Raw genomic sequence first — 57,671 nt, 5'->3', positions numbered from 1 at the left:
GTCTATTTTCTTTTCCAGCTGGCAGGATAACAACTCCCAAGTTATCTTCATTAAGGCTACTTGTAGCACTTATGATTTTCGTATGTATGGCCGTGTCCTCTGAACCTATTGTCGCAACCCTTGCTGCCTCTCTTCCCGCATGATCAAGGGTTAAATAGGCGTGAAAGATTCTGCCAAAGTCGGTAATGCCAAATACAAGCATTAATAGAATAGGTAAGATTAATGCTGTCTCAACGAGAGCTTGCCCTCTTTGCGATCTCATAAGTTTCCTCCTACTAAATATGCTGCAAGCGCACCGAGTGCTATTGGAACGGCATAGGGGATAGAAACTGGATTATGTGTATCTGCCGGAAGTTGCAGTGATCCCTTATTCCCTTTTAAAAATACAAATGAAAACACCATGTTCTTTAGAGTAGAACCAAGCTGCTTTCTTTTTAATAAAATCAGCAAGGCAATGATTCCTCCAATAACCCCAGCAAAAACACCTGTATAGAGAACGAACATCGTTCCCTTCCATGCCCCAACCGCGGCTAACAGTTTCACATCACCCGCTCCTATTCCACCCAGTATGAATGGAATGAATAACAGTCCAAGTCCGACTAAGAAACCTAGACTACTGAATGCGAAACCTTCAAATCCAGTTATAACAGTGTGATAGATGAGGGCAATTAAGATTGCCGGGAGCGTCACAATATTTAATACCTTTCGATTTCGCAGGTCTGTGATGATGGAGATTAGTAGAATGAGGATAATTGCTAGATTTGTCATTTGGTTTGCTCCTTTCTTTAGTAGGAAAGCCCTGCCGGAGCAGGGCTAATAAATCTGGATTTTTTTAAGGATTAATTTACATTAGTTAATTCATCTTTTACTGTAGTAAATATTTTTACTAACTCTGGTCCAATAAGAGCTAACACAGCTATTACTGCAATTGAAATCAACCCCACCAACAACCCATACTCCGTCATTGCTTGACCTTCTTCTTCTCGTACTAACCTTGATAAATGATTCATCATTTTGTTTCCTCCTAATATTTATTTGTTCGTTATAATGAACTAATTCGTATTATATATAGTTAATCGCCTATTGAAAACCCTTAAATTAGCTCGTTTGGTCTATATTAAGAACAGTTTGCTTGTGTTATCTTCTCTTTTCTGCCTCTTTCGCACTATTTTGTATTTTATAAAGAACTATTTATGCTTTATAATGAACAATATTGACAAATAAAAGGGAGTGACAGATATGGATGGTAAAACGATTCATTTGCCGCTGCAGATTAAGCATGCGAATACCTATTGGAAACGATTAAAGGGCCTGCTTTTTTATAAGTATCCTATAATAGAAGAAGGACTTTTAATTACACCTTGTAATTCGGTCCATATGTTTTTTATGAGATTTCCAATAGACGTCGTATTTCTTGATAAGGAAAACCATGTTGTAAAGACCGTACCTAATTTAACGCCCTGGAGAATGGTTACACCGGTAAAAACTGCATACAGTGCACTGGAATTGCCAGTCGGCACCATTCCAAGCAACTGTATTTATGAGGGTGATAAGGTTCAATTCTGACACCCAATCGTTTAATTTTATCCTACCTTTCCAACTATTCTTCACAACATCTGGTGACAGAAGCTCATAACTTCGCTAGAATGGACGTATTAGATATATTAATTCTCAGAGGTGGGGTATTGTGAAGAGATTGGTTATATTAGGTGGGGGCTATGGGGGCCTTAAAATTGCTTTAGGGCTTCTTGATAATCAGCTGCCGGAGGATATCCAGATAACGCTCGTTGATAGAAATCCATATCACTCTGTAAAAACAGAGTTTTATACGATCGTAGCAGGTACCTCCGCGGAAATTGATATCCGTATGGATTTCCCGGATGATAAAAGGGTGCAGTACGTATATGGAGAAATAAATAAAATTGATACTGAAAATGAACAAATCACATTTAAAGACTCCAGTAATATCGTTCCTTATGACTATTTAGTTATCGGACTTGGTTGCGAAGATAATTACCATGGAGTAGAGGGAGCAGAGAAGTACACACACAGTGTTCAAACCTTTGCAAACGCAAGAAAGGCTGGACTGGCTGTATGTAACCTGAAAGCATATGGTAAAGTTACCATTGTAGGTGCTGGACTTAGTGGAATTGAGGTTGCTTCTGAAATTCGGGAAAGCAGATCAGACTTAAACATCAGACTGCTTGATCGTGGCGCCTCCGTACTAAAAGCCTTTGATTCAAAAATTCAAGAGCATGTAGCCGATTGGTTTGTTAAACATGACGTGGATATCCTGCACCATTCCAGTGTAGAATATGTGGAAAAAGATGGTGTTTGTAATAATGGAATATGCTATGTGAATGACGTGACCATTTGGACAGCTGGAGTTCGACCCAATTATTTAGTACGGGAATTACCTTTCAAAAAAGATGATCAGGAAAAAGTAGTAGTAAATGATTACTATCAAATTCCAGAACAGCAAAACATTTATGTAGTAGGAGATTGTGCGTCCTCTGAACATTCTCCAAGTGCACAGCTCGCTGGTCAGCAGGGGGAACAAATTGCCGAAGTTCTGCTGGCTGTCCTAACAGATAAAGAACCGAAGAAGCCTAAAGAGATTAAACTGAAGGGGACACTCGGATCTCTTGGTAAATCTGACGGTTTCGGAAATATGATGCAAAAGCCACTCACAGGTTATTTACCTCGCTTGGCTAAATCTGGCGTACTGTGGTTAAATAAACGCCATTAAACTATCAAATAATAAAGTCACGTGTGCTTTTAATGCACACGTGACTATTTTTGAAGGTAAGAAAGCATAAGATTTGGCTGTAATTAACTAATTCTATACACTTAAACAGCAACGTCCAGCTTCAGCACCTCTTTTCTTTCTATATCGTTTTCAAGGCATCGTTAATAGATTTTTCTCCTGAAATAAGGTCAAATGAGCGTTTATACGTGTTTTTCATATTTAATGCTGCAAAAACCGTCCGTGCAACATCTTCCCTTGAAATGGAACCTCTTTCCAGATTCTCAGCCGCTGAGATTTTCCCGTTTCCGGCCTCGTTCAGCAGACCACCAGGACGAACGATTGTATAGTCGAGATCGCTGGCTTCAAGCATCCTATCTGCATAGTGTTTCGCAGCATAATAGTATTTAATTTGTTCGCTCCAGTTCTCACGGTTATGCGCTTGGTGTGCACTTACTATAATAAAACGCTTGGCCCCTGCTTGTTGAGCTGCTTCCATTGATTTTACTGCGCCGTCTAAATCAACCAATATAGTTTTGTCTGCTCCAGTGCTTCCACCAGAACCAGCAGTGAAAATGACAGCGTCACTATCTTTTGCAGCTTCTGCGATCCCATCAACGCTACCTTCAAGATCAGCGACTACTGATTCTACCCCTGATTTCTTAAGAGCTTCCGCCTGTTCATTTTTTCTTACCATTGCTCTGACTGTATGTTCATTGCTTTCTTGAAATAACTCAATAAGATGTTTACCTATTTGCCCATTGGCCCCTATTAATAAAACGTTCACAAAGCATCTCTCCTTCTTAAATTGGATGTAGACTTCGTTCCTAATTATTATTTCATTACAAAAAGCAGGAAGCAACTAAACTGTTTCATGTATCAGAGGAAGGGACATACAATTAGATCCTAAATTGTTTTATCATTCAACTTCATTCTACCTGGAATGATTTAAAACTTTATTCCCATTAAACAACTGTGTATAATATGATATATAAAGGAGGGATAAATTTGAGTATTCCTAAACCACTTGTACAGGTCAATCAGTCTTTTATTGTCATATCTGTTCTCCTAGCCTTGCTTATCCACCCAGCAATCTTATTGATTCCATTTGCGATCGGCGTATACACATTACTAACGAAGAAGAATCCAGTTATTCACTTTTCCAAAAGATTTCTAAAGAAGCCTTTCGATAGCTATAAACAGGAAGACAAAGATCAACAGCTGTTCAATCAGTGGATTGCAACTATATGTATAGGGCTTTCTCTACTATTCTTTTCGATTAATCTAAGTATTCTAGGGTATGTTTTTAGTGGAATGGTTGTAGTAGCCTCTGGTGTTGCACTAATGGGTTACTGCATTGGATGTACCATACGCTACCGCTATATGATGTGGAGATACAAACGTACAAAAATAACCTAAACAAGCAAGCGGCCATCCTAAATCAGGTTGGTCGCTTGCTTAGTAACAGGACAGTAAATCATTCAACAAAATGCAGATGTCCACCTATCCCATCAATGCTGTCATTAACGCTTTTTGGGCATGCAGTCTGTTTTCTGCCTGTTGAAAGACGACAGACTGTTTTCCATCGATTACTTCAGCTGTAATTTCTTCTTCTCTATGCGCAGGCAGACAATGCATAATTATGGCATCTGCCTTGGCTAGGGAAACTAGTTTCCTGTTAACCTGGAAACCGGAAAATGCTTCTTCTCTCAAAGTCTTCTCTTTTTCCTGTCCCATACTGGTCCACACATCTGTATAAATTACATCCGCTTGGTCAACAGCAAGTTCTGGATCCGTTGTTATCTGCACGTTGCCTCCATGAAGGTCAGCCAGCATTTGCGCTTTATTTGTAACAACCGGATCTGGTTCAAACCCTTTAGGTACTGCAATACACATATCCATTCCCATAATAGCAGAGCCTAACATAAGGGAATGCGCAACATTATTTCCATCACCAATATAAGCAAGCTTAACTCCCCGCAGACCGCCTTTATTTTCCTGAATGGTTTGAAAGTCTGCCAATATCTGACAGGGGTGGTACATGTCTGTTAATCCATTTATCACCGGGATACTCGCTTGCTCAGCCAATTCTTCTACTACTGATTGCGAAAAGGTACGGATCATAATTCCGTCTAAATAACCGGATAACACTTTTGCTGTATCTGAAACAGACTCCCCGCGACCTACTTGAAGATCAGATGAACTGAGAAATAGTCCCATGCCACCGAGCTGATAAATACCAACTTCAAAGGAAACGCGCGTGCGTGTAGAAGCCTTTTCAAAAATCATGCCTAGCGTTTTTCCCTTTAACGGCTGCTCCTGTTCATTTGCTTTCAATCCTTTTTTCAAGTCTTCTGCAAGCTTTAATAAATAACTAAGCTCTTCCTGTTTGTAATCAGCAAGGGTTAAAAAGTCCCGTCCTTTAAGCTGCTTTTCAATACTGACTTCTTCCATCTGAATTCCCACTTTCTACACACGCCTCCCTCATTTAGGATTAGTTAGGATATTAAAATCACTTAGTTGATTTGTTTCATGTTTTTTAAGCCAAGTCGCACTTGAATCAAACAACTGTTCAGCTAATTCCATTTGATGGACTACTCGATTTCTTGCTGTTCCACCTTCAACATCACGGGCATTAACAACCGCCTCCGGAACAAGTACATCAAAGATATCACTTTCAATCAGATCGGAGAATGATTGGAATTCTTCAATTGTTAAATCAAGCAAGTACTTGTTCTTGTTAATACAATGTAGGACGACTTGCCCGACTACGGCGTGTGATTCTCTAAATGGCATGCCTTTTCCAACGAGATAATCTGCTAAGTCTGTTGCATTAGAGAAATCCTTGCTTACAGCTTCATACATATTTTCTTTTTTTACGTCCATCGTTTCTATCATCGGAGCAAACAGACCCAAAGCACCTCGTAATGTTTCCACCGTATCGAACATCCCTTCCTTGTCTTCCTGCATATCTTTGTTATAAGCAAGGGGCAGTCCTTTAAGTGTTGTAAGCATACCGATTAAGTGTCCATAAACACGTCCTGTTTTCCCACGGACAAGCTCCGCTACATCCGGGTTTTTCTTCTGTGGCATCATACTGCTTCCTGTACAAAATGCATCGTCCAACTCAATAAAGTTAAATTCTGCGCTCGACCATTGCACAAACTCCTCACATAGTCTGGAAAGATGAACGGAAATCAAGGATGCATTCGATAGAAATTCCACAACAAAGTCACGATCACTAACTGCGTCCAGACTATTTTCACATACTCCATCAAAGCCGAGCTGTTCTGCAACTAAGTTCCGATCAATTGGAAAAGTTGTACCTGCTAGTGCCCCTGCGCCAAGCGGGGATTTGTTCACCCGCTTCCAGCTATCCGAGATGCGTTCTACATCCCGTTGGAACATAAATACATAGGCCATCATATGATGAGCAAACAATACAGGCTGAGCTCTTTGTAAATGTGTATAACCAGGTAACACGGTATCCAGATTTTCACCAGCTTGCTTATACAATGCCTTTTGTACATCAACTAGTAACTGGCTTATCTCTACTAATGCATCCCGTAAATATAAGCGCATATCAAGTGCCACCTGATCATTTCTGCTTCTGCCTGTATGAAGTTTTCCACCTACAGGACCCACTTCCTCGATTAGTAGTTTCTCTACATTCATGTGGATATCTTCATGCTCTTCGCTTAGTTCTGCTTCTCCATTTTCAATCTTCACAGCCACTGCCTTTAATCCAGCTGCAATGGAGTCTGCATCACTTTGAGAAATGATATTACAAACTTTCAGCATTTCAACATGTGCCAAGCTTCCTTGAATATCATATTTCGCCAGCTTTTTATCAAAGTGAATAGATGCAGTATACTCATCCACTAGTTGATTTGTTGGCTTTGTAAACCGTCCGCCCCATAACTTCATTTTTTAACAGCTTCCTTTACATCCACCTCTGCTTTGTCAATCGACACATCTTTTTTTGCATGTGTTTTATTTACTGTAGCATGAACTTTGGTTGGCAGTCCCCATAGCTTTATAAATCCTAAAGCAGCATCGTGATCAAAGGAGTCTTCTGCATTGTAAGTTGCCAAGTCAAGGTCATATAGTGATTTTTCCGACTGGCGACCAATAACTTGTGCGCTTCCTTTGTAGAGCTTCACTTTTACAATCCCGGTTACATTCTCTTGTGTTTGTTCGATAAATGCTTTTAATGCATCTGTTAACGGAGAATACCAAAGTCCATCATAGACGGTTTGTGCAAACTTCTGCTCCACAATCGGCTTAAATTGTGCAACTTCACGAGGTAATGTCAATGCCTCCAGTTCCTGATGCGCTGCAATCAAGGTTACAGCTGCTGGGGCTTCATATATTTCACGTGATTTAATACCAACTAAACGATTTTCAACATGATCGATACGCCCTACTCCATGCTCTCCTGCGATCGTATTTAGTTTTAAAATAAGTTCTTCTAAAGGAAGGGATTCCCCATCCAATGCAACTGGTTTGCCTTTTTCAAAAGCAATTTGAATTACTTGCGGCTTATCAGGAGCATTAACCGGGTCTGTCGTTAACTCATATGCTTCTTTCGGAGCTTCTTCCCAAGGATCCTCCAACACGCCACACTCGTTACTGCGTCCCCACAAATTCTGGTCAATACTGAACGGATTATTAACATCCACTGGAACAGGAATGCCATGCTCCTCTGCGTAAGCAATCTCCTCATCACGGGACATTGCCCACTCTCTTACTGGTGCAACAATTTTCAAGTCTGGATTTAATGCTGTAAATGCAACATCAAATCTTACCTGATCGTTCCCTTTTCCTGTACAACCATGTGAAACAGCCGTTGCACCTTCCTTTTCAGCAATATCAACTAGTACCTTTGCAATTAAAGGACGTGACAAAGCAGAAATCAGTGGGTATTTCCCTTCGTATAATAAGTTGGATTGTAATGCGGGCAATACATATTCATTGGAATACAAAGCTTTTGCATCAATTACATAGGATTTTATTGCACCGACATCCAGTGCTTTATTTTTTACAAACTCAAGGTCTTTTCCTTCCCCTACATCAAGTGCTACTGCAATCACATCATAATCGTATTTATCCTGCAACCACTTAACAGCGACCGAAGTATCCAAACCACCAGAATAAGCTAAAACAATTTTTTCTTTTACCATAATATATCTCTCCTTATATTTATATCGTTATTGAATTATTATGCATTATATTGTATAAGTATTCAAGTGAAAACTGCAAATTTAATAAAAAAAATCAAATAAACCCTATTAATAATTGAAATCTGGCTTTTTATTCGTTTTACAACAGCTGTGTCCTCTCAAAATATCTCTTTGAATAGCAAGGTATTTTTCCTGGAACATTGATTAATTGACTGCCAAAATACAATGCTGCATTACATAACTTTTTCTCTTTAATTGCTTCTAAATTAACTACGCATGTATCGTTACAAACTTTTTTCTCTCTTGTACACTAAACACGTAAATAATCTTTCCTTATTTCAGAATTATCAATAATAATGTTATAATTAAATGTGCAGACTACTTAGATCAAACCTCATCTTTACTTTTTGAGGTATTAAAAAAATGATCGCTTTATTTAGCACTTCTTACTTAATGGTACGAGGGGGTTTTTGATGCATAGTATAAAAGATACCATTTGGGAGGTAGTATTCTCGATTCTCCCAATTACAATCGTTATAACTATATTGCAATTTACGTTAATTTGGCTCCCACTGGAAACATTTCTGCAATTCCTGATAGGCGTGGGGTTTGTCGGGATCGGCCTTGTACTTTTTTTACTCGGAGTAAACGTGGGTCTGCTCCCTGTTGGAGAAATGATTGGTTCCGCCCTGTCAAAAACTAAGAAATTATGGCTCATTGTGTTTTTTGGATTTCTGGTTGGGACAGTTGTTACCGTGGCAGAACCCGATGTGCGAGTACTCTCTTCCCAAGTTGATCAAGTTTCGGGTGGTGCTATACCGCAGAACATTTTGATTCTTGCTGTAGCCTTAGGCGTAGGGGTCTTTGTTGGGTTAGCCATGCTGCGCATTGTTTTTAATATTAAATTAGTCTACCTGCTGGCTGGTGGCTATGGATTAATTTTTTTGCTGGCTGCATTTACACCTTCAACTTATGTACCAATATCCTTTGATTCAGGTGGCGTTACGACAGGTCCCTTAACAGTTCCCTTTATACTTGCTCTTGGAGTCGGAGTAACTTCTGTTATGGGAGGAAAGTCTGCTTCAGGTGACGGGTTTGGTATTGTAGCTCTAGCTTCAATTGGTCCTATACTATCAGTACTTGTTTTAGGGGTGATCTACGGATGAATTTACAGATATTCCATGGATTTGGCGGCGTATTACTTGAAGTTGCCAATGCCCTTTTGCCACTGGTAATTTTGTTTGTTTTCTTTCAATTCATCTTTTTAAAATTACCGATTAGAAAAATGATTGATATCTGTATTGGGTTTATCTTGGCTTTTCTTGGTCTTTCATTTTTTTTACAAGGTGTACATATTGGATTTATGCCCTTTGGCGAATTAATGGGCGAAAAGCTAGGTTCCATTGATTACATATGGCTTCTTCTCCCAATTGGTTTTATACTTGGTTTTTTCGCTGTATATGCGGAACCAGCAGTAAGTGTATTAATTCAACAGGTTGAAAAAGCATCTGCAGGGTATATTCCACAAAAACTATTACTGTACACACTTTCAATTGGGGTAGGCTTATCCATTGCGTTATCCATGATCCGAATTATATTTGGCTTTTCCTTATGGTATTTTATCTTACCAGGTTATATACTGGCTTTAATCATGGTAAAATATTCATCAAAGACATTTACTGCTATTGCTTTTGATTCAGGTGGTGTAGCCACAGGGCCAATGACTGCTACGTTTTTGTTAGCACTTTTTGTTGGGATTGCTTCTGTAACTGAAGGAAGTGACCCGTTGCTTGATGGGTTCGGTATGGTTGCACTCGTAGCATTAGCTCCTATATTATCTGTACTCACGCTGGGTATTTTATACAGTAGAAAGGAGAGGGTGCAGGATGACAACGAAAAAACCAAAACAAAAGTTAATAGTCACGATCGTTAAAAAGGAAAAGGCTAAAAAGGTCGTACGAGCCTCCAAGGAAGCAGGCGCACGGGGTGGTACTACCTTCTACGGAAAAGGGTTTAGGCTGAATGAAAAGAAAAGGTTTCTTGGCATCCCCATTGAACGTGAAAGGGAAATTATATTAACACTTGTAACGGATGAGTTATACCCTGTCGTTATGAGTGCTATTATTGATTCAGTAAATTTAAACCAGCCCAGACAAGGGATTGGTTTTGTAATAAATGCGAAAAAGGTTACCGGAATTACTCAATTATTAGGTTTGGATGATGAAGATAGTGACGAAACCGGTGAAGAGGATGTGGATCTCGAAATGGAAGAAAAAACAATGTATGACTTAATTATTACGATTGTAAATAAGGGAGATTCCGAAAAGGTGATCGACTCCTCCAGAGATGCAGGTGCGGAAGGTGGCACAATTTTAACTGGACGCGGAACCGGTGTTCATGAAAAAGCCAAGCTGTTCAATATTCTCATTGAGCCAGAAAAAGAGGTTGTCTTAACATTAATCAGCAAGGATAAAACCAAGGATGTATTAAGAAGCATTGAAGAAGGTGCTAACTTGAAAAAGGCTGGTAAAGGCATTGCATTTGTTATTGATGTTGACCAGACCGTTGGAATCAACCATGTATTAAACAATAGATTAAGTGATGAGTTTAATTTATAAACTTTAAAAGCAGTCCGGACTAAGCTATAGTTCGAACTGCTTTTTTTGTAAATAACATATTATCCAAGCAGTTGATTACAATGTTCAACAGCGGACAACCCTCACATATCGGAGTTGCCTTGCAATGAACCTTGGCATGCTCTACTAAAAGAAAATGGTATTCAGTATATAACGACAAACTTTCCGGCAAGACTTTTCTGTTTTTTTAAAACATATCATTGGAAGCCGGCAATCTTATCTCTTTTATAGCTTTAATAGCTCCTGAATGTCCTCATCGGTGAGCGTAGAATTCTCTTTCCTGCCTGGGTCAATAATTTCTTCAACCAGGTGTCTTTTCTTTTCCTGTAATTGGTTCATTTTCTCTTCAATTGTACCGCGGGATACGAGCTTTATAACCTGTACAACCTTCTTCTGCCCCATTCGGTGGGCACGATCAGCTGCTTGGTCCTCCACAGCAGGATTCCACCAAATGTCATATAAAATTACTGTATCGGCTCCAGTTAAATTAAGGCCTGTGCCCCCTGCTTTCAAAGAAATGAGGAATAAATCACGTTCCCCTTCATTGAATCGCGCACATGTTTTTACACGATCTTCAGCTGGTGTTTGTCCATCAAGGTAGAAAAAGGTATGTCCTTGAGCTGCTAAATGATTACCAATCAGCTGAAGCATTTTTGTGAATTGGGAGAAGATCAATACCCTTCTTCCAGAAAGCCTTGATTCCTCTATAATATGCAACAGTTGTTCAAATTTCGCTGAATTTCCTTCGTAGCCGTCTACAAATAAAGCTGGGTGACAGCATATTTGTCGCAACCGAGTTAAACCAGCAAGAATCTTAATTCGGTTCTTTCGAAGTGTATTTTTGTCCAAGTGTTTAAAAGCGTCATATCGCAGTTTTGCCAAGTAAGCAGCATACAGCTTCTTCTGCTCTGGAAGGAGCTCCACTAATTCAATGGACTCTATTTTCTCAGGAAGCTCTGACAGTACCTCTTCCTTCAATCGGCGCAGCAGAAATGGACGGATTCTCCGGGCAATCTTATCCTGAGTAAGGTTACTGTATTCCTTTAAACCCTGGAATAAATCTGGAAAAACAACATGAAAGATAGACCATAGCTCCTCCAATGAATTCTCCACTGGTGTACCAGTGAGTGCAAAGCGACAGCCTGCCTCTATTTTCTTTACTGCCCTTGCTGTTTGTGTCACTGGATTTTTGAACGCCTGTGCTTCATCAAAAATCGCCGTATGAAAGATTTGCTTTTCATACCACTTAACATCTGTTCGCAGCAGAGGATAGGAGGTAATAACAACATCTGCAGTTGTCATACCCTTCTGTAACTTGCTGCGCTCTACCTTAGTTCCGTCGATGACCACCGCGTTTATATTGGGAGAAAACCGATTGATCTCACTAAGCCAGTTATAGGATAACGACGATGGGCATACAATAAGTGCCGGTTGTTTCTGTGTACGAATTTCTGGAAGCACCGACAAGATGAATGCAATGGTCTGCAGCGTTTTTCCGAGCCCCATATCATCAGCGAGTATTCCTCCGAATCCATAATGGGCAAGTGTCTTCATCCATTTATAGCCTTTTTTCTGGTAATCTCTTAATATCGATTCCAGACTCTCTGGCACGTCAAAGCCCAATTGCTCAGGATCATTGCTATTATCTAAAAACTGACGAAATGAATCCTCTATCGTGAATGTAGTGCGGTCATCGACAGAATCAAGAAGCTGAAGCCCTCGAACTATCGGTACGTTCAAACCACTCTCGAGGTCTTCATCTTGAGCAGGTACAGCGCTTAAAAAACGTTGGATTTCTTCAAACTCCCTAGCTTCCAATGACATTAGCGATCCGCTTGGTAATCGATAGTACTTCCTCTTCTCTTCTAAAGCAGAAAGAATTTCCTGGATCTGTTTTTCCGGAATGCCATCCATTTCAAACTTAAATTCAAGCCAATTTGTCCGTTCTTTTTTCATTTTCACTCTAATCTTTGGAGGAGCGTTTCCTTTAGTAATTCGATTCCTCACTGCCGTAGTCGCGTAAATTTGAACCAATTTCTGAAGCTTTGGAATGGTGTGGTATAAAAACGTATATTCCAATTCCTCGTTGTGCAAGAAGTATCCACCTTCCGTTTGCCCGAACGAGCTTTCCTCCATTAGCTGCAGTATTTCATCCTCTTTCTCCACATCTCTTACTACCATAGAGCCCACCTGTAGTTCTGGATCCTCAAATGGATTAATACTTATAGTATCGTAGTGGAATTCCAGTCCGGCAAGCAGACGATTTTTCACCCGGTCCAAATATAATTTAGCCACCAATGGCGTCTTTTCAAAATGATCTGAAACAGTTTCAGAAAGTTGAACATCCCCCATTTTTCGTAAACCAGGCACTACTTTTCCCATAAAAAATGGCATGTTCTCTTGAGGAATCGGGATTCGATTTGTCCCTGAGGTATAAAGCATCTTCTTTAAGTCCGTAAGGCGTTTACTGTCTTCGTTACTCAGTTGAATCACTTTACCATCTGAAAGAGCAGTTCGATAGGAAGTCAGCACGACCATTTCGTTCATTCCCTTGACTGTCAGTTGATAGCCTGTTCCCTCCGATTCCATAAGGTTAAATTTTAATGGAAGCAACTCGTTTGAAATTTGCAGACCGTTAACTGTTTTCCCGTTATATACTATTTTTACTTGTGGTGCTTCTTGAAGTAACGGGAGCAGGTTCTCCCATGCAGATGGTGGGATCAGTAAGAGATGTTTATTGCTTACATGTTCTGTTTCATCCAATAAGGTGTCCATGTAAATTTTCTCATCATTAATTACGTGAATAAGCCGTTGGATCACAGCATCTGTTTCTTTTTGAAAGCAATGAAGGCTTGGATCATATGTAAATGAAAGGGAAAGCAAGCTGGGCAGGCCACCTTTAGTTTTTTCAAGAAAGCTTCGGATATCCTGTACCACAATCGAGCCGACCTTAACTTCCATTGCGAACATGTGGCTTCCGTCCATTATGGTAACTGGTTTACAAATAAACACTACATCCAGTACTTTTCTCTTTTCAAAATGAAGTTGATGTCTGCTTGAACGCACAGGTTTATCATTAAAAAGAGTCATCAGACCCTCTGTTAATTCCTTCTCGCTTAAAGCATCTGACTGTTGATCATGAATAGCCAGCAGCACTGCAGCAATATGCTGACAGTCTTTTTTATAGGAAGCTAGCGTGGGACAGCTGCATTTACTGTGAAAGTCCCCATTTTCATCCCTTTTAACCGTGACATGAAAGTCAGCATTTCCGATAACTCTTGCTTCACAAAGGTCAGAACTATAGTTTTCCAGGATCACCTTATTTTTACGATAAAAGACCTCTCCTCTTTTGAAGGAGACCGTACCGCACTTTTCCAGTATGATTTTATGACTTAATTTTATATTCAAATGCCTTGCTCCTTCTGAGGTGATTTTCGTTTATTTACTTAGAGGCACCCTATTTTAGACAGTTCTTTACCTCTGCTAATGCAGGAAGGGCCGTCATTGCACCTTTTTTAGAGGCTGCCAAAGCACCTGAAACCGCTGCGAACTCAGCCATTTTTGCAGCATCTTCCAACGATAGGCTATTTAAATTGCCTTTATAATTGCTCAGTGAGTACAATATTCCTGAAACAAAAGCATCTCCAGCACCAGTTGTGTCGACTGCGTTAACTTTCATTGCGGCTACATGCTTACTACCTTCCTTTGTGTAAACATAGCAGCCTTTTGCTCCAAGGGTAACAATAATAAGTGATATCAAGTAAAGATCCAGCTTCTTAACACCCTTTTCCACATCTGTCTCTCCCGTAATAAACTCCAGCTCCTCCTCTGAAATTTTCAGCACGTCTGTCTTCTCCATCATAGAAATAATCGTATCCTTCGCATGTTTTTCTGAGTCCCATAGTGCTAGACGTAGATTAGGATCATAGGAAACGATCATACTGTTCTTTTTAGCCAGCTCAACGGCATAGTGTGTCGTTTCTTTTGCAGGATTACTAATTAATGAAATGGAGCCAAAGTGAAGAATCTTATGCTCCACAAACAATGCTTCATTTATCTCCTGTATTTCCAGAAATTGATCAGCTCTTGGGTTGATATAAAAGTCAAAGCTTCTTTCACCGTCATCTGCATTAGTTACAAAGACTATCCCTGTTCTCTCAGTTTTCATAAATTGCATGCAGCTGACCTCTACATCGTAGGCTTTAAGCGTTTCTTCTAAAAATCTGCCTAATATATCATCCCCTACCTTCCCCAGAAATGTAGACTTACCTCCTAGTTTTGCAATCCCTACAGAAACATTGGCAGGTGCCCCACCAGGACTTTTATGGTATATTGTATTTGTTTTATCCGTTGGAATAAAATCTATTAATGCCTCACCCAGTGAAATAACCCCTCGTTGATTCATCTATTATTCCTCCTTAAGATTAGAATTGTTTATTTTAATTATCACCGTTTCTTAACCGATTTACAAACACTTTAGCATAAGCACGCTTCACGTATTTATATTAAGCATAAAATACTGTACTATTGTAGTATACGTCATAGAACTGTGTGAAGATGCTGGTTAATGGAGGGTTCAACTTGTTAACAATCAAAGAAATTGCTGAAATGGCTAATGTATCCAGGTCCACTGTATCCCGTGCATTAAATAATTCCGGTTACGTAAGTGAAGATGCCATGGAGCGCATTAAAAAGGTAATTGCAGAAACCGGGTACGCACCAAGTGAACACGCTAAATCACTGCGAACAAAAAGAACAAAGGTAATTGGGGTGATTCTTCCAACTATACAAACAGAAACTTCCAGTAAAATTGTAGCCGGTATAGACAAAGAATTGTCCACACAGGGATACCAAATTCTATTGGCTAATACTAATCTGGATAAAGCCAAAGAAATCGAGTATGTTGACTTACTTAAGGCACGTCAGGTTGATGGCATAATCCTTGTTGCTACAAATACCGATCCCTTGCTACTAAAAAAAATCAAGGGGCTGACTATACCGATTGTCATTATTGGCCAAGAGATGGAAGGTCTAGTAAACGTACTATACGACGATTACCACGCTTCTAGAGAACTAACTTCCTTTTTAATAGAAAAAGGGCATAGAAAAATTGCCTTTATTGGTGTTGATGAAGAAGATCGCGCAGTAGGATTTTTACGTAAAAAGGGGTATAAGGATGAAATGATTGCTCATAAACTTTCCATCGAGCCTGCATGGATTCAAAAGGGCATCTTTGATATTGACTCAGGTCGCCAGGCGATGGATCAGATATGGACAACATCACAAAACAAACCAACCGCTGCCTTTGCTGTAACTGATCGTTTAGCAATTGGGGCACTCAGTTTTCTTAAAGATCACAAAATCTCCGTTCCCGAACAAATGGCTATTGCCAGTATCGGTGCATCAGAAATATCACAATACGTGGATCCCCCTTTGACCACAATCGATTATCAAAATGAGAAGGCTGGAAAGGAAGCCGCACATCAACTGCTAACCAATATTGGCACAAAAGCAGCCATAAAAAAAATAATCCTTGACTATAGACTTATTATTAGAGATAGTGTATGATCGAATGGAATCGGTTACAATAGCTTCATTTGCATTGTGTGGGATCGATTCCATAAGAAGTTAAACGAGCATGGACAGTAGGAGTCTTCTTTTTATTTAGCCAATATGGAATCGATTCCATATTGGCGTTACAAAACTAGTTTTGTTTTATTCATCCAGCTAAATGGCTATTTATATAATTTAAAGGGAGTGAACATAATGTCAGAAAACAAAAAAATAGCTCAAGAAATTATTGATGCTGTTGGGGGTCCAGATAACATTCAATCTGTCGCTCATTGTGCCACAAGGTTAAGAATTATGGTCATCGACAAAGACCAAATTGAGCAGGAGACGGTTGAAAACATCAATAAAGTAAAAGGAGCCTTCTTTAATTCTGGGCAATACCAGGTAATATTGGGAACAGGAACAGTTAATCGGATTCATGAAGAGGTTGAAAAGATGGGATTAAGCAGCTCTACAAAAGCTGAACAATCTAAAGAAGCTGCTAAGAAGGGTAATTTCCTGCAGCGCTCTATTCGAACATTAGGAGATGTGTTCGTTCCGATCATCCCTGTACTAGTTGCTACAGGTCTGTTTATGGGGTTACGTGGTTTAGTAATGCAAGAACAGATTCTAGCCATATTTGGACTAACACCTGATGATATTTCTGCTAATTTTCTACTATTCACTGAAATTTTAACCGATACAGCATTTATATTCTTACCTGCATTAGTAGCATGGTCAACCTTTAGAGTCTTCGGTGGAACACCAATTATCGGCCTTGTACTCGGTTTGATGTTAGTAAGTCCCGCCTTACCTAATGCCTGGGGAGTAGCGACTGGGGCAGACCCACTCTTATTCTTTGGATTTATACCAGTTGTCGGCTATCAAGGAGCTGTTTTACCAGCATTTATTGCGGGTATCCTGGGAGCAAAATTAGAAAGAAATATACGACGAAGAGTGCCGGAAGCATTAGACCTAATTGTAACTCCATTCTTAACCTTACTAATAATGATAGGTGCAGCTCTATTTGTAATTGGCCCCGTTTTCCATACCGTAGAAGAGTATATTCTTCACGGGACACTTGCTGTTCTGGGTATGCCATTTGGGATAGCTGGTATACTGATCGGATTCCTGAACCAAATTATTGTAATTACAGGTGTCCACCATATATTTAACTTACTTGAAATACAACTGTTGGAGAACTTTGGAAGCAACCCCTATAACGCTATTGTAACTGCCTCCGTTGCAGCACAAGGCGGAGCTGCACTAGCAGTCGGGTTAAAGACAAAATCAAAGAAATTAAAGGCATTGGCCCTGCCATCGTCCTTCTCTGCATTTCTAGGTATAACAGAGCCTGCTATATTCGGGGTTAACTTACGATATATTACCCCATTCATTATGGGATTAATTGGAGGCGGAGCAGGAGGATTCGTTGCGGCTATCACTGGGATTGAAGGCACTGGAATGGCAATAACTGTAATACCTGGTACGCTTCTATACTTGAATGGGCAAATACTGCTTTATATTTTAGTAAATCTAGTAGCCATTAGTGTTGCTTTTGTCTTAACATGGTTATTCGGATTCTCAGATAAAAAGCTAAAAGAAAACGTCCATGCATAAGACTAATAACTATAGACAGGACGATACTCTCGCCTGTTTATATGGGAGTGCAACTATAGATATGACACAACGTAATTCTGCCAAGAAGGAACTTGTATATAAAAGAATAGATTCATGTAAAGAGGTTGTTACAGCTGACCCAAACAGGCTGCATTATCATATTATGCCTCCTGTTGGGTTGCTGAATGATCCAAACGGATTTGTCTTTTTCAAAGGGAAATATCATGTATTTTATCAATGGAACCCTTTTGAAACCAAGCACGGAATAAAGTATTGGGGGCATTATATTTCAGATGATTTGGTTCATTGGGAAACTGCCCCTATCGCGTTGGCTCCGGATCAGTGGTTCGACAAGGATGGCTGCTATTCTGGTAGTGCTGTTGTTAAAAATGATAAGCTGTATGTATTTTATACAGGAAATGTAAAAGACGAATCTAATAACCGGGAATCCTATCAATGTATGGCCATCTCTGAGAATGGTATCACTTTCGTTAAAAAAGGCCCTGTTATTCATGTTCCCGAAGGATATACAGCTCACTTTCGCGACCCTAAGGTTTTCTGTAAAAATGGGCTTTGGTATATGGTTATTGGAGCTCAAACAAGTAAAGGTGAAGGAGAAGTAGTTCTCTACTCATCATCTGACCTTGAGAATTGGGATTTCTTAGGTCCTTTAGCTGGAAGCAACAAAAACGGTCTTCATGATTTCGGCTATATGTGGGAATGTCCAGATCTGTTTGAATTGGGGAACCGTGATATTTTAATCATTTCCCCCCAAGGCCTTAAGCCAGAAGGATACAAATATAATAATATTTATCAGGCCGGGTACTTTTCGGGAAAAGTAGAGTATACGCATGTTACCTATGATCATGGTACTTTTACTGAATTAGACCGGGGTTTCGACTTTTACGCCCCTCAGACAGCTATTGACCACACTGGCCGAAGGTTATTATTTGGATGGATGGGTAATGCCGAAGAAGGTGAAAGTAGTCACCCTACGACCAACCATCATTGGATTCACGCGTTAACATTACCACGTCAGCTCAAGTGGAGACATGGCAGGTTATTTCAATATCCCGCTGAAGAACTTAAACTTTTGCGTAAAAATGAGATGACGTTTAACGAAGTGAATTTAAGTGAACAGGAAACTAAGCTTCCTGGTCTTAACGGTAATGTCTTTGAGCTGAACATCTCAATTAAAGAATGGAAAGCAACATCTTTTTCGGTTGTAGTGGGGAAAAACAATAAAATTTCGTATAATCAGCCTACAAATACATTTTCCTTTCAGAGGAAGAGTTTTAATGGCGACAATTTAGAAAGCAGACATTGCCTCTTGAAGGAGCTGAAAAGTATCCGGGTTTTCAAGGATACCTCTTCCATAGAAATATTCGTCAATGAAGGTGAGGAAGTTTTTTCTTCCAGAGTATTTGATGAAATCTCAACTAATGATGGTAGGATTTATTTTTTTGTAAATGGAATGGTTACTGCAGATATTCAAAAGTGGGATTTAAACCAGGTTTGCAAGTAAATCAAAAACCTTTAATGAGGAGAATTAATATGTTTAAAAAGATGTTTAAAAAGAAAGAAGAAGTAACTGACGTCTCTATCCATGCTCCTGTTAATGGAATATTAATCTCTTTAGAAGATGTTCCAGACCCTGTTTTTTCACAGAAAATGATGGGTAATGGAATTGCCGTAAAACCGACGGATGGCGTGATAGTTGCTCTAGTAGAAGGGAAAGTTATTCAAGTCTTTCCAACAAAACATGCAATCGGAATAAAGGCCGTAAATGGTGCAGAAATACTCATTCACATTGGACTTGATACTGTTAATCTGGAAGGCGAAGGATTTATCGCACATGTTCAAGAAGGCAATAGCATTAAAGTTGGAGATAAATTAATTACCTTTGATCTCGACATCATTAGTGAGAAAACAAAAAGTATACTCACTCCTGTGATTATTACGAATACGGATGACATGGAAGTAATTAGACTAAGTGAAATAAAGAAAGTTACCGCAGCCCAGGATGAAATTTTATTTGTAAGTAAATAAAATTCTTATAAGGGAAATTCCGCACGTCGATATTTTTGTATATTTTAAAATGGAAGTTTACGTTAAAATGTTGATATATCAATGTTTTAACGTTTTTTTGTATGTTTGTATTCCGAGAGAAACCGCTAGAATTTTAAATGATTTCACACATTTTTTACTGTATGTGAGTAAGAAGATGATTTTGAAGATCTAGGATCGATCTTACAGGCCCCACGATTGGATTAGCTGTTAGAAGGAAAGGAGTTGCCAAAATAGAAAAACCACAAGCTGTACTTGTTTTAAGGACTGATGCAATTAGAATCAAGATGATAATTGAGTCATTTCCATAAAAACTCGCCTTAGACTGTGGTACCTTTTCACATGGGTAACTTAGTTTACCTAGTAGTATTAATCCCGTAAACATCGGTATTTTATCAATAAAGCTGCCCAATAGGATAGTCACTCCCACCATAGTTAAACCGTATATTTTTTACTAACACAGCATTTACATACGGATTTTAACTATTTTTTAAGATAATAAGAGTATATGAGAGATGAAAGGGCTTTTTCTCAGATTCCCCCTACAATATGCAGAATAGTGTCGTTTGAGTCAATCTATCCTTATTGTTATATTGGTTTAGTTGTGTTCTTTCGTGAGCACACTTTATGAATCGTGTATTTTACAATAAAGAATAAGGAGATGATCAAATGGAGGCCTATCAATCTCAAGAACAGAAAGAGACCGAGATAACGGGAGATGATTATTCCCTTGGTAGAGTACCTCGAGACAAGAGAAATATGGGTTGGTTAAGTATTACGAATATTACTTTTGGAATTGCAACAGCGATTTTTTATTTCCAGATGGGAAGTGTGATGGCACTTCAATTTGGGGCTGTTAACGCGATCATTTCTGCTGTATATGCCATTATTGTTGCAGGAATACTAGGAACTTTTATTGCGTATTTATCTGCAAAATCTGGAATGAACGTGAATTTATTATCCAGGGGTGGCGGATTCGGTTATATTGGAGCGTCCTTGACCTCGTTAATTTATGCCACAAATTTTATTATGTATTGCGCACTCGAAGGATTGATCTTAGTTGTTGCGGTTCATGAATTCTTTCCTGTTATTCCAAAATGGGCACTCATTTTATTCTTCGGCTCTATTGTTATTCCATTAAACTGGTTCGGTATCAAGCAATTAGACAAATTGCAAAAATGGTCATTGCCTTTATTTTTCGTTTTCCTAATTGCTGCTATTGTCGTGGCTGCTATGAAACCATCCAGCTATGATGGAAGCTTTTGGACCTATATGCCCGAAGGTGTTCAAGTTGGAGGAACTGCACTATTACTCTGTATCGGAATGCAACACGGAATTATGGGATTAACCCCTCTTCTTGCTTCGGATTATGCCCGCTTCTTAAAACCGAAAGATACGAAAACAGGAATCTTTGTTATCGGATTTATCCCGCAAATATTTTGTTTTGGAGTTATGGGTGGTCTAGGTATCTGGTTTGGTGTTCGTCTAGGTGAACCAAATCCTGGGGTATACATTGTTCTGCTTCTTGGTGTGTGGGGAGCCTTATTTACGATGTTAACGCAAATTAGAATTAATGTAACAAACATCTACAGTGGTTCCTTGTCCTTATCCAATTTCTTTGAAAATATATTCAAATTTAAGCCAGGCAGACGTTTCTGGGTAGTAGTTACAGGTGTAACAGCAATCATCTTAATGCTTCTTAACATTGTCGATCACCTAGAAGCAGTCATGACTTTCCAAGGTGTCTTTCTATTAACATGGGCAATGATTTTAGTGATCGATGCTGTTGTTGTTAAAAAGATCTTGAAAATTGGTCCTGGTTACTATGAAGCAAGACAAGATAACTTATATAAATGGAATCCAGTTGGTGTATGGTCTCTAATCATAGCAAGTGGCCTTGGTACTATCGCAGCGTTAGGTTTCATGGGAACATTTCTCCAAAGTACAGCAGCATTCTTCGCTGCCATCCTAGCTGCGATATTAACTGTTGTATTGGCAATCGCCACCAAAGGAAAGTACTATGTTAAAAAAGAAGCAAACGATATTGATAAAGAAGACTATATTGGTTAATAAAACGATTTTTCGCTTTGCAAGTAACGGAAGAAAATTAAAAAACTAACTGATTCACTCGTCTTGAGCGAATCGGTTAGTTTTTTATTATAATTTGGACCTTAAAATTTAACTAATAACCACAGGGTCAGCCGTATAATGGGCAATAAATCAAGTATCAGCTTTTCTCAAAAAGAACTAGTGAACTAAAGCCCTCTCTTTGTTATTTTCTGAAAGAACTCAACTAACATAACTCGATAATAGGATTCTAAAGGTTAAATAATACTTTTTACCATCTGAAGTCACGGGTCGATATTCCTTGTTATAAAAAAGGCATGAGCCATTATATCTGTTTTACTATTATTTAAAGGATTTTTAAGGAAAATGGTAGAAGGGTTATTCAAGGAAATCAAACTATAAATGGAGGGATTTGTTCATGAAAAAATGAAAATTATTAAAAATCTGTTGTCTGTCTTCATTACAAGTATTGATTCTATTTTTCACATACGATAAGGAGGATTAAGATGAAAAAAATGCTTAACCGCACTATAATTTTGACCTTTAGTATCTTATTAATAATAGGAACACTCCCAGCTTCAAGTTTTGCGAATAAATATGACACCGATTACGAACAATTTGACCTAGTGGCAGAAGCCAATGGTGGCATGGTTTCCACCTCACATCCTTTAGCATCACAGGTTGGAGCTGATGTACTGAAGAAAGGTGGAAATGCCATTGACGCCGCGATTGCTATTCAGTTTACCTTGAATGTTACGGAACCAATGATGTCCGGAATTGGTGGCGGTGGGTTTATGATGATATACGACAGCGAAACAGAAGAGACAACGATTGTTAATAGTCGTGAACGCGCGCCGGCTGGTGCTACTCCGGATATGTTTTTAGATGAAGATGGAAATCCAATCCCTTTTAGTCAGCGCATTTTACACGGAAACGCTGTAGGAGTGCCTGGTACATTAAAAGGATTAGATGAAGCACATGACAGGTGGGGCACTCGTCCATTTCAACAATTGATTGGACCTGCAGTTAAATTGGCTCAAAAAGGATTCCCGGTAGACGCTTATCTTGCTAGCGCAATTGAAAGCAACAAAGACAAGCTAATGAGAAGTGCAGCCGGCGATATTTTCGTCCCAAACGGTGAACCTTTGCAGGAAGGTGATCTTCTCGTACAGGAGGATTTAGCCAACACTTTAAAATTAATACGTTCAGAAGGTTCAGAGGCATTTTTTGAAGGAGAAATAGCTGAGGCATTAGCAGCTACAGTCCAGGATTTTGGTGGGTCTATGACAGTACAGGATTTGGCAAATTATGATGTAACCATTGATGAACCAATTTGGGGTGAATACCAAGGCTATAATATAGCAAGTATGCCCCCACCAAGTTCAGGCGGCGTGTTCCTTCTGCAAATGCTAGGCATCTTAGATAACTTTGACCTATCTGAATATGATATAAAGTCATGGGAAAAATATCACTTACTCTCTGAAACTATGCATCTGGCATACGCTGATCGCGCTGCATATGCAGGAGATCCTGAATTTGTTGAAGTACCTTTAAATGGTCTCATCCATCCAGAATATATTGCAGAGCGCCAAGAATTAATTGATCTCCATTCTGTAAATGAAAATCCAACAGCAGGCGATCCATGGCAATACGAGGATGATACAGCAAACTATGAACCTGCAAATCAACCAAATGACCGCGAATATGGTGAAACCACACATTATACTGTTAGCGACCGTTGGGGAAATGTTGTATCCAATACAACTACAATTGAACAAGTATTTGGTTCAGGCATTATGGTTCCTGGATATGGGTTCATGCTGAACAATGAATTAACAGACTTTGATGCAGTTCCAGGTGGAGCCAACGAAGTACAACCAAACAAACGACCACTTAGCAGTATGACACCAACCATTGTTTTTGATAATGGCGAGCCTGTTCTTACTGTCGGGTCACCAGGAGGGCCAACGATTATAACTTCAGTTCTCCAAACAATTATCAATGTCGTTGAATATGATATGGATGTTGAGGATGCGGTAGAAGAATCACGCATCTATACAAACAATCTGAACTCTTATCGCTATGAAGCAGGTGTGCCAAGTGAAGTCATAGATACTTTAAACGATATGGGACATTCATTCGGTACAAGCCCAACATCAATCGGAAATGTACAAAGCATTTTAATCGATCATGATAATGGAATGTTTAAAGGGGTCGCTGATTCGAGAAGAGCTGGCGCAGCGATTGGAATTGATTTAAAAGGAAATGATAACGGTAAATAAAATTGAAAGCTTATTTCGCAAGTTTTGTTGCTTTTAATTTTGGCATTTGATATAAAGGACGACGTAAAAAGTGCGGACCAAGTAATTGGTTCGCACTTTTTTTGTATTTATGGGTAATGAATTCGACAAATCTGTTTAGCGACGCTAGCCCTCACATAATTTACAAAACCTTTACATTAGAATCATACTGTCTTAACATTCAGCTACTATACTAGCAATTGAGGGAGGAATTCCTCGCAATTATGTAAACATAAATCAGGGAGGGTCAATTTATGAGATTCAGAAAGTACATGTTATTCCTAGCAATTGCTGCGCTAGCAGTTTTACTCGTGGCATGTGGGACAGATTCAGAAGAAGAGAATACAGGTTCGGAAGATACAACCTCGGCAAGCGCCGATACAAACACAGATGAACCTGAAAGCGAATCAGCTGAGCTTGAAGGTAATGTAGTCGTTGATGGATCTGGAACTGTTTACCCTTTAATGGCTAGATTAGCAGAAGAATATATGATTACCGAACAAGAGGGTGTATCTGTTGAGGTAAGTCGTGCAGGTACCAGTGCTGGCTTTGAAAAATTTCTAGCAGAAAACGGCACAGACTTTAACGATGCTTCACGCCATATTAAAGATGAAGAAGCTGCAGCAGCAGATGATCTTGGAATAGAAGTAAAAGAATTGAAAGTAGCATTGGATGGCCTAACTTTTGTTATACATCCTGATAATGACTGGGCTGCTGAAATGACTCCAGAGGAATTAACAAGTATATTCCTTGCAGATGGAGGAGTTGACAAGTGGTCAGACATTAACCCCGACTGGCCGGATGAGGAAATCAATGCAATGGGACCAAATGAAAATCATGGTACGTATGAGTTCTTTTATGAAAGCATTCTTGATAAACAGGACTTGAAAAGTGATGTAAACCTTCAACAGGAATACTCCACACTTGTATCACTAGTATCTGAAGATATAAATGGAATTGCTTTCTTCGGTTTTGGTTATTACGTTAACAACCAGGACAGTTTACAAGCAGTAAGTGTAGACTTTGGAGACGGTACAGTTGAGCCATCACTTGATACCATCGCTGAAGATGGCGATTATGCTGACTTCACACGACCGGTTTTCACTTATTTAAATGTTAATAATGCTAAGGAAAAAGCCCACGTATTAGATTTTGCTGTTTACGTGATGAATAACGTAAATACATTTGCAGGAGAAACAGGGTTTGCACCAATTCCTGACGAAGAAGCTAAAGAATTAATCTCTGATCTGGAAGGACTTAAATAACTAATAACTAATAACTAATAACTAATAACTAAGCATTGAGGTGAGGGCACAATTGCTCTCATCTTCTTGTGACTTATGGGTATAGGAAGGAGACTAAAATATGGCTGTTGACAATAATGTTTCGAAAGAGAAAAGTGTTCATGTCAGAGAATTAATCGATCAAAATAAGAGCAAGCGCAACTTTTCAAACATGATGGAGAGAATCATTCCAACACTGCTTTTCCTTATTGCAGCCATATCCATACTGACCACAGTTGGAATTGTTTATACATTGCTATCTGAAACCATCGAATTTTTTAAAGTGATTCCTATTCTGGATTTCTTTACTGGTACCGTACTGAAACCATTGAGTCAAAATCCGGAATTCGGTTTGCTGCCTTTATTAAATGGCACCATTATTTCTTCTTTCATTGCTATAGCAGTTGCAGGTCCAATAGGTATAATGACTGCGGTTTATCTAAGCGAATATGCTTCAGATAAATTAAGAAGAATATTAAAACCAGTGCTCGAAGTCCTTGCTGGTATACCGACAATTGTTTATGGTTTCTTTGCATTTACTTTTGTAACACCGATTCTGAGAGAAATTATTCCAGGACTAGAAGCAACTAACATCCTTAGCCCTGGACTTGTAATGGGAGTAATGATTATTCCGATGATCGCTTCCCTATCGGAAGATGCGATGACTTCTGTACCAAATTCAATGCGTGAAGGAGCTTTAGCATTGGGATCTACAAAGCTTGAGGTAACCTTCAAGGTTGTTATTCCTGCTGCACTATCTGGAATTATCGCTTCGTTTGTTCTTGGAATTTCCCGGGCAATTGGCGAAACTATGATTGTTACCATTGCAAGTGGAAGCTCAAAGAATTTTACTTTCGACATTACACAATCTATGCAAACAATGACAGCTTATATTGTAGAAGTATCCAGCGGTGATGCAGCTGCAGGAACTACGATCTATTATAGTTTATACGCAGTAGCAATGATTCTATTCGTTTTCACCTTTATTATGAATCTGCTCGCTAGATACGTCTCTCGTAGGTTTAGGGAGGAATATTAAAATGAAATATGTCATTGATGATGAGATAATTCAAAGGAAAATGACTACCCGTTTATTAAAAAACAAGCTTTTTAAGACAGTATTTTTACTATCTACACTATTTGGAGTAGTTATTCTAGCAATTTTGCTTATCCGTGTTCTTTTACAAGGATTCACCTGGATTGATCTTGATTTCCTTACAGGGAAGTTATCTACACAAGCTGATAGAGCTGGAATAATGGGAGCTTTACTCGGGACATTTTGGTTAATGCTGGTTGTGGCTCCAGTTACGATGCTTTTAGGAATTGGCACAGCCATTTATTTGGAGTTGTATGCTAAGAAAGGACGTTTGCAATCCTTTATTCAAACAAATATTGCAAACCTGGCTGGAGTACCTTCCATTGTATATGGCATTCTAGGGCTAACCATCTTTGTTAGAGCGTTGGATCTGGGGAATATTGTCTTAGCCGGTGGATTAACGATGTCTCTACTGGTCTTACCAATTGTTATCGTTTCCTCACAAGAAGCAATCCGTGCTGTTCCACAGCATCTAAGCGAAGCATCCTACGGAATGGGTGCTACGAAATGGCAAACCATTAAAAACATTATCCTGCCCGCGGCACTACCGGGAATATTAACAGGAGCCATTTTATCTTTATCACGAGCTATTGGGGAAACAGCACCACTGGTTGTAATTGGTATTCCTGCATTATTAATTCCTTTCCCAGGGGGAATACTGGATACATTTACAGTTCTACCGATGCAAATTTATTATTGGACACTGGATTCTTCACTTGTTGCTGAATATGCCAACTTAGCAGCAGCTACAATAGTTGTCCTGCTTCTGCTACTGTTCCTGTTGAATGCAACAGCTATTATTATTAGAAATAAGTTTCAAAAAAGATACTAAATCTCGCTCATTTTAAAGGAGAGGAAAATATGAGTCTATTATTAAAAATGAAAAAAGAATCAAAACGTGATGCTATCCAATCCGTCAAAAAAAATGTTTATGAAACCAATGATCTAAACCTTTGGTATGGGAATACACATGCATTAAAAGATATCAATTTATCGATTCATGAAAAAGAAGTAACAGCAATTATTGGTCCTTCAGGGTGTGGTAAATCTACATTTATCAAAACACTAAATCGCATGGTGGAATTGGTTCCTATTGTTCGCACATCTGGAGATATCACGTACAATGGGAAACTTATTCTCGACAAATCGTTTAAAGCAGAAGACTTAAGAACCAAGGTTGGAATGGTATTTCAGAAACCAAATCCTTTTCCGAAGTCGATCTATGAAAATGTTGCATATGGACCAAAAATTCACGGTATCCGCAATAAAAAAATAGTGGATGAAATTGTAGAAAGAAGTCTAAGAGGAGCTTCCATTTGGGACGAAGTGAAAGATCGCCTTAAAGATAACGCTTATAGCCTTTCTGGAGGACAGCAGCAAAGATTATGTATTGCTCGTTGCTTAGCCATTGAACCAGATGTTATTTTAATGGATGAACCAACATCAGCGCTTGATCCGAAGTCCACTCTCCGCATAGAAGAATTAATACAGGAACTGAAGGAAAAATATTCCATTATTATAGTCACCCATAATATGCAGCAAGCTGCCCGCATATCAGATAGAACTGCTTTCTTTTTAAACGGCGAAGTAGTGGAATATGATAAAACAGATACTATCTTTACTAAACCTCGTGATAAACGTACAGAAGATTATATTTCTGGGCGATTTGGATAGCCAAACCAGTTTTTACCCAAACCTGAAAGTACCTGCACGTTGCGAAAGTAATTTTCGTACGATACAGGTACTATTTTCATTTTATTGCAAACTTTTTTGTATTACCCGTAAGTGATTTTGAGATACCTGTCAATTTTAATCCAATCCCATACGTGTTCTCAATTTGTTTTATCTGCCTCTCACTACTTGCAAGCATTTCCAAAGCACTTGCCAATGTTTCTTGTGATACTGATGAGAAATCCACCGCATCTTTCTCTAACTCTGGTAATAATCCTCCCAAACCTTTTAGTTCATTTCGCATTTCATGGAGCTTGCTGCTAACTTCTGAAATCTCTACCATTAGTTCATCGATGGAGTTCTTTGACTCATTCGAAATTCTTAGGTTTGTTTTGATTTTGATAAGCATCTGTTCAAATTCTTTCGAAGCATTATTTGTTATCAATTCCATATTAGATATTGATTCTGTAATTTGTTCTGCTGCTCCGGAGGATTCTGTTGCTAATTTCCCCACCTCATTTGCTACCACTGCAAATCCTTTTCCTGAGTCCCCCGCGCGTGCAGCTTCAATTGATGCGTTAAGCGATAATAACTTTGTTTGTTTTGCTATTCCTTGTATCAATCCAACTAGTTCTGTTATAGAATTAGAATAATTCTGGACTTGCTTAATTGTAGCAGTCAAGTGTTCAAAGTCTTTTTCGAAGGTTTGGATAGTATTGATCAAGTTAGTTATATTAGTATCACCTTTCTTTGCAGATAGGTTCATTTCTTCTGAACTTTTAAAGATAAGACCCATATTCGTGATCATATCCTCCGTATTGCTTTTCATAGTTTTAAAGCTTTCCATACTATTTTCCGAACTGCTGGCAGTTTGTTCTGCACCATTTTTCACAACATGAATTGCTTCTATCAGCTTTTTACTGGATACTAATGTGCCCTCAGAGGAACGTTGTAATTCTCCCCCTGTATACTCTATATTTGTTGTTGCTTCTCTAATCTCATTAAGCATACTCCTCATATGATTAATCATTGCATTATAGCTTTTATGTAGTGAAATAAACTCTGGTAACGTTGTTTTTAATGTGACAGACTTAGACAAATTCCCATTGCGGACTTCTTTCATTGTTTGACGTAACACAGTGAGCGGATTCGTCAGACTTCTGACGAATAACAGAATAACAATAGACGTAATAACAACACTCGCAATAATTATGCCTAATGTAAAATAGGCTTGCTTAATTACTGGGCCCATATATGAATCCGTTGGTACAAGCATTACGTATGCTCCATTTATTTCTTTCATGTTCTGGACTGAAAGTGTGTAATCTACACCCTCTATGGTTTCATGCAGGATGCCATTATTTTTTTCATTTATATCTTCTATTATTGCCTCTTTAATAACAGGAATCCTTCCATTGCTTAGTTTAAAAGGTATCGCTTCGTTATTAGTAACATAGAAAAACTCCGAATCAATTCCTTCACTTTTCAACTTATCATGTTGGTTTCTTATATTGACTTCAAGCTGCTGCATAAAGTAACTTTCATCGCTTACATATAAAAATTTAAGATTATCAGCAATATAACTCATTATTTCAGCTTCACGCCCCAGACGATTTTCAATCGAATTCATTGTCATTTCTTTTGCTTTTATATAGGAACTCAATCCTACTGCTACACTGCAAATTATTAGGAGTGATATAAATATTATTAGTAATCGACTACGCAAGCTTAGTTTTTTTAATATGTTATAACTTAATTTCTTTCTACCTTTTTCTGGTTTATAATCTTTAGCAGCATACTCCCTTTTCAATTTTACCCCTCCAGCGTCTATTGATGTATCATGTTAAATTATATCAGTGTAATATATAGACACCGTAAACACCATGTAAAGAATTATTAATTTGTTATAAAATAAAAAGACGGTGTGTACTCAAGAGTCTAACTCCCTGTACCCCACCGTAACCTCTATTCTTCGTTTTTTCTACTAAGATACTCGTTCTTTTCCTCGCCACCCTGCGAATTACTGTTTTTATATTGACTTTTCCGGCCGTTCCGATGTTCTCCATGGTTTTTATTTTCTTTGAATTGATTGTTTTTCTCATCCATTTAGATCTCCTCCCTCCTTTTCAAAAAATCATCGATTTAGCTTTTGATTATGGACAGTCTTTTATACGTTTTAGATAGCTTCTTTAAAATTTTGATACTTTGTTTTTTTCAAAATAAGCATTTTCCGTTATAATAGATTTATATGTTTGTTTTTAGGAAGGATTGTTCCTCATGGATTTGCCGTTAGAAACCCTAATTTTCTTATTTTCTGCTATGCTGATTATTGGCGTACTTGCTACAAAATTCTCCAGCCACCTTGGACTCCCAGCACTTGTTTTATTCCTCTTGATTGGTATGGGTCTCAATAGATTTATTTTCTTTGAAGATGTAGAGTTTACGCAACTTATCGGTATTATGGCTTTGATCATTATTTTATTTGAAGGTGGTACGCAAACAAAGTGGAGCAATGTTCGTCCTGTAATCGGGGCTGCCGGTATCTTAGCCACATTAGGCGTATTAATTACAAGTTTAGTAACCGGGCTAGCAGCAGTGTATATCCTTAACTTTTCCTTATTAGAAGGAATGCTTTTTGGTGCAATTGTAGGATCTACTGATGCAGCTGCTGTCTTTTCTGTTTTAGGTAATAAAAACATTAAGAAAAAACTGACATCCACACTGGAAGCAGAATCCGGCTCCAATGATCCAATGGCTGTATTTCTCACCATTACTTTTATTGAAATGATTAAAATACCTGACACATCCATCTGGGATGCCGTCGGAAGCTTCTTCGTCCAAATGGGACTTGGTCTGCTGCTAGGATTGTTGCTCGGAAAACTTACCGTAACTATCATCAATACTATTAAGTTGGATACGAACGGATTATATCCCATTCTTGCAATCGGTATGGCTACTTCAACTTACATACTCACAGATTTTCTAGGAGGAAGTGGGTTGCTTGCTGTATACGTCATGGCTGTCTTCGTTGGTAACAGCGACTTAATGTATCGCAATTCCATATTGCGTTTCAATGAAGGGTTCGCCTGGATGATGCAGATTCTCATGTTTATCCTTTTGGGATTATTGGTATTCCCTAAGCAATTGCTTGATGTATTTTGGCAAGGTATTATCTTAACTATAATCCTTATGTTCATTGCACGACCGGTGGCTGTATTTTTAACCATGATTTTTATGAAATATAACTTCAAAGAACAGGTATTCATTTCCTGGGCAGGATTAAAGGGAGCAGTTCCAATTGTATTAGCAACCTACCCAATCGTTGCAGGTATAGAGAACAGTCATCTGATTTTTAATGCCGTCTTTTTCGTAGTATTAATATCCGCCTTGGTTCAAGGGAGTACATTATCATGGCTTGCCAGCAGATTAGGTTTGACCAACAATAAGAACGACCCCAGTCAACCTACTATGGAATTAATCAACCTGGGAAATTCTGAAGCTGAAATTATGGAGGTTACTATTACAAGCAAATCACCAGCTGTCAACACCTCTCTAATAGATCTTGTACTCCCAAATGACACCTTGATTATAGGTATAATCCGTCATGAAAAATTAATAACACCCACGGGGAACACAATTATAGAAGATGACGACACCTTATATGTACTCGGCAACAAGAAAAGTAGAGAGAAAGCAAAATTAGTCCTGTTGGGCCAGATGGTAAAGAAAGAAAAAGAAAAAGATAAAAAGAAAAAGAGAATAAGGCGAAAAGATAAACAATAATAACTACGTAAAACTAACAAGTGATGTCTTGTTAGTTTTGCTTTTTATTTCAGTAAGGCAGCTTCTTATACGCCACTTATAACATTTCCCATACCTCATAAATTAAAATCGTTTATCCTCAACTTCAGAAACTTTTAATCCTATTTTTTTACTAATAGTTTTTAATCATGCCCCCTTATGCAACTTTAATTCGATAGTAGTTGTAGAAAGGTGGTGGCAAGTGTGGAATTATATTAATCTTATCCATACTTTATTTGTAGTACGATAAACTTAAAGGAAGGAAAATTCCTATGAAGCTTTATTTAGACCCTGGGCATGGCGGATCAGATCCTGGTGCTCAAGGAAATGGGTTAGTTGAGAAAGCAGTCGTATTGGATATTGCACTTCGTATACGCAGAATTCTAACAGAAAACTATAAAGACGTGGTTGTAAAAATGAGCCGAACAGATGATAGTACTAAAAGTCTGCAGCAGCGAACAAATGAAGCTAACTCCTGGGGAGCAACGTATTATTTTTCCATTCATTGTAATGCTTTTAATGGTTCTGCTCATGGCTATGAGGACTACATTCATAGCAGCTTATCTGACGCTTCTCAGACTGCAGGTTATCGAAATAGTATTCACACAGAGATTAGCAGGATATATCAACTTAATAATCGTGGAAAGAAAAAGGGAAACTTCCATGTATTACGTGAAACTTCTATGGCGGCAATGCTTACGGAAAATGGGTTTATTGATAATGAACAGGATGCTGCTTTAATGCAAGAGCCTTCCTGGCGTGAGCGTGTGGCACTGGGCCATGTAAATGGACTAGCCAAGGCATTTAACCTTCAATCAAAGACTGAGCCGAATACAATTTTCAGGGTCATTGCTGGTTCTTTCAAGTTAAGAGGAAATGCTGAAGACCGCTCTATTGCTCTTAAATCTCAAGGTATTAAATCCTTCATCGATCGAATTACAATTTCCGGTGAACAGTGGTACCGTGTCCAGGCTGGAGCATTTACGAGTAGAGAAAATGCAGAGAACCGCTTGAGTGAAGTTTTAAATGCAGGTGTAGAAGACGCCTTTATTGTTACGGATTAACTCAGGAAGCGAACAGTGACAGACACTGTTCGCTTTTGTATTAATCCCACTTCTTTATTTTTTGAATAACTTTTTTATTAACTATGGAAATTAATGTTTCTTTGCCATCGGCAGTCTTTTGTTTATGCCATTCATTATAGCTAGCAACTGTAATCAGGATAGAACCTGCAATCAATAAGTAGATCCACCATGGCAAGTTCCCCCAATACGGTCTGGTCTGCAGAAATACATTTAATAACAAAACTCCAACACCTATCAAGAAAAATGACTTCAGTTGATACTTCATTCCGCCTAGTATGGAAGCCAATGACAGCGTTCCGACAATTAATGCATCATAAATTGTGTTGCTGGCCATCCCATCCTGGATTAACAGTAAGGCAACTATAACAAGGACTGCCCATTGAATCGAGTTGACAAGTGTTTTATGTGAGTCAGCTGTTACTCTTTTCAAGAATATAATGAGAATAACCCATGGCAGTACATACAATTCCCGCTCAAATAAAGCTGGTAGATCTATATTCATTAGTACCGTATAATAAGGCTGTATTAGAAAGACAACGGCTGAGAATATACTCCATTTTTCTGCAAGATATGGTATCCGCTTACGTTGTATGAGGATCGCAGCTGATATCAGGATGCCCGGTAAAAGCTTTGTCCATAAGTCATCTGTAGATAGTAAGTACATACTGCATAAGGAAATAAATCCAACTATAGTGTACCAATCAATAGTTGGCAACTCCATTCTCCCTTTCGCCTTCTGATAAATAGAGTCGTATAAAAGTATTCCGATTACTTTATAGACAACTGCTAAACCAGCTACCGCAAGCAACATGAAATATTCCCATTCCACATAATGAAGGCCATATAATGCAAGAGCATAATACGCTACGAGCAATGGTATTGCATTATAAATATCCCATTTTTCTTTATACAGAACGAACAATAAACCTGCAATGTATAGCCATGTCACACTAAGCAAGACTGAATCATAAGGGAAAACTGCAGTAAAGTTAATAACACCAATGAGAGAGAATACTACTGTATAGTAGGCTATTCGTCGTACCCAAGGCTCTTTACCGAAATACCATGCTGCAATTAACAGGATACTTACTATCAAAAAGGAATAATGAACATGCTGGTCTAATTCCAAGAGATCCATTGCAAGGCTAATTGCAATCCAACTGGTTGTAAAAGAAGTATATAGAAACGTAGTAATCTTCCATTCAGGCTTTACCTTCAGAACACTCAACCCGTATATAACAGTGGCAACCAGAAACGCCCAGAAGGCAATTTCTCTATATAGCAGAAGCGTTACAAGTAGAGAAATAGGGAAATACAGATGCCCTGCCCACCAGAAACTTCTTCTAAGCCGGCGATCCTTATCACCGATGATCAACCCTGTACCTAATAGCAGCACGGCACCTAACACAAGCTGCAGGGAATGAAACAGGTCTGATTGGATAGTGAATTGCATGTGAACTGCGTAAAGTACAGTAAAATAAAATACGAGCGATAGCACACTGACTATATGGGACATTCCAAGCCAATTTGTTTTTCTGTATAGTAAATAGGCCATCCCAATACCGCCAAGCACTATTAATGCACGTAGTTGATCATTAAACATATACGTAAACGTCATCAACAGCCCAGAGAAATAAAAAGCATGGGCAGTGTAGAAAGCATTTTGATTAAAGTCTTTCTGATTCATCTTTCTCCAGATGCTACTTAACAAAAGAACGACTAATCCTGCCAGCACAAAACGCTCCGCTTCAAAAAGGGCGACATATTGTATTAAACCATTACCAATAATTAAGTCATAATACATAATGACTGCAAAGCCTACTGATATTGCATGAAGCCAGGATGCAATTGATGAATTTGTGTATACTGATCGCTTTTCATAGTGATTCATAAACAATGCAATAACAGCCAGCAACAGGAACATCGTACCAACCTGTCCCCAGTTCTTGAACATATAGCTACCCATTAAACACAATACCATGACAATTCCACCGATATCCCGACTGCTGAATTTAAGAGGCAGGAAGAAACTCATTCTCATGAGGCAACCAAATACAATATATAAAAAGAATCCGGCGAAGAACATCGGCAGACTTAGTCCACTATAGCCGAAAGCCTCCTGTCCTAATAAAACTACTTCATAAAATGCAGCCATAAGGAAGACAGGGCTTAAGTACATAAATAGTTTTTGGCTTACTCGATATGCCAAAAATGCGAAGTTTAACGATATGATGATATAAGCAATCAACATAATTACAGATGGTTCATTCATCGTTAACACTATTCCTTCAAAGCTTATATAAAGGAACGCACAGGCAGAAACGACAGCACTTGTATAACGAAATACCTTTTCCATTGAATGGCTACCTTTAAGGAATTTAGGAAGCGCCAAAAATATAAATCCCAGCAGCGCATAGGCGACAGCCCCCACCTCATGCAACACAGAGAACTCAATTAATTGATAAGAGCCATACACTAATAATGCCGTAAAAATGAAGTGATATTCCCTACGGTTTGTAACGAAAATCATAGAGAAATACAATACAGCTGTCAGAATTAAATTGAAGCTGTACATTAGTTCATGATTATAAAATATAATCATCAGTAAAGTAGAAAGGATTAAATTACCCTGTAGGTAATGCACAAACTCCCTTGTAAACAGTGGAAATCTCCCGTGTTTCTTCAAATAGGTATACCCTATAATAAGCAACCCGTTGAATAGCATAATCCCTAGATAAAAACCGTCGATCGGCAAGTAAAAGGAGGCTATTAGAAAACCCGCAAACACGGAAAGTGTCACATAGGAGAACCATACGAATAGCCTTGAACCTAATTTTACTGAAAAAAATAGATATAACGGTAGGATAAGGAGGCTTCCAACTGTTCCATATAAATAGCGTCCCTCACCAAATAGTGAAAAGTAAGAACCGAAAAGTTCAAAGTAGCCTGCGGATAAAATAAAGATAGGTAAAAATAAACTGCCAAGCACATTGAATGCGAAAGCTGTTTTCTTAATATCCAAGACACGCATTGTAAAATATGCCAACCCAAAAAACAAAACCGAAACAAGAGCAACTAACCCCGTTTTCATCCAATCCACCAGTGTATCCCATGTACTGGTGGCAAGAACCAACCCTCCAATTAAAAGTAATACAACACCAAGATTCAACGACCAGGTAATATTACGTTCACGCATTTCCTGGGCTGATAGCGCTTTTTTAGCTTTCTTTGGCTTAGAGGGAGCTACTGGTTCTGTCATTTCAATTTTTTTTCTTTCTTCTATAACTTGAGTTTTCTGTGCCAGATCAATATAGAATTGATCATGTGCCTCCAATACTTCTGTTAAGACATTCTTGTCTATGTAGTCCGCTTGTTCCAGCTGCTTTAATTCTTCCTTAACAATTCTTTTTCGTTGCTCTAGATTCACCTGTTTTCCCCCTTGCTTGCAAACACCTTTTCCTCATCATATCAATATATATGATAGAATTCACTAAAATTTCCAAATTAAAGAAAAAAGTGCAAGTGCCTTGTCCAAGCCTGAGCGAGGGTGGAACGACGTTGCTGTTCCTTTGTTTAAATAGTGTACGTATAATCCTCTGGTAAAACCCTTTTCAGAAACTGCTTCGTTCTTTCTTCCTTTGGACTTACGAATATATCTTTAGGAGATCCTTCCTCCACTACGACGCCGCCATCCATAAATATTACCCTGTTGGCTACATCCCTTGCAAAAGACATTTCATGAGAAACAACAAGCATCGTCGTTCCTTCTCTAGCGATATCTTTCATGACGGATAAAACTTCACCTACCAGTTCTGGATCCAGTGCCGATGTTGGTTCGTCAAACAGTATGATGTCCGGATTTAAGGCCACTGCCCTTGCAATGCCGACCCTCTGCTGTTGTCCACCTGATAATTCGCTTGGATATGCTTTGCTTTTATCTGAAAGTCCTACTTTTTCCAAGGCTGTTTCACCAATTTCAATTGCCTCTTGTTTTGAAATTCTCTTGCCATAAACAAGTCCTTCCGTTACATTCTCCAAAGCTGTTTTATTATGAAACAGATTGTAGTTCTGGAAAACAAAAGCAACCTTTTGTCTTATTTCATGAATTTGCTTTTTGGACGCCGTTTTTAAGTTTAAACCAATATCGCCGAAAATTGCCTGCCCCTTATCTGCCTTTTCAAGGAAGTTAATGCATCTCAACAATGTTGTTTTTCCGGAACCACTTGGTCCGAGAATGACGACAACATCTCCTTTATCGATTTTCAGATCGACTCCTTTTATAACTGCAAGTTCACCAAATGACTTGTGTAAGTTATTGATCTCCAACACTTCATTGTCCCCCTTTTTCTCGTCAAACAGTTGCTGGTTTATATCTTGCTAAGCGCTTTTCATAAAGCTTAAAAGCATATTCCACCAAACTGCATAAAATCAGATAAACTAAAAAAATATCAATATATGCCTCAACGTAATTGTAGCCAACGTTAGCAGCTACTTTGGCCCTTAAAGTAATTTCGTTCAGTGACATTGCATAACCTAAAGATGTTGCTTTAATCAGATTAACAGTTGCTGTACAGATATTAGGCATCGCAACAACGAGTATTTGAGGAATAACAATTCGTTTGTATGCTTGGGTAGTTGTAAGTCCAACTGACTGTGCTGCTTCCAATTGTCCTTTATCCAATGTACTCAAGGCGGAACGAAAGACCTCAATAAGGATTGCCGTAGTAGAAAAGGAGAAGACAATAAAGGCGTACCAAATAGGATTTATCTCATAAACATCTATATTAATGTTATATTTCCTAAAAAATGCATGGAGCAATAATGGGACACTACTATAAACTATGAAAATTTGAATTATTATCGGGGTTCCTCTAACAAAAGAAACATACACCTGCGCTAACCGGTGAATGACCGGAATTTTATTTATCCTTGTTAAGGCAAGTAGAAAGCCTGCCGGCAGTGCAATTATTAAAGCGACAATGGTAACGAATAAAGCAACGGGAACTCCCGATAGTGCAACAAAAAATGTCTCCACTAGAAATTTATAATCCAATTCTATCCCCCCTTTTTACGTTGTTCTTAACGGCTGTTTTCCTTTACTGAAAACTCTTTCTAACTTTAGAAAGAAGTTCTCAATCAGAATAGAAAGTACCCAATAAATGATAGCTAATGCAAGGAATATTTCTAACGTGTGTGAATTGTAATTTCCTGCAATTATAAGGTTTGCCTTCCCTACAACATCAATTAAGCCAATAGTATAAGCCAATGCGCCCTCCTGAAGTAATGCAAGCAAACCGTTGCCGAAATTCGGTAAGGCCACTACAAAGGCCTGCGGAAAAATAATTCTCCTATATGCTTGTGCATTACTTAAACCAACGCTAACTGCAGCCTCGAATTGTCCTTTATCAATAGATTGATAGGCTGACCTGATAACTTCGGCCATGATAGCTGCAAACTGAAGTGTAAAAGTAATGACAACGAATACCGCTGTACTAATATCGTTTAAATATAAACCGAAATTGCTGCCGATTGCAGGGATACCATAATAAACTAAAAATAAAAGGACAATAGATGGAGTGCATCTTAATATCGTTATATAACTATTCGCAAATTTTCTTAAAAACTTATTTTTTCCCATTTTTGCCGCTGCTAAATTAAAGCCCAGGATGGTACCAAACAGCACAGATAAACCTGTAACCATAAATGTTACTTTTAAAAATGGAAGTAACATTGGGATTGCTTCCCATATATACGATGCGTCAAAGTATTTTTGCATGCCTTCACTCCATCCTTAACTTCACTTCTTATTTAAATTAAAGGCTGTTGGGGTGAATCATAATCCCAACAACCCCATATCAATCTATTATTCTGCGGATTCCAGTACCTCAAATAAGTCTCTTCCATAAAATTCCGTACTCAGTTCGCTTGTCTTCTTTTCTTCCTTTAACTGGTTGATTGCTTTATCATAGGCTTCTGCAAATTCCTGTTCATTTTTATTGAATAACGGCCAAGTCTTGATAACTGCAAATTCATTATAAACAACTTCATCAACCAAATTATGATACGGTCCATCTTCAGCAACTACTTGTTTTTCAAAAGGGCCCTCGATTTGTACTCCGCCATCTACACGACCTTCAATCACCCATTGAATTACGTCAACCGAAAATGTATCTCCCGCCTCAAGCAAAACAGGGTTATCCGGGTTTTCCTTGTTGTATTCTGCAATAACTGTATATTGTGCGTTGTTTGCCGCAATCGGTGCCAATGTAAAACCAGCAGAAGCGAAATCCGACAATGTTTTAATATGTTCATTTTCATTCTTTAATACAAGTCCAGTACTGCTTAATCCAAGAAATTCCTCCGGATAGATAAATTTATTCGCTCTTTCCTCTGTCCAGAAGGCATTTTTAACCCCCACCTGGTATTTCCCTTGCTCAACGCCTATCAATAGGTCATCACTCGTAGTTCCAATAAATTCAAATTCATATCCCGGAAGCATTTCATCAACTAATTTCATCACTTCAACATCATATCCGGTTGCGTTCCCACTCTCATCTACCCAGGAAATCGGTTTAGATGATTGATCATACGCGACTTTCACTTTACGTACCTCAGAATCATCAGCTTCTGCACTCTCACTTGATCCACATCCAACTAATAGAGTGAGCATGACTGACCCTATAACAACTGCCAATAAAAACGTTTTAAATTTCATTATAAAATCCCCCTTGTATTAATAATTCAATGATGAACTCAATCATTCTTATGCTTCATTTTCTCTTGTTCAATCGCTGTCTCTGCTAATTTTCTGATAGTCATATCGTCTGCGGGTGGATTATGCAACCCAGCCCTTACGTCACGATAGTACCTCTGCAGGGGATTACTGCGTTGAAGACTCTTAGCCCCGACAATTCGCATTGCTTTGTCGACAATTGTAATGGCTGCATTTGTAACGGCATGCTTTACGATTCCTACTTCATTTGATAAATATTCTCTTCGTGTTTCATCATCATAGGCTTCCGCAACACTATAAATAAGATGTCTGGCTTTCGATAATTCCAAATCAATTTCACCCAGATGTTGTTGAACATTTGGTAATTGGCTAATTGGTCCATTCAGGCTATTTGGTGAATGCTGGTTTGCAAACATTACTGCATAGTCACGTGCCGCTTGAGCAATCCCAAGATAACAGGCCGGAATATGTAAAACCCATCCATTAAACCCGCCTCCTGACTTGTTAGGCAGTTCAACAAGTTTTGATTCATCAACTACCACATGATCGAGTACTAAATCATGGCTTCCAGTTCCCCGCATTGCTATTACATCCCATGTTTCATCAATGCTTAGTCCTTTTGAATCCTTGTGAATTAGAAAGAAACCTACTTTCTCCTTTTCTTCAATCCATGCGGATGTTAGAAAATACGTTAGCGATGGGGAGGCAGTTGTGAAATTCTTGCGTCCTGAGATAACCCAAGAGCCATCTTTTCGAACTGCACTTGTCCCCGGACGGCCACCTCTCGATGGGCTGCCTGTTTGTGCCTCACTTACAGAACGGTTTACCGTTGCACCATTTAAAATTTCCTTAGCAAAAAAGTCCAGATTTTCATCACTCCATAGCTTTTGTTCATAGATATCGCCAACAACCCCAAGAGTCCATCCAATGGAAAGTGCCGTGTTCGCATCAAAGCTAGCGAGTGTTTCCTGAAAAAGTACCATGTCATAGGCTTTTAATCCCTCGCCCCCATAAGCTTGTGGAAGTATAATACTTGTATAGCCCATTTGCACCAAATCTTGAATGTTTTCTATTGGGAAGCGTGCCATTTCATCAATTTCAGAAGATCTACTTTTAAGTTTCTCCTCCATTTCGTGTAACATTTTAAACCATTTCTTTTGCTGTTCTGTTTTTAAAAATAAATTAATCATATTAACCCTCCGGTTTTATTACTGTTATTAAATTTCTAATTTTTCTAGTTCGCTTTTTTATCCCCTATACAATTGTTTCATTAGCCTGCTATATTCTGGGTTACTCTTATTATTGGGTTCAACTTATTCGCAATTTCCCTATTTATATAGGGGTCGCAACCTCAACATTTATTAAGTTAAAAATTAACTTTCTATTGATTATTCATACAATACAAGTAAAAATTCAGCACGTCAAGAGAATAAACCAATTATTCCTACCTGCTAACTTATGTATATGAATGTTAAGTAAAAGAGAACCTATATTCCGCTGACTTTTTAAGAAATACTGTAAATGTGAAATTACGTTATTTTCGAAGGAAACAAAGATGTATTGGCTGGTTTTGTTGTTCGCTTCTGATCCGTGAATTAAAAACCCTTTCACTGCGAATGGATAAACACACAAAAAAATGCTAAAGCTAAGATGAATTTTTTAAAAGCTGAATCCGCAATGACTATAAATCACATATACTCAAATAATCTCGTTAACCTTTATGGATATTTAATTGGTTAATCAAATTACTAATGGAAACAATAATAGTTACGTAAAATGACGTAACTAAAAACTAGAAAGGAGATAACGTATGACCTCTTCCAATAAATATCGTACCGAAAGAGACACGATGGGAAAAATACTGGTACCGTCTAGAGCGTACTATGGACCACAAACCCAACGCGCTCTTGAAAATTTCCAAATTAGTGGACTACAGCTACCTCGGAGATTCATTAAAGCGCAAGGCACTATTAAAGCTTCAGCCGCTTCCGTAAACATGGAATTAGGCATGCTCTCAAAAGAAATGGGAAAAGCCATTATAGAAGCATCAGAAGAAGTCATCGATGGGGTATGGGATGATCATTTTGTAGTAGATGTTTATCAGGCCGGGGCAGGAACCTCACAAAATATGAATGCCAATGAAATAATTGCACACCGCGCTTCAGAATTAATTTCCGGTTCATTTACTTCCAACGTTGTTCATGCAAACGATCATGTAAACATGTCGCAATCAACAAACGATACCTTTCCTGCTGCTCTCCATATCGCCGCTGTAGAAGAGCTTAATCATAGACTCCTCCCTGCCATAAATCAATTACAAAAAGAATTGGAATGGAAATCAAATGAGTTTATGCCCATATTGAAAAGTGGCCGCACCCATTTACATGATGCCGTCCCTATACGTTTGGGTCAGGAATTCTCTGGTTATGCTGGCACGATTGAGTCTGCATATCATCAGATAGAAACCACCTTAGATGACTTATATGAAATCGGACTGGGTGGAAATGCGGTTGGTACGTTAATCAACACACATCCTGACTATCCGGAGAAAGTGATCACAGAGATTTGCAAGCGTACAGAGGCACCATTTCGCGCACCTGCAAGTATGTTCAGTTATATGCAAAATAGAAATGCTGCAATAAAGACCATGCTGGCTATGAAAGAATTGGCCATTCACTTAATAAAAATAACCAGTGATTTGCGCCTGCTCGCCTCTGGTCCTCGTACAGGATTAACCGAAATAACCCTACCCCCTGTACAACCTGGTTCGACCATTATGCCAGGAAAAGTAAATCCAGCTATTTTGGAAATGACACATATGGTATGCTGCCAGGTAATTGGCTATGAAACCGCATTAGCTACTGCCGGAATAGCAAGTCAGTTAGAAATTAACGTAATGATGCCAGTGATCGCACATTCCGTTCTCGAATCGATCGGGTTGCTGTCTAATGCAATCCCAGCCCTTTCAGAAAAATGTATTACTGGCATCCAGGCAAATGAGTCGAAATGCACTAATCTGATGGAATCCAGCCTCGCATTAGTCACCGGCCTAAGTCCAATTTTAGGCTATGACCTAGCTTCACAAATAGGTATTGAAGCGGACGAAAAAAACAGTTCTATCAAAGAGGTGCTTCAGGAAAAAGGATTACTTTCAGAGAAAATTGAAAAAGCAATAGATCCTAGAGGCATGGTTTAATTTCAAAGTTGAACTGAATCGTCACGACCCGCCAATAATAAGATATATAAAAGCGCAGGATTGAAAATTTCTTCAATTCCTGCGCTTGTTTCGTATTCTATTCTTTTGTAAATTCTTTTGTGCTTCTTACGGTATCAATCGGTCGAACTGATTTTTCAATTTCTTCACGTTTTGGCTCTAAGAATGGAGGAAGGGATAACTTTTCTCCCAATGTTTCATAAGGTTCGTCTCCCATAAATCCTGGGCCGTCTGTTGCAAACTCAAATAGAATTTGTGGTGCTACTCTTACGTACAAGGAACCGAAAAAGAAGCGGTCAACAAATCCTGATGTTTGAAATCCAAATCGTCTGATATGGTTATCCCATTCATCTAAGACGGAACGGTCTTCAACTCGGAATGCGGTATGATGGACAGTACCATAGCCTTGTTGTGCTTGAGGAAGAACGGCATTAACTTCCACGACAATTTGTGCACCATTACCACCCTCACCAACTTCAAATAAATGAAAAGATTCCTCTTGATCTATCTCTTTAAATAACAGTACTTTTTCCAGCATTTCTTTAAAATAATTAAAATCAGCAATCCGGACAAAAATAGGTCCTAAACCTGTAATCGCATATTCTAAAGGAATAGGTCCCTGTTGCCATGGAGTACCTGCCGCTACACCTTCATTCTTTTCATCCGAGATTAACTGATATTGCTGGTCATCGAAGTCAACAAAGGAAATCGTCAATTTACCAAATTGTTCTTTAATGCCTGTATGCTTTACGTTCAAGCGATCAAAACGTTTAACCCAATAATCCATTGCAGCATCACTTGGGATACGGAAGGATGTTTTCGAAATTTCATTCGTACCATGCACTCCTTTAGGAATGCCAGGGAAGTCAAAGAATGTCATGTCTGTGCCAGGGCTTCCTGTGTCATCTGCAAAAAACAAATGATAGGTTTGAATATCATCCTGGTTCACTGTTTTCTTTACTAAGCGCATACCTAAAATATACGTGAAAAATTCGTAGTTCTTTTCCGCACTGCTTGTAATTGCTGTAACATGGTGCAGTCCTTTTAATCCGTTCATTTTATATTCCTCCATTTTTAAATATTAGTCTATTATCTTTAATTAAGTTATCTTTAATTAAGTATAAATATAACATATAAAAAAGATTGTGTCTATAAATAAGTTCCTATCAGGTCTTTAATAAAATCTCCTCTCTCTTCATAAGAACAAAAGGGACTTGGCTCTTTCTGCCAGAGAACGAACTTTAGAGCAAACTTCATATAAGTTCTAATAAAAACGCAAATAAAAACGCCTCCTTTAGTTAAAGGAAACGTCCTGCCTTTGTAAATGAACAACTTTACTAGTTACCCTTTGCCAATGGAAAATGGTCTAGAAATCTATGTTTAATCATGAGATTTAATGTGTCTTTTCCGTATATTGCTACTTCTGACATTAACCTTGTATTACCCAGATAGGTATTCCACAGATTAGTTAACTCTGAAGTGGTAAGCGTGTTTTCCACGGCATGTCCCTCCAATAGTCAGGTTTTAACCTTATACTCCCTACAACCGGAAAATTTATGCACTATTTTAGAGATAAAAAAACTTATAATAAAAGCCATATCAGCCCTGGTGTAATGACTGATACAATAACGGCACTGACTACCATGGCAATCGTACTGACGGATCCTTCCAGCTGACTGTTCTCCATCGCTGTTGCAGTACCAATTGCATGACTGGCACTGCCAATACCTACACCCCGGCCGAGGTAATTAGTGAGACTGGAATACTTAAACACAACAGAGCTTACCAGGATCCCACCTATCCCAGCAACCATGACAAATACAGCGGCTAGTGGTTCAACTCCTCCCAAGGTGTCTGCAATATCCATCGCAACAGGAGTCGTAACAGACTTAGGAGTTAGGGAGTAAATGATCATATTATCCACTCCAGACCATTTTGCTAATAATATGCCAGTTGTAACACCCAAAACCGCACCAAAAAAGGTCCCACCGAGAATTGGGACTGTCAATTTCTTCAGAATATCTCGTTGCTGATATAAAGGATATGCCAAGGCTACTACCGCTGGGCCAAGTAATTTACTGATCCACTCGCCTCCCAACATATATTTCTCATAAGGAATAGTAAATATCATTAAAACTACTACAATGGCAACCGTTACGATAATGACAGGTGATGTAAATGTATAGCTGAACCTTTTATGAAACTGGAATGCAAACAGATAAAGAATGAGAGTACCAATAATTGCACCAAAGCCAATACTAAAATTAATCATGTTTACACTCCTCCTTACGCATCAGCCATTGACTAACAAGGCCTGAACCAGCCATTACTAGTACTGTGCTGATCAATATTATCAGAATGAGCAAAATTCCCTTACCAGCAAAAAGATCAAAATAACTTATGACACCAACCGTAGCAGGAATGAAAAAAAACGTTAAATGCTTAATTATAAATTTCGTGCCCTCTTCGATCCATGTCACTTTTAACACCCCTGTCATCAATAAAACAAACAGAATTAACAATCCAATAACACTACCAGGTATAAAAAGTCCAAGCGAAAGCTGTACGAAATCTCCTATTAAATAAATGCCATATAAAATAGCAATATGAATAATTACTTTTACTCCCCTTAACATGATGTCACTCCAATTTTCTTATTAATGAATCCTAGTATAGCAAAAAAACAAATAAATCGGGTTAACAGACTTTTATGGGCAGTAAAATCTAAATTAAGATCACAAAAATCCAGGAATATTTAAACAAAAGGAATAATCTTTTTAACAATCTACAACACTACACGTAAAGGAGAGGAGGAATATAGTTGAAACGAATAGCAACCCTAATTTTATTATGTATCTTTTTAACAGGCTTTGATCATGCTGACAAACTAAAATTAACAGATTCCGAAATAACTATTATCAAATCAGAAAACATTCTACGTTATGATTTCAAAATAATGAACATAGGTGAAGAGCCAATTAAAAGTGAGTTCGATTATCCAGGACATCACATTTATGGAATAGAAATTGTAGTAAGACCGAATGAGGAATTGGCTATGTTAATGGAAATGGATGAAAACTCAAGCTATAAGAAGATGCTCCCTATGGGGAGTGGCTTCACTGGTTATTTCCAGCCTAATGTTGAGGCAGCTTTTCATATTGAGTACAAAATCAAAGAAGACTCTAATCTAAAAGAAGTAACTAATCAGGCAAAAAATGCAACCTTACTCATCCTGGACGGGATAGATATAGAAACTGAAATCCCTTTAAATAATTAACAAAAGCGCGGGGCGCCCATTTATTGTCAGATGGCCTGCGCTTACGCTGGACTTGGCTCTGCAGTCAGAGAGAGCGAATTTTCTGCTTTCTTATCTCGATGAAAAGGCGCATTCCCATAAAGAAATGCGCCTTTTCATCGTATTAGTCCATTTTTATAACTTTAATGTTTCTGGAGTTTCACCTTTCTTGTTCATTAGTCGAATCATCATAGGTTCTATTTCCAGGATGACAAAGTCAGGATCCTCAGGTCCTTCAAAATATGGCTCCATATGTTTATTCCACAGTTGCTTCTTCAGCTCGTCGGAATTATTGAATGAAACTTTGCCCTCATACTCTACATAGAGATCCCCATACCCTTCTCCTTCATAACCAATAAGGATATGAGTATATGGGTTCTGTTCCAATTCTTCCGCTTTGTGAGTGTCCTTACTAGTTGCTGTATACAGCTTCAAATCTTTATGGTAAAAAGTCATATACCTCGAGTGAGGCTTTTTATTTTCGACCGTCGCCATCGTGCCAACGTGATCCGTATCCAGAATTTTTTCAACCTTATCTTTTATCGCTTGTTGACTCAAAACTATGCACTCCTTTATTACGTGGATATATACATTATTCCTTTATCAGGTAAAAATAAACACCAATTTCTAAGCTATATTTTCGAATTCCTTAAGTGATTTTCTATTTGGGCGTATTCTTCTGTATGACCAGTCGTTTGAGCAAGATCCCGCAGCCTGCTTAATAATAAGTCTCTATCTAAATCGAAAATAAATTCGGTATATATGGAGTCGATGGTATTTCTGGCAAATTGCCAAATTACCTCGTAATGTACAGGGTTTACAGACTGAGCTAAGCGCCCAAGCGAGCCAATAATCACTGTTATAATGGGATAATTTTTTTGTGCATAATGCCTAATTAATCCGTAACTCTGATAAAGGTGAAACTCAAAATTATCAATACCGATAATTAATCGAACCTGTCTATCTTCATCTGCTAAATAAGGTGTAAACGTAATGTTTTTATCGATTATTAATAGCAAGTCTGTTAGTTGATTGATTGTGTTGGAGGCGGTTTTGGGATCATTACTGCCAATAGCTTTAATTGCAATTTCACCTAGTTTATTTAAGGCGAACCGTAAATCCTGTATTTCCGTCTCTTTATGTCCCATTTGGACCATTCTTACATATTTATCAGCATCTACATTATCCGCTCCTGGTCCCCAATAGGAGAATAGGATGTTATCTTCTAAAGTAAAGCTTCCTATACGTGACTCCAGCTTCAACAAAATATTATCATTCTTCGCTTCTTCAATAATTTTGTAAAAATTAATGAGTTGGATATAACCTGAAACTGGAGCTTTAACTATTTTAATTCGTTTGCGGTATTCTTCCATTAAGTCCCCAGGTTCTTCTGTTCTAAAAGCTTCTAAATCCTGTTTTAATGAGCCCGTGATAATTTCTCTTGAAACACTTTTCATGGTGTCTGTAATATTATGCACCTGCATCCAAGCAGTCGCATGATTGATGAAATAGATAAAGGTAAGTGCTGTTATAAACGCTACTGTAACTGTAGCAAAAGGAACGGCTACATAATACTCAACAGGATGGCTGCTTATAAACAGAAACATAATTAACACATACACAAAACTTCCATTAAAAATCCCCAGCACATGCTGGGTTTGCTTGTCTTTCACAAAATTTTGAAGTAGTCGCGGGGAAAATTGTCCACTGAAGGTGGTTAAGACAACAAGCAGGGAATTTAGTGTAAATGCACTTAATGTTAGTATCCCTCCAATTAGAGCACTGATCAGCAATCTCGTCGTTTCAAACTCGGCTTCAAAATAATTAGTCGTATATTGAGCTAATTCTAGCCCAACATCAAGAAATAGAGTAAGCGCCACTAAAAAAAACGCAACAATAATATATAAAAGTGGTGCGCGCCATAAAGTCAGCTGCAGCTCATGATGCCGTTGGCGTTTACCCATGAGAAAGTATTTTTGTATGGATGGTGGTAAAAATTTTACAAACATAGCCAATCTCCTCTATTGACACACTCTAGACATTAAACGGTATGTTTCACATTGTCATAATTGTTCTTTCCCGTTTACTCACTACTTAACACCATTTCTTTCCCACAACAAAGAAAGCCTCAAGTTATTATGGTCAGATAAAAGTGAACTAGTAAGCTGCTACAATAATGATAGAGTGAACTTCAATTACTCTTTACACTATAGTTGTATAAATAGCTTTTGCATTGAGATACTAATATCAACTTGTAATAGGAAGGATGATATTAGATGAATAATCGTTTTGAAGATAAGGTAGTCATTATTACAGGTGGTGGCTCCGGCTTAGGTCTAGCATCCGCATTAAAAATTGCTAAAGAAGGCGCAAAACTTTCTTTGGTAGATTTGAACAGTGAGTCATTAGAAGAAACGAAAAAGAGTATATTAGAAGTTGCACCTGAAGCAGAAGTATTGCTAATAACTGCTGATGTTTCAGATGAAAATGCAGTCAAAAAGTATGTAAATGACACGATAGAAAAGTTTGGTCGCATTGATGGATTCTTCAACAATGCTGGAATTGAGGGAAAACAGAATCCTACTGCAGACTATGGAAGTGACGAATTTCAAAAGGTAATCAATATAAATCTGAATGGCGTATTTTTTGGGATGAAGTACGTACTGGAAATAATGAAAAAACAGGGATCTGGAGCCATTGTAAATACTGCTTCTGTTGGAGGGATCCGTGGAGTTGGTAATCAGGCAGGTTACGCAGCTAGTAAGCATGGTGTAGTAGGATTAACTAAAAATGCCGGAATTGAATATGGTGAACACGGTGTGAGTATCAATGCAATTGCGCCAGGCGCTATCATGACAGCAATGGTAGAAGGTTCTTTAAAACAAATGGCTGGTGATGATTGGGAAGAAGCTGGAAAAGAATTTGTCAGTGTAAATCCTATGAAACGTTTTGGACAACCTGATGAGGTCGGAAGTTTAGTAGCTTACTTGTTATCAGAGGAGTCAAAATTCATTAATGCAGCAGTAATTCCTATTGATGGTGGACAATCATCCAAGTACTGATGAGATAAAGTTAGGTTGACTTAAGATTTCTTGAGTCAACCTATTTTTTAACTATCCATTTTGCAACTGCAAGTAAATCAGGGAAAATCTTATCTGCTTCTACCTTACTTTCTTTTCGATCCCCTACAAGAATTGTTGTTGTCCCTGCTTCCTTTCCAGCTTCTATATCCGGCTCCCGGTCACCTACCATGTAGCTTTTCGCTAAATCAATGTCATGTTTTTCGGCTAAGTCAATAATCATTTGCGGCTTTGGCTTTCTGCATGCACACTTTGCATGTGGCTTATGTGGACAATAGGCAATATCATCAATACGGGCACCAAATGCTGCTAAATCCTCCTCCATCTTGTTATGTACAATATGCAGCGCAGACTCCATCATAAATCCTAGCCCTATTCCTCCCTGATTTGTTACAACAAACACCTTAAACCCTTTATCATTGAAAAGTTTTATAGCTTCCCCCACTCCATCCAACAAATAAAAATTCTCTGGTACATTTACAAATTTCACTCGATCACTTAGTACCTCATTGATTACACCATCTCGATCTAAAAACATTGCCCTGTTCATACCATCACCAGGCTCTCTGAGTAAGATAGTGGTTAGTTTTGCAATTGAATATATATTTATACATTACTCCATTATCGTAGAGTGAAATTGACAAACAGGCCTTGATAGAATTAGTAAGGCTGGGGATAGGCTGCGATCCATCCTTTGAGCGTCAAAACAGTCCAAGCTGGTCTGCACGCCATGCAGACCGGTTTGGCATGAACGCTGTCCCTGACTTCATTCAGCGATTGATTCACTTTTTCCAGCGTGCGGCTTACTTTATTCCGCGGTTGAACCAGTTGATTCAGCGCTTGCTCAGCTTTATCCCGCGTTCAACACGGTTTATTCAGCGATCAACCCTTTGGGCGTAGTGCATTTCGAAGTGATTAGCTATGCCAGCAACTACTTACCTGTCGCAATTTATAGATCTTATGTCAAAAATAACAACGAGTAAAAACAGGTACTGGTAAGGTACAATCCTATTCTTTTAGAAAAACATTAATCTAAAAAAGCCGAACAGCATAATAAATACTGTTCGGCTTAAACCTTTCAACTACTAAGCAGCAGCTGAATAGCTCTTCTTATTTTGTATATAATTAATAGCAAACATAGTGATAACAATAACAATTCCTATTATATCGGTTGTCGTTTCAGGTATTATCATCATTAGAGCACCTGCTCCGAGAATAAGCTGAGATATAAATTTCATCTCTCTCATTAAGAACCCTTCTAATGCACCACTTAAGGCAATAATTCCAATCAAGGATGTAACGGTAATTGTTACAATTGATATAACGGACGGAAACCCGAATTCTGTTGCTGTGACTGCTACACCTGTCGTATCAATCATGAGCATTGCTGGGTTATATACGAATAAATACGGAATAATAAACCCTGCCAGCGATAATTTCAGTGCGTGAAAACCTGTCCGCATAGGGTCTCCTCCGGAAATACCAGCACCAGCGAAAGCTGCCAATGCAACCGGTGGTGTAATGTTGGCAAAAATTCCAAAATAGAAAACAAACATATGTGCAACTAGCACAGGAATGCCAAACTCCGCCAAAGCTGGAGCTGTCATAGTTGCAGTGATAATATATGCTGGAATAGATGGTAGTCCCATTCCTAAGAGCATGGATGCAATCATCGTAAAGAACAAAGTTAAGAATAGTGAACCTGCTCCGATACTAGTAATAGCGGATGTCATTACTGTCCCGAAACTAGTTAAGCTAACTACCCCAACAATGATGCCAACCACCGCACAGGCAATCATTACAGATAAAGATTGCCTTGCACCATTTTCCATTGCTTCCAGGACATCTTTAATCGACATTCTTGTAGTTTTTCTTAATGCAGCTACAATAATTGTCAGTAGTATGGTGTAAAAAGCTGCAAATCCTATTGGAATACTTAAATATAGCATCGCTACAAGACCTACAATAGGTAGCAGTAAATGCCCTCTTTCCTTCATTACTTCTTTAACTCTTGGCAGATCTGCTTTAGGTATTCCTTTTAAATTTTTCTTCCCTGCACGGAAATGCACTTGCATAATAACAGCTAGAAAATAGAGCACAGCTGGCAATAGTGCAGCTAATGCAATTGTTCCATATGCAATACCAGTTGTCTCTGCCATAATAAACGCGCTTGCACCCATGATGGGAGGTAAGATTTGTCCCCCAACAGATGCACTCGCCTCAACGGCACCTGCAAAGTTTTTATGGTAACCAATTTTCTTCATTAATGGTATCGTAAATGAACCTGTACCTACTACATTTGCAACAGCAGCACCATTAATACTTCCCATAAAACCACTGGATATTACTGCTACCTTAGCAGGTCCTCCCTTTTGTCTCCCGGCAAGTGCCATAGCCAGATCATTAAATAATTGACCCATGCCAGATTTAACAAGAAATGCCCCAAATAAAATAAACAGGAAGATAAATTGAACAGAGGCTCCAATAGCCGTAGAAAATAGACCTTCCGTTTTTAAGTACATTTGACCAAATATATCTCCAAGATCAAACGGTCTAGTCATTAGCATATTTGGCAACCAATTAAAGTGACTAATGAATGGATACGCTAAAAAGATTAACGCCAAGATCGGTAGGATAATACCTGTCACTCTTCGCGCTGCTTCCAATACTAGAATTACGGTTAAGATACCCATTACGATATCAAACGTATTTGGAATACCTCCACGAGTCGTTACAATTGCGGTATATTCATAGATGAGATACCCTGCTGACAAAAGACTTAGCGCAAACAAGAACCAATCATATACAGGTACTCGCGAACGTTCTTGTTTTTTGAACGTGGGGTAAAGCAGGAAAATAAGCGCCATACCTACTGCCATATGAATAGCCCTTTGTTGTAAGGCAGGCATTGGATTATACGTAACATATAAATGAAATGCAGAATATAGGATAGCAGCAATTGAAATAAATACAGCAATGTTTCTGTTTTTTAATTTACGGACTCTAGCGTCTGTATCAAACTTCTCTAACACTTCCTGGCTCATTGTTTTTTCCTTATTAGAAATGCTTTCTATATTTAAATCCCTGTTGTCCTTCTTCATAGATAACTCCCTCCCACATACTCCCATAGATGGATATACTCTACGGATATGCTTATGTTTCCATACTCATCCGTTAACTCATATAAAGCAATTTCGGCTTCTTCCGTCACAAGTTTCGTTTGTGCGTTTTCTGAAACAATAAGATTAAAGTCAGCCATTTGTCGATCTATCCTCATATGAACATAACCATCTTCACTTTCAATAATTTCCCCATCTGCAGGTACTCCAGCACCAAATGTTTTGAAATAAGTCTCGGTTAATATAATCTCGTCCTTATGCCGTTGATAGATTTCCACCCATTCTTCTTTCTCAACGGAGTGAATCCATTTCAAATGGAAGGCATCACTTTTTAAATAATAGATTTCCTGCCCGAAGTCAAATTGAATAACTGGCAGCTTAATAAAAAGTAAAAAAAGGAGCACAATGATGCATGCGCCCCATTTAAACCATTTATTGTTCATTGTAGTAGCGTTCTGCTCCCGGATGTAAAGGTGCTACAAGGCCTTCCTGTGCTGCTTCCAAGGAAATGTCCGAAGCCGCTTGGTGCGAGCTCTCCAACGCTTCCAGATTTTCAAAGAATGCCTTTGTTAATTGATATACATCGTCTTCACTCATATCAGCATGTACAATTAATGCATTCATAATTGCTGCTGTTTGTACTGGTTCTTCATTACCATACGTACCTGCAGGAATTTCCATGGGTACGAAATAGGATTCTTCTTGAGCAATTTCCTCTACATCTGCAGAATCAATCGTTACAATTCTAATATCCAATGTCTCTGATAGTTCCAACAAAGATGCGTTTGGCAGACCACTTGTAAGGAATGCTGCATCAAGCTGTCCCGCTCTTAGTCCATCCGCTGCTTCCGCATATCCTAAATAATCAACACTGATATCATCATATGTAATACCATGACCTTCCAGTAAGTTACGTGCGTTAACTTCTACCCCGGAATTCTGGTCCCCAACTGCAACTCTTTTACCTTCTAAATCTTTGAAAGTTTCAATTCCAGAATCTGCTGTAGTTACGATCTGTACATAGTTTGGATATAATGCACCAATCTGATTTACCTTTTCAATAGGCTCATCAAAATTACCAGTTCCTGACACTGCCTGGCTAACAACATCACTCATTGTAAATGCTATTTCCACTTTATCCTGATTAATTAAATTAACGTTTTCAACTGATGCACCTGTTGTCTGAGTCCTGGAGTTTACACCAAATTCACTGCTGTATGTTTCACCCAATGTTGTACCAATAATATTATAAGGACCAGAAGAACCACCCGTTGCTATTGTCACAATACCTGCATCAAGACCTTCTCCATCTCCAGAAGCACCGTTATCTTCTCCACCGCATGCTGCTAGTATAATAGTTATTACTAATATCGCTATGAAACCGCTTAAATTTCTTATTTTCAAAATTAGAACCTCCTTTACTTTTTTACAATTTCCAATTATACATGAGGCACTTTAAAATTAAAAGTAAATCCAACATAGAAAAATTTTACAATTTAAACTAGGAGAAAAGAACTCCATTTATTCAGAATTATCAATTTTCACTTCTATCGCACTATATACAGACAATCCCCCAAAAGCTAGTATTAATATAATAGAGTAACTAGTTATGAGAGGAGGCAAGAACACTTTCAAGCGAATTAAAACTACAGTTAGGAGGTTTTATTAAGATGAAGACAAGACTCATTGCCTTGTTTACTGTCTTACTTATGGCACTGATTTCCCCGCTGGCAGTAAACGCAGAAAATAGCCCAGATACCCACCAAGATATAGAACTCAAAGTAATGTCCTATAATATTGCTGCAGGAGGAGCAGGTAGTAACGGGTATGATATTGACGGTATTGCTAAAACAATCGAAGACTCTAAGGCTGATGTAATTGGATTGCAAGAAGTAGATGTCCATTGGGGCGCCCGCAGTAATTTTGACAATCAAGTAGAGTACCTTGCTGAGAAGTTAGGTATGCATGCTTTCTTTGCTCCAATTTATAACAATGCACCACTTACTGAGGGTGAACCTCGAAGACAATATGGGCTAGCTGTTCTTAGTAAGTATCCAATAATTGAAGCTGTAAATTATGAAATCACTAGACTCTCCACACAAGATGCGGAGCCTGTACCAAGTTTAACACCTGGGTTCCCAGGAGTTCTGATAAACGTTAAAGGGATCCATGTTCCATTTTATGTAACACACTTGGATTACCGAGGTGACCCGTATATTCGTGAGATGCAAATAGAAGACATGCTAAGTATTATTTCTCACCAAGAAAACGCAATACTAGTCGGCGATATGAACGCCAGACCAGACGCACCCGAACTGCAGCCACTTTTTAACAGGTTCCAGGATGCCTGGGCCGCAGCAGGAAACGGAGACGGATATACCTTCCCAGAAACCTCACCAGATCGACGTATCGATTATATTCTCTTATCACCAGACAGGAACATCTCCGACACACAAGTTATCGACAGTACAGCTTCCGATCATTTACCAATAACAACTGAAGTGCTCTTAACAAGAGAAAAATAATTTAACAGGAGTGAAGTCTCAATGAAAAAGCGATTGTTTACAATTCTTTCAAGTTTTCTTCTAGTCCTGATGAGTTTTCCAGTTATTAGTTTTGCGAATAGCTCAGGCTCCCCTACTCAACCCGGTTGGGATGATGGGGAAAAGGCTAAGCATGGCTGGATTGTCAGTAAAATGAATCAAATGACGTTAGAAGAGAAAATTGGCCAATTATTCGTTATTCATATGTATGGCCAAACACCGACAGACCCAAACTTTGAAGATACTAATCTCAGGATGAACCGTGGGGCCAAAAATTTCAAAGAAGCCATTGAGAGATTTCATATTGGCGGGGTGATTTATTTCAATTGGACCGATAATATCGGCTTACCGATGAATGCCGCACAAGTTAATGCACTGTCTAATGGCTTGCAGGACATCGCAATGGAACAGGAATTGCCAATACCATTAATTATCTCTACAGACCAGGAAGGTGGAATTGTGCAGCGGGTTACAAGTCCAGGAACTGTTTTCCCAGGAAATATGGCACTAGGGGCAACACGATCCATTGAATTCGCAGCACAATCTGCTACAATTATGGGTACTGAATTAAGTAGTCTTGGAATTAACATGAACTTTGCACCAGTAGCTGACGTCAACATCAATCCTGAAAATCCTGTTATTGGTGTTCGATCGTTCAGTGAAGATCCAGATCTTGTTTCTGATTTAACAGTTGCCCAAGTAAAAGCATATGAGGAGCAAAATCTAATACCTACAGCGAAGCATTTCCCTGGTCACGGTGATACAAATGTTGATTCACATTACGGCCTGCCAATTATTAACCATGATTTAGAAACCTTGTACAATGTTGATTTGAAACCATTTCAAGCTGCAATAGATAACGGAATAGACGCAATTATGACAGCTCACATCGTTGTCCCAGCACTTGATGACTCAGGATTACCAGCAACACTTTCAAAACCTATCTTAACAGATCTATTACGTGAGGAAATGGGCTTCGATGGATTAATCGTTACCGACAGCCTCGGTATGTCAGGTGCTAATGTCGTTGAGCCCAATCGCGTAGCAGTCGAAGCATTCAAGGCTGGAAATGATATTTTACTCAACCCTCCAAATGTAGAAGTTGCGTATAATGCAATGATTGAAGCTGTGGAGAGTGGTGAGGTTAGCGAAGACCGTGTGGATGAGTCCGTTTATAGAATTATAAAAGCAAAGATGGAAAAAGGCTTGTTCGGAAACCCGAATACTGACCCTGCTGCTATCGAAAATATCGGTACAGAAGAAAACTTAAACAAAGCCACAGAAATAGCAAATAAAAGTATAACACTTGTGAAAAATGAAGCTGATCTATTGCCATTGCAAAATGAGGAAAGCGTGTTTATTACAGGTCCTTCTCTAGGAGACCCTGGTTATCTGTCAGAACTGTTGCAAGACAAAGGCTATGAGGCAACTAGTTACGCTACAGGTACAAGTCCCTCTGCCAGTCAAATTGCAGAAGCAACTGAGCAGGCAGCTGAGGCCGATACGATTATAGTAACTTCCTATACAGCCAACACAAATACAGCCCAACAGCAATTGGTGGAAGCTCTTATGGAAACAGGGAAACCTGTCATCGTAACTGCCATGCGCAACCCCTATGACATCATGGTTTTTCCTGATGTAAATGCATATTTAGCTACGTACGGGAATCTTGAAGTTTCTGTTGAAGCGCTGGCACGCGTACTCAGTGGTGAAATAAATCCAGAGGGCCAATTACCAGTAACCATTCCAGATCTCTATGATTTCGGATATAACCTTAGTTATTAGTCAAAAGAGAGCTGCCCAACTAATGGACAGCTCTCCTTTATTTATTTCTTACAGATTATCCACTTGGTTTTAACTTTAGGAGAAACGCTATTGTGCTTTTTACTATTATTATCTAAATAATGTTAAAATAAAAATAACTGTATTAATCAAAGGGAGTTAGGGTCTATGGAAAAACTCTTCCTGTTTCTTATAATTTTTATATTTATGATGGTCGGAAACTGGTTCGGCTACCGGCTGCAAAAACAAAAAGGAAATACGGCTAGCCAGTAACAATACAAGTGGCTATTTTAGCATTCGTATTTATTATTTTTTAATTTCGAGTTAGATTTCATATGTAAAAACTCAAAAGGCGGGATAAAATGGTTAAAAAAGTCGAGTTAGGTAAGACAGGTTTATACATTCATCCGATTGGGTTGGGTGCTAATAAAATTGGGAAAGAAAATAAAGAAACGAACACGGAGTATGGCGGGGATATTATTGGCTCTGCAATTGAAAGCGGTTTGAATTTCATTGATACAGCATATTTGTATGGAAAGGGACTTTCTGAAGAGATTATTGGAAAAAAGATAAAGGAAAATAAGTGGAGAAACGAAGTTGTGCTAGCAACAAAAGGAGCACATAAGTTTGTTGGAACAGACAGGGTAGTCGATAATTCACCTGAATTCTTAAATCAAACTCTAGAAGATAGCCTTAATCGTCTGCAAACAGATATGATCGACTTATTCTACATTCACTTTCCAGATGACGAGACTCCGAAATATGAAGCAATCGGCGCACTGCAACGACTAAAAGAAGCT

The 57,671-nt window shown here is 38.6% G+C and carries 51 protein-coding genes and 1 pseudogene (2 of these 52 running past the window's edge); 24 read left to right on the top strand and 28 right to left on the bottom strand.

Features of this window, described 5'->3' with window-relative positions; all coding sequences use genetic code 11:
• From QGM71_RS10820 to QGM71_RS10810, 3 genes are all read right to left on the bottom strand, one after another.
• Positions 1 to 262 carry the 5' portion of a TadE/TadG family type IV pilus assembly protein gene (locus QGM71_RS10820; protein WP_327607559.1) on the bottom strand. 119 nt of this gene lie to the left of the window's left edge, so only the first 262 of its 381 coding nucleotides appear in the window; its start codon is at positions 260 to 262; its stop codon lies off the left edge, out of view.
• On the bottom strand, positions 259 to 768 hold the full coding sequence (locus QGM71_RS10815) for an A24 family peptidase (protein WP_327607558.1): 510 nt from the start codon (positions 766 to 768) through the stop codon (positions 259 to 261). Before QGM71_RS10815 ends, QGM71_RS10820 begins: the two co-directional genes overlap by 4 nt.
• A 71-nt stretch (positions 769 to 839) precedes the next feature.
• Complete coding sequence (locus QGM71_RS10810; RefSeq protein WP_327607557.1) at positions 840 to 1,013, bottom strand: Flp family type IVb pilin; 174 nt, start codon at positions 1,011 to 1,013, stop codon at positions 840 to 842.
• 226 nt (positions 1,014 to 1,239) lie between these two features.
• Between QGM71_RS10810 and QGM71_RS10805 the strand changes: the two genes are divergently transcribed.
• Both QGM71_RS10805 and QGM71_RS10800 read left to right on the top strand, forming a co-directional pair.
• On the top strand, positions 1,240 to 1,566 hold the full coding sequence (locus QGM71_RS10805; RefSeq protein WP_327607556.1) for a DUF192 domain-containing protein: 327 nt from the start codon (positions 1,240 to 1,242) through the stop codon (positions 1,564 to 1,566).
• Positions 1,567 to 1,687: 121 nt separating this feature from the next.
• On the top strand, positions 1,688 to 2,749 hold the full coding sequence (locus tag QGM71_RS10800) for an NAD(P)/FAD-dependent oxidoreductase (RefSeq protein WP_327607555.1): 1,062 nt from the start codon (positions 1,688 to 1,690) through the stop codon (positions 2,747 to 2,749).
• Positions 2,750 to 2,888: 139 nt separating this feature from the next.
• On the opposite strand, the gene QGM71_RS10795 is transcribed toward QGM71_RS10800, so the two are convergent.
• A complete protein-coding gene (locus QGM71_RS10795; protein ID WP_327607554.1) occupies positions 2,889 to 3,533 on the bottom strand; it encodes an SDR family oxidoreductase in 645 nt (214 codons plus the stop codon).
• A gap of 221 nt (positions 3,534 to 3,754) precedes the next feature.
• On the opposite strand from QGM71_RS10795, the gene QGM71_RS10790 reads away from it, so the two are divergent.
• Positions 3,755 to 4,165 carry a DUF4395 domain-containing protein gene (locus QGM71_RS10790; protein ID WP_327607553.1) on the top strand — a complete coding sequence of 137 codons (411 nt, stop codon included), beginning with the start codon at positions 3,755 to 3,757 and terminating at the stop codon, positions 4,163 to 4,165.
• Between the two features lie 84 nt (positions 4,166 to 4,249).
• Here the strand turns inward: QGM71_RS10790 and argF are convergent, their stop codons facing one another.
• Genes argF through QGM71_RS10775 form a run of 3 tightly spaced genes read right to left on the bottom strand, consistent with a single transcriptional unit; the run spans position 4,250 to position 7,929 of the window.
• Entirely contained in the window at positions 4,250 to 5,212 is a 963-nt protein-coding gene (gene argF / locus QGM71_RS10785) for an ornithine carbamoyltransferase (RefSeq protein WP_407703018.1), read from the bottom strand.
• A gap of 18 nt (positions 5,213 to 5,230) precedes the next feature.
• A complete protein-coding gene (argH, locus tag QGM71_RS10780) occupies positions 5,231 to 6,673 on the bottom strand; it encodes an argininosuccinate lyase (protein WP_327607552.1) in 1,443 nt (480 codons plus the stop codon).
• A complete protein-coding gene (locus QGM71_RS10775; protein ID WP_327607551.1) occupies positions 6,670 to 7,929 on the bottom strand; it encodes an argininosuccinate synthase in 1,260 nt (419 codons plus the stop codon). The genes argH and QGM71_RS10775 overlap by 4 nt, the downstream gene beginning before the upstream one ends.
• A gap of 473 nt (positions 7,930 to 8,402) precedes the next feature.
• Between QGM71_RS10775 and QGM71_RS10770 the strand changes: the two genes are divergently transcribed.
• The 3 genes from QGM71_RS10770 to QGM71_RS10760 are packed head-to-tail and all read left to right on the top strand — an operon-like array spanning position 8,403 to position 10,547.
• On the top strand, positions 8,403 to 9,095 hold the full coding sequence (locus QGM71_RS10770) for a DUF1538 domain-containing protein (protein WP_327607550.1): 693 nt from the start codon (positions 8,403 to 8,405) through the stop codon (positions 9,093 to 9,095).
• The gene (locus QGM71_RS10765; RefSeq protein WP_327607549.1) at positions 9,092 to 9,862 is read left to right on the top strand and encodes a DUF1538 domain-containing protein; all 771 of its coding nucleotides are present in this window, start codon (positions 9,092 to 9,094) and stop codon (positions 9,860 to 9,862) included. The genes QGM71_RS10770 and QGM71_RS10765 overlap by 4 nt, the downstream gene beginning before the upstream one ends.
• The gene (locus QGM71_RS10760) at positions 9,816 to 10,547 is read left to right on the top strand and encodes a P-II family nitrogen regulator (RefSeq protein WP_327607548.1); all 732 of its coding nucleotides are present in this window, start codon (positions 9,816 to 9,818) and stop codon (positions 10,545 to 10,547) included. Before QGM71_RS10765 ends, QGM71_RS10760 begins: the two co-directional genes overlap by 47 nt.
• 243 nt (positions 10,548 to 10,790) lie before the next feature.
• Here QGM71_RS10760 and QGM71_RS10755 read toward each other — a convergent pair whose 3' ends face one another.
• Together QGM71_RS10755 and QGM71_RS10750 are read right to left on the bottom strand one after the other, a co-directional pair.
• Positions 10,791 to 13,973 (bottom strand): DEAD/DEAH box helicase, encoded by a 3,183-nt coding sequence (locus tag QGM71_RS10755; protein ID WP_327607547.1) that lies wholly within the window; start codon positions 13,971 to 13,973, stop codon positions 10,791 to 10,793.
• A gap of 49 nt (positions 13,974 to 14,022) precedes the next feature.
• Positions 14,023 to 14,970, bottom strand: coding sequence for an aminoimidazole riboside kinase (locus tag QGM71_RS10750; RefSeq protein ID WP_327607546.1), 948 nt, complete (start codon positions 14,968 to 14,970; stop codon positions 14,023 to 14,025).
• A 176-nt stretch (positions 14,971 to 15,146) separates the two neighbouring features.
• On the opposite strand from QGM71_RS10750, the gene QGM71_RS10745 reads away from it, so the two are divergent.
• The 4 genes from QGM71_RS10745 (at position 15,147) to QGM71_RS10730 (ending at position 19,784) form a co-directional block, all read left to right on the top strand.
• A complete protein-coding gene (locus QGM71_RS10745; protein ID WP_327607545.1) occupies positions 15,147 to 16,133 on the top strand; it encodes a LacI family DNA-binding transcriptional regulator in 987 nt (328 codons plus the stop codon).
• Between the two features lie 198 nt (positions 16,134 to 16,331).
• On the top strand, positions 16,332 to 17,735 hold the full coding sequence (locus tag QGM71_RS10740) for a sucrose-specific PTS transporter subunit IIBC (RefSeq protein WP_327607544.1): 1,404 nt from the start codon (positions 16,332 to 16,334) through the stop codon (positions 17,733 to 17,735).
• 61 nt (positions 17,736 to 17,796) lie between these two features.
• Positions 17,797 to 19,260, top strand: a complete 1,464-nt coding sequence (locus QGM71_RS10735) for a glycoside hydrolase family 32 protein (protein ID WP_327607543.1) — start codon at positions 17,797 to 17,799, stop codon at positions 19,258 to 19,260.
• 29 nt (positions 19,261 to 19,289) lie between these two features.
• Positions 19,290 to 19,784, top strand: coding sequence for a PTS sugar transporter subunit IIA (locus tag QGM71_RS10730; RefSeq protein ID WP_327607542.1), 495 nt, complete (start codon positions 19,290 to 19,292; stop codon positions 19,782 to 19,784).
• A 229-nt stretch (positions 19,785 to 20,013) separates the two neighbouring features.
• Here QGM71_RS10730 and QGM71_RS10725 read toward each other — a convergent pair.
• A pseudogene (locus QGM71_RS10725) lies at positions 20,014 to 20,097 on the bottom strand (sulfite exporter TauE/SafE family protein); the annotation flags it as partial.
• A 374-nt stretch (positions 20,098 to 20,471) separates the two neighbouring features.
• Between QGM71_RS10725 and QGM71_RS10720 the strand changes: the two are divergent.
• The 6 genes from QGM71_RS10720 to pstB all read left to right on the top strand — a co-directional run bounded on the left by QGM71_RS10720 (position 20,472) and on the right by pstB (position 28,222).
• The gene (locus QGM71_RS10720; RefSeq protein WP_327607541.1) at positions 20,472 to 21,872 is read left to right on the top strand and encodes a purine-cytosine permease family protein; all 1,401 of its coding nucleotides are present in this window, start codon (positions 20,472 to 20,474) and stop codon (positions 21,870 to 21,872) included.
• A 503-nt stretch (positions 21,873 to 22,375) separates the two neighbouring features.
• Complete coding sequence (ggt, locus tag QGM71_RS10715) at positions 22,376 to 24,151, top strand: gamma-glutamyltransferase (protein WP_327607540.1); 1,776 nt, start codon at positions 22,376 to 22,378, stop codon at positions 24,149 to 24,151.
• A 272-nt stretch (positions 24,152 to 24,423) separates the two neighbouring features.
• Entirely contained in the window at positions 24,424 to 25,434 is a 1,011-nt protein-coding gene (locus QGM71_RS10710; protein ID WP_327607539.1) for a PstS family phosphate ABC transporter substrate-binding protein, read from the top strand.
• Positions 25,435 to 25,534: 100 nt separating this feature from the next.
• A complete protein-coding gene (gene pstC, locus QGM71_RS10705; RefSeq protein WP_327607538.1) occupies positions 25,535 to 26,491 on the top strand; it encodes a phosphate ABC transporter permease subunit PstC in 957 nt (318 codons plus the stop codon).
• A 1-nt stretch (position 26,492) separates the two neighbouring features.
• Positions 26,493 to 27,380, top strand: coding sequence for a phosphate ABC transporter permease PstA (gene pstA / locus QGM71_RS10700; protein WP_327607537.1), 888 nt, complete (start codon positions 26,493 to 26,495; stop codon positions 27,378 to 27,380).
• Between the two features lie 47 nt (positions 27,381 to 27,427).
• Positions 27,428 to 28,222 (top strand): phosphate ABC transporter ATP-binding protein PstB, encoded by a 795-nt coding sequence (gene pstB / locus QGM71_RS10695; RefSeq protein WP_327607690.1) that lies wholly within the window; start codon positions 27,428 to 27,430, stop codon positions 28,220 to 28,222.
• A gap of 76 nt (positions 28,223 to 28,298) precedes the next feature.
• Here pstB and QGM71_RS10690 read toward each other — a convergent pair whose 3' ends face one another.
• Together QGM71_RS10690 and QGM71_RS10685 are read right to left on the bottom strand one after the other, a co-directional pair.
• A complete protein-coding gene (locus tag QGM71_RS10690) occupies positions 28,299 to 30,029 on the bottom strand; it encodes a methyl-accepting chemotaxis protein (protein ID WP_327607536.1) in 1,731 nt (576 codons plus the stop codon).
• A gap of 155 nt (positions 30,030 to 30,184) precedes the next feature.
• The gene (locus QGM71_RS10685; protein ID WP_327607535.1) at positions 30,185 to 30,325 is read right to left on the bottom strand and encodes a hypothetical protein; all 141 of its coding nucleotides are present in this window, start codon (positions 30,323 to 30,325) and stop codon (positions 30,185 to 30,187) included.
• A 171-nt stretch (positions 30,326 to 30,496) separates the two neighbouring features.
• Here QGM71_RS10685 and QGM71_RS10680 point away from each other — a divergent pair, with 171 nt between their 5' ends.
• Positions 30,497 to 32,002: a potassium/proton antiporter gene (locus tag QGM71_RS10680; protein ID WP_327607534.1), complete on the top strand. Its 1,506-nt coding sequence runs from the start codon at positions 30,497 to 30,499 to the stop codon at positions 32,000 to 32,002.
• Between the two features lie 290 nt (positions 32,003 to 32,292).
• The gene (locus tag QGM71_RS10675; protein WP_327607533.1) at positions 32,293 to 33,084 is read left to right on the top strand and encodes an N-acetylmuramoyl-L-alanine amidase; all 792 of its coding nucleotides are present in this window, start codon (positions 32,293 to 32,295) and stop codon (positions 33,082 to 33,084) included.
• 40 nt (positions 33,085 to 33,124) lie between these two features.
• On the opposite strand, the gene QGM71_RS10670 is transcribed toward QGM71_RS10675, so the two are convergent.
• From QGM71_RS10670 to QGM71_RS10645, 6 genes are all read right to left on the bottom strand, one after another.
• On the bottom strand, positions 33,125 to 36,532 hold the full coding sequence (locus QGM71_RS10670) for a hypothetical protein (RefSeq protein ID WP_327607532.1): 3,408 nt from the start codon (positions 36,530 to 36,532) through the stop codon (positions 33,125 to 33,127).
• Between the two features lie 146 nt (positions 36,533 to 36,678).
• Positions 36,679 to 37,434 (bottom strand): amino acid ABC transporter ATP-binding protein, encoded by a 756-nt coding sequence (locus QGM71_RS10665; RefSeq protein WP_327607531.1) that lies wholly within the window; start codon positions 37,432 to 37,434, stop codon positions 36,679 to 36,681.
• Between the two features lie 22 nt (positions 37,435 to 37,456).
• Positions 37,457 to 38,158: an amino acid ABC transporter permease gene (locus QGM71_RS10660; RefSeq protein ID WP_327607530.1), complete on the bottom strand. Its 702-nt coding sequence runs from the start codon at positions 38,156 to 38,158 to the stop codon at positions 37,457 to 37,459.
• Between the two features lie 15 nt (positions 38,159 to 38,173).
• Complete coding sequence (locus QGM71_RS10655; RefSeq protein ID WP_327607529.1) at positions 38,174 to 38,881, bottom strand: amino acid ABC transporter permease; 708 nt, start codon at positions 38,879 to 38,881, stop codon at positions 38,174 to 38,176.
• A gap of 87 nt (positions 38,882 to 38,968) precedes the next feature.
• The gene (locus QGM71_RS10650; RefSeq protein WP_327607528.1) at positions 38,969 to 39,820 is read right to left on the bottom strand and encodes a transporter substrate-binding domain-containing protein; all 852 of its coding nucleotides are present in this window, start codon (positions 39,818 to 39,820) and stop codon (positions 38,969 to 38,971) included.
• 38 nt (positions 39,821 to 39,858) lie between these two features.
• A complete protein-coding gene (locus QGM71_RS10645) occupies positions 39,859 to 41,028 on the bottom strand; it encodes an acyl-CoA dehydrogenase family protein (protein ID WP_327607527.1) in 1,170 nt (389 codons plus the stop codon).
• A gap of 620 nt (positions 41,029 to 41,648) precedes the next feature.
• Here QGM71_RS10645 and QGM71_RS10640 point away from each other — a divergent pair.
• Positions 41,649 to 43,034 (top strand): class II fumarate hydratase, encoded by a 1,386-nt coding sequence (locus QGM71_RS10640; protein WP_327607526.1) that lies wholly within the window; start codon positions 41,649 to 41,651, stop codon positions 43,032 to 43,034.
• Positions 43,035 to 43,131: 97 nt separating this feature from the next.
• Here QGM71_RS10640 and QGM71_RS10635 read toward each other — a convergent pair whose 3' ends face one another.
• The 4 genes from QGM71_RS10635 to QGM71_RS10620 all read right to left on the bottom strand — a co-directional run bounded on the left by QGM71_RS10635 (position 43,132) and on the right by QGM71_RS10620 (position 45,688).
• Positions 43,132 to 44,109 carry a ring-cleaving dioxygenase gene (locus QGM71_RS10635; RefSeq protein WP_407703017.1) on the bottom strand — a complete coding sequence of 326 codons (978 nt, stop codon included), beginning with the start codon at positions 44,107 to 44,109 and terminating at the stop codon, positions 43,132 to 43,134.
• Positions 44,110 to 44,389: 280 nt separating this feature from the next.
• Positions 44,390 to 44,551 carry a hypothetical protein gene (locus tag QGM71_RS10630; RefSeq protein WP_327607524.1) on the bottom strand — a complete coding sequence of 54 codons (162 nt, stop codon included), beginning with the start codon at positions 44,549 to 44,551 and terminating at the stop codon, positions 44,390 to 44,392.
• An 83-nt stretch (positions 44,552 to 44,634) separates the two neighbouring features.
• On the bottom strand, positions 44,635 to 45,324 hold the full coding sequence (locus QGM71_RS10625; RefSeq protein WP_327607523.1) for an LrgB family protein: 690 nt from the start codon (positions 45,322 to 45,324) through the stop codon (positions 44,635 to 44,637).
• Positions 45,317 to 45,688, bottom strand: a complete 372-nt coding sequence (locus QGM71_RS10620) for a CidA/LrgA family protein (RefSeq protein ID WP_327607522.1) — start codon at positions 45,686 to 45,688, stop codon at positions 45,317 to 45,319. The genes QGM71_RS10625 and QGM71_RS10620 overlap by 8 nt, the downstream gene beginning before the upstream one ends.
• A gap of 185 nt (positions 45,689 to 45,873) precedes the next feature.
• Between QGM71_RS10620 and QGM71_RS10615 the strand changes: the two genes are divergently transcribed.
• A complete protein-coding gene (locus tag QGM71_RS10615; protein WP_327607521.1) occupies positions 45,874 to 46,329 on the top strand; it encodes a hypothetical protein in 456 nt (151 codons plus the stop codon).
• Positions 46,330 to 46,482: 153 nt separating this feature from the next.
• Here QGM71_RS10615 and QGM71_RS10610 read toward each other — a convergent pair whose 3' ends face one another.
• Complete coding sequence (locus QGM71_RS10610; protein WP_327607520.1) at positions 46,483 to 46,905, bottom strand: pyridoxamine 5'-phosphate oxidase family protein; 423 nt, start codon at positions 46,903 to 46,905, stop codon at positions 46,483 to 46,485.
• A 74-nt stretch (positions 46,906 to 46,979) separates the two neighbouring features.
• On the bottom strand, positions 46,980 to 48,356 hold the full coding sequence (locus tag QGM71_RS10605) for a DUF2254 domain-containing protein (RefSeq protein WP_327607519.1): 1,377 nt from the start codon (positions 48,354 to 48,356) through the stop codon (positions 46,980 to 46,982).
• Positions 48,357 to 48,623: 267 nt separating this feature from the next.
• On the opposite strand from QGM71_RS10605, the gene QGM71_RS10600 reads away from it, so the two are divergent.
• On the top strand, positions 48,624 to 49,409 hold the full coding sequence (locus QGM71_RS10600) for a glucose 1-dehydrogenase (RefSeq protein ID WP_327607518.1): 786 nt from the start codon (positions 48,624 to 48,626) through the stop codon (positions 49,407 to 49,409).
• A 40-nt stretch (positions 49,410 to 49,449) separates the two neighbouring features.
• On the opposite strand, the gene QGM71_RS10595 is transcribed toward QGM71_RS10600, so the two are convergent.
• From QGM71_RS10595 to QGM71_RS10580, 4 genes are all read right to left on the bottom strand, one after another.
• Positions 49,450 to 49,977, bottom strand: coding sequence for a D-glycero-alpha-D-manno-heptose-1,7-bisphosphate 7-phosphatase (locus QGM71_RS10595; protein ID WP_327607517.1), 528 nt, complete (start codon positions 49,975 to 49,977; stop codon positions 49,450 to 49,452).
• Between the two features lie 535 nt (positions 49,978 to 50,512).
• Entirely contained in the window at positions 50,513 to 52,528 is a 2,016-nt protein-coding gene (locus QGM71_RS10590; RefSeq protein WP_327607516.1) for a TRAP transporter permease, read from the bottom strand.
• Positions 52,525 to 52,989, bottom strand: a complete 465-nt coding sequence (locus QGM71_RS10585) for a DUF1850 domain-containing protein (protein ID WP_327607515.1) — start codon at positions 52,987 to 52,989, stop codon at positions 52,525 to 52,527. The genes QGM71_RS10590 and QGM71_RS10585 overlap by 4 nt, the downstream gene beginning before the upstream one ends.
• Positions 52,979 to 53,950 carry a TAXI family TRAP transporter solute-binding subunit gene (locus QGM71_RS10580; RefSeq protein WP_327607514.1) on the bottom strand — a complete coding sequence of 324 codons (972 nt, stop codon included), beginning with the start codon at positions 53,948 to 53,950 and terminating at the stop codon, positions 52,979 to 52,981. Before QGM71_RS10580 ends, QGM71_RS10585 begins: the two co-directional genes overlap by 11 nt.
• Before the next feature lie 266 nt (positions 53,951 to 54,216).
• On the opposite strand from QGM71_RS10580, the gene QGM71_RS10575 reads away from it, so the two are divergent.
• The 3 genes from QGM71_RS10575 to QGM71_RS10565 form a co-directional block, all read left to right on the top strand.
• Positions 54,217 to 55,071, top strand: a complete 855-nt coding sequence (locus tag QGM71_RS10575) for an endonuclease/exonuclease/phosphatase family protein (RefSeq protein ID WP_327607513.1) — start codon at positions 54,217 to 54,219, stop codon at positions 55,069 to 55,071.
• Between the two features lie 21 nt (positions 55,072 to 55,092).
• A complete protein-coding gene (locus QGM71_RS10570) occupies positions 55,093 to 56,874 on the top strand; it encodes a glycoside hydrolase family 3 protein (RefSeq protein WP_327607512.1) in 1,782 nt (593 codons plus the stop codon).
• 359 nt (positions 56,875 to 57,233) lie between these two features.
• A protein-coding gene (locus QGM71_RS10565) for an aldo/keto reductase (RefSeq protein WP_327607511.1) crosses the window boundary here: on the top strand, positions 57,234 to 57,671 show its 5' portion. The gene runs 495 nt beyond the window's last position; 438 of the gene's 933 nt are visible here — the first part of the coding sequence; the start codon lies at positions 57,234 to 57,236; its stop codon lies beyond the right edge, outside the window.

The sequence above is a fragment of the Virgibacillus tibetensis genome (assembly GCF_036026595.1).
Classification (GTDB): domain Bacteria; phylum Bacillota; class Bacilli; order Bacillales; family Amphibacillaceae; genus Virgibacillus_P; species Virgibacillus_P tibetensis.
This window is presented reverse-complemented; position numbering and strand designations above follow the sequence as displayed.

Coding starts and splice junctions, on each gene's coding strand:
- QGM71_RS10815 (WP_327607558.1), bottom strand. CDS start 768: ATGACAAATCTAGCAATTATCCTCATTCTACTAATCTCCATCATCACA.
- QGM71_RS10810 (WP_327607557.1), bottom strand. CDS start 1,013: ATGATGAATCATTTATCAAGGTTAGTACGAGAAGAAGAAGGTCAAGCA.
- QGM71_RS10805 (WP_327607556.1), top strand. CDS start 1,240: ATGGATGGTAAAACGATTCATTTGCCGCTGCAGATTAAGCATGCGAAT.
- argH (WP_327607552.1), bottom strand. CDS start 6,673: ATGAAGTTATGGGGCGGACGGTTTACAAAGCCAACAAATCAACTAGTG.
- QGM71_RS10775 (WP_327607551.1), bottom strand. CDS start 7,929: ATGGTAAAAGAAAAAATTGTTTTAGCTTATTCTGGTGGTTTGGATACT.
- QGM71_RS10770 (WP_327607550.1), top strand. CDS start 8,403: ATGCATAGTATAAAAGATACCATTTGGGAGGTAGTATTCTCGATTCTC.
- QGM71_RS10765 (WP_327607549.1), top strand. CDS start 9,092: ATGAATTTACAGATATTCCATGGATTTGGCGGCGTATTACTTGAAGTT.
- QGM71_RS10760 (WP_327607548.1), top strand. CDS start 9,816: ATGACAACGAAAAAACCAAAACAAAAGTTAATAGTCACGATCGTTAAA.
- QGM71_RS10750 (WP_327607546.1), bottom strand. CDS start 14,970: ATGAATCAACGAGGGGTTATTTCACTGGGTGAGGCATTAATAGATTTT.
- QGM71_RS10740 (WP_327607544.1), top strand. CDS start 16,332: ATGTCAGAAAACAAAAAAATAGCTCAAGAAATTATTGATGCTGTTGGG.
- QGM71_RS10735 (WP_327607543.1), top strand. CDS start 17,797: ATGACACAACGTAATTCTGCCAAGAAGGAACTTGTATATAAAAGAATA.
- QGM71_RS10730 (WP_327607542.1), top strand. CDS start 19,290: ATGTTTAAAAAGATGTTTAAAAAGAAAGAAGAAGTAACTGACGTCTCT.
- QGM71_RS10720 (WP_327607541.1), top strand. CDS start 20,472: ATGGAGGCCTATCAATCTCAAGAACAGAAAGAGACCGAGATAACGGGA.
- ggt (WP_327607540.1), top strand. CDS start 22,376: ATGAAAAAAATGCTTAACCGCACTATAATTTTGACCTTTAGTATCTTA.
- QGM71_RS10710 (WP_327607539.1), top strand. CDS start 24,424: ATGAGATTCAGAAAGTACATGTTATTCCTAGCAATTGCTGCGCTAGCA.
- pstC (WP_327607538.1), top strand. CDS start 25,535: ATGGCTGTTGACAATAATGTTTCGAAAGAGAAAAGTGTTCATGTCAGA.
- pstA (WP_327607537.1), top strand. CDS start 26,493: ATGAAATATGTCATTGATGATGAGATAATTCAAAGGAAAATGACTACC.
- pstB (WP_327607690.1), top strand. CDS start 27,428: ATGAAAAAAGAATCAAAACGTGATGCTATCCAATCCGTCAAAAAAAAT.
- QGM71_RS10685 (WP_327607535.1), bottom strand. CDS start 30,325: ATGGATGAGAAAAACAATCAATTCAAAGAAAATAAAAACCATGGAGAA.
- QGM71_RS10680 (WP_327607534.1), top strand. CDS start 30,497: ATGGATTTGCCGTTAGAAACCCTAATTTTCTTATTTTCTGCTATGCTG.
- QGM71_RS10675 (WP_327607533.1), top strand. CDS start 32,293: ATGAAGCTTTATTTAGACCCTGGGCATGGCGGATCAGATCCTGGTGCT.
- QGM71_RS10655 (WP_327607529.1), bottom strand. CDS start 38,881: ATGCAAAAATACTTTGACGCATCGTATATATGGGAAGCAATCCCAATG.
- QGM71_RS10650 (WP_327607528.1), bottom strand. CDS start 39,820: ATGAAATTTAAAACGTTTTTATTGGCAGTTGTTATAGGGTCAGTCATG.
- QGM71_RS10645 (WP_327607527.1), bottom strand. CDS start 41,028: ATGATTAATTTATTTTTAAAAACAGAACAGCAAAAGAAATGGTTTAAA.
- QGM71_RS10640 (WP_327607526.1), top strand. CDS start 41,649: ATGACCTCTTCCAATAAATATCGTACCGAAAGAGACACGATGGGAAAA.
- QGM71_RS10635 (WP_407703017.1), bottom strand. CDS start 44,109: ATGAACGGATTAAAAGGACTGCACCATGTTACAGCAATTACAAGCAGT.
- QGM71_RS10625 (WP_327607523.1), bottom strand. CDS start 45,324: ATGATTAATTTTAGTATTGGCTTTGGTGCAATTATTGGTACTCTCATT.
- QGM71_RS10620 (WP_327607522.1), bottom strand. CDS start 45,688: ATGTTAAGGGGAGTAAAAGTAATTATTCATATTGCTATTTTATATGGC.
- QGM71_RS10605 (WP_327607519.1), bottom strand. CDS start 48,356: ATGTTTGTAAAATTTTTACCACCATCCATACAAAAATACTTTCTCATG.
- QGM71_RS10600 (WP_327607518.1), top strand. CDS start 48,624: ATGAATAATCGTTTTGAAGATAAGGTAGTCATTATTACAGGTGGTGGC.
- QGM71_RS10595 (WP_327607517.1), bottom strand. CDS start 49,977: ATGAACAGGGCAATGTTTTTAGATCGAGATGGTGTAATCAATGAGGTA.
- QGM71_RS10590 (WP_327607516.1), bottom strand. CDS start 52,528: ATGAAGAAGGACAACAGGGATTTAAATATAGAAAGCATTTCTAATAAG.
- QGM71_RS10585 (WP_327607515.1), bottom strand. CDS start 52,989: ATGAACAATAAATGGTTTAAATGGGGCGCATGCATCATTGTGCTCCTT.
- QGM71_RS10575 (WP_327607513.1), top strand. CDS start 54,217: ATGAAGACAAGACTCATTGCCTTGTTTACTGTCTTACTTATGGCACTG.
- QGM71_RS10570 (WP_327607512.1), top strand. CDS start 55,093: ATGAAAAAGCGATTGTTTACAATTCTTTCAAGTTTTCTTCTAGTCCTG.